The organism is Burkholderia oklahomensis C6786 (genome assembly GCF_000959365.1).
Classification (GTDB): Bacteria; Pseudomonadota; Gammaproteobacteria; order Burkholderiales; family Burkholderiaceae; genus Burkholderia; species Burkholderia oklahomensis.
In genome coordinates this window covers 2,931,031-2,988,316 of record NZ_CP009556.1, presented here as the reverse complement: position 1 = coordinate 2,988,316, position 57,286 = coordinate 2,931,031, and the positions used below count along the sequence as shown (strand labels likewise).

The 57,286-nt window shown below is 61.7% G+C and carries 51 protein-coding genes, 3 tRNA genes, 3 rRNA genes and 1 pseudogene (2 of these 58 running past the window's edge); 37 read left to right on the top strand and 21 right to left on the bottom strand.

Going from position 1 to position 57,286, the window contains the following annotated elements; translation table 11 throughout:
* From phnT to BG90_RS31320, 14 genes are all read left to right on the top strand, one after another.
* On the top strand, positions 1-350 hold the 3' end of the coding sequence (gene phnT, locus BG90_RS30820) for a 2-aminoethylphosphonate ABC transport system ATP-binding subunit PhnT (RefSeq protein ID WP_010122702.1). Its footprint begins 748 nt before the window's first position; 350 of the gene's 1,098 nt are visible here — the last part of the coding sequence; its start codon lies beyond the left edge, outside the window; its stop codon occupies positions 348-350.
* Positions 328-1,275, top strand: a complete 948-nt coding sequence (gene phnU / locus BG90_RS30815) for a 2-aminoethylphosphonate ABC transporter permease subunit (RefSeq protein ID WP_045568602.1) — start codon at positions 328-330, stop codon at positions 1,273-1,275. The genes phnT and phnU overlap by 23 nt, the downstream gene beginning before the upstream one ends.
* Complete coding sequence (phnV, locus tag BG90_RS30810) at positions 1,265-2,119, top strand: 2-aminoethylphosphonate ABC transport system, membrane component PhnV (protein WP_045568522.1); 855 nt, start codon at positions 1,265-1,267, stop codon at positions 2,117-2,119. Before phnU ends, phnV begins: the two co-directional genes overlap by 11 nt.
* Positions 2,120-2,179: 60 nt before the next feature.
* Complete coding sequence (gene phnA / locus BG90_RS30805; RefSeq protein ID WP_010117976.1) at positions 2,180-3,421, top strand: phosphonoacetate hydrolase; 1,242 nt, start codon at positions 2,180-2,182, stop codon at positions 3,419-3,421.
* On the top strand, positions 3,418-4,872 hold the full coding sequence (gene phnY, locus BG90_RS30800; RefSeq protein WP_010117977.1) for a phosphonoacetaldehyde dehydrogenase: 1,455 nt from the start codon (positions 3,418-3,420) through the stop codon (positions 4,870-4,872). Before phnA ends, phnY begins: the two co-directional genes overlap by 4 nt.
* A gap of 4 nt (positions 4,873-4,876) precedes the next feature.
* Complete coding sequence (locus BG90_RS30795) at positions 4,877-5,422, top strand: phosphonate degradation HD-domain oxygenase (RefSeq protein ID WP_010117979.1); 546 nt, start codon at positions 4,877-4,879, stop codon at positions 5,420-5,422.
* A 519-nt stretch (positions 5,423-5,941) separates the two neighbouring features.
* Positions 5,942-7,474, top strand: a 16S ribosomal RNA gene (locus BG90_RS30790).
* 63 nt (positions 7,475-7,537) lie between these two features.
* A tRNA-Ile gene (locus BG90_RS30785) sits at positions 7,538-7,614 on the top strand.
* A gap of 39 nt (positions 7,615-7,653) precedes the next feature.
* Positions 7,654-7,729, top strand: a tRNA-Ala gene (locus BG90_RS30780).
* 355 nt (positions 7,730-8,084) lie between these two features.
* Positions 8,085-10,965 (top strand): 23S ribosomal RNA (locus BG90_RS30775).
* A 185-nt stretch (positions 10,966-11,150) separates the two neighbouring features.
* Positions 11,151-11,264 (top strand): 5S ribosomal RNA (rrf, locus tag BG90_RS30770).
* Together the 16S, 23S and 5S rRNA genes with 2 tRNA genes alongside form the textbook arrangement of a ribosomal RNA operon.
* 476 nt (positions 11,265-11,740) lie before the next feature.
* Entirely contained in the window at positions 11,741-12,145 is a 405-nt protein-coding gene (gene cueR / locus BG90_RS30765) for a Cu(I)-responsive transcriptional regulator (protein ID WP_010111105.1), read from the top strand.
* A 219-nt stretch (positions 12,146-12,364) separates the two neighbouring features.
* Positions 12,365-12,511 (top strand): DUF3563 family protein, encoded by a 147-nt coding sequence (locus BG90_RS34385; RefSeq protein ID WP_009893974.1) that lies wholly within the window; start codon positions 12,365-12,367, stop codon positions 12,509-12,511.
* A gap of 155 nt (positions 12,512-12,666) precedes the next feature.
* On the top strand, positions 12,667-12,975 hold the full coding sequence (locus BG90_RS31320) for a hypothetical protein (RefSeq protein ID WP_010111111.1): 309 nt from the start codon (positions 12,667-12,669) through the stop codon (positions 12,973-12,975).
* A 15-nt stretch (positions 12,976-12,990) separates the two neighbouring features.
* Here BG90_RS31320 and BG90_RS30760 read toward each other — a convergent pair whose 3' ends face one another.
* Both BG90_RS30760 and BG90_RS30755 read right to left on the bottom strand, forming a co-directional pair.
* Positions 12,991-13,836 (bottom strand): 23S rRNA (adenine(2030)-N(6))-methyltransferase RlmJ, encoded by an 846-nt coding sequence (locus BG90_RS30760; protein ID WP_010111114.1) that lies wholly within the window; start codon positions 13,834-13,836, stop codon positions 12,991-12,993.
* A 137-nt stretch (positions 13,837-13,973) separates the two neighbouring features.
* Positions 13,974-14,945, bottom strand: a complete 972-nt coding sequence (locus BG90_RS30755) for a potassium channel beta subunit family protein (RefSeq protein ID WP_010117982.1) — start codon at positions 14,943-14,945, stop codon at positions 13,974-13,976.
* A 187-nt stretch (positions 14,946-15,132) separates the two neighbouring features.
* On the opposite strand from BG90_RS30755, the gene BG90_RS30750 reads away from it, so the two are divergent.
* A complete protein-coding gene (locus BG90_RS30750) occupies positions 15,133-15,921 on the top strand; it encodes a 3-hydroxybutyrate dehydrogenase (protein ID WP_041281912.1) in 789 nt (262 codons plus the stop codon).
* Positions 15,922-16,109: 188 nt separating this feature from the next.
* Here the strand turns inward: BG90_RS30750 and BG90_RS30745 are convergent, their stop codons facing one another.
* Positions 16,110-17,309, bottom strand: a complete 1,200-nt coding sequence (locus tag BG90_RS30745) for an amino acid aminotransferase (RefSeq protein ID WP_010117985.1) — start codon at positions 17,307-17,309, stop codon at positions 16,110-16,112.
* A 290-nt stretch (positions 17,310-17,599) separates the two neighbouring features.
* Between BG90_RS30745 and uvrB the strand changes: the two genes are divergently transcribed.
* The 6 genes from uvrB to BG90_RS30715 all read left to right on the top strand — a co-directional run bounded on the left by uvrB (position 17,600) and on the right by BG90_RS30715 (position 23,618).
* Positions 17,600-19,690, top strand: a complete 2,091-nt coding sequence (gene uvrB, locus BG90_RS30740) for an excinuclease ABC subunit UvrB (RefSeq protein ID WP_010117986.1) — start codon at positions 17,600-17,602, stop codon at positions 19,688-19,690.
* Positions 19,691-19,912: 222 nt separating this feature from the next.
* Positions 19,913-20,464, top strand: coding sequence for an iron transporter (locus BG90_RS30735; protein WP_025990134.1), 552 nt, complete (start codon positions 19,913-19,915; stop codon positions 20,462-20,464).
* 59 nt (positions 20,465-20,523) lie between these two features.
* On the top strand, positions 20,524-20,853 hold the full coding sequence (locus BG90_RS30730; RefSeq protein ID WP_010107905.1) for a cupredoxin domain-containing protein: 330 nt from the start codon (positions 20,524-20,526) through the stop codon (positions 20,851-20,853).
* Between the two features lie 55 nt (positions 20,854-20,908).
* On the top strand, positions 20,909-21,751 hold the full coding sequence (locus tag BG90_RS30725; RefSeq protein ID WP_010117987.1) for an FTR1 family iron permease: 843 nt from the start codon (positions 20,909-20,911) through the stop codon (positions 21,749-21,751).
* Entirely contained in the window at positions 21,748-23,148 is a 1,401-nt protein-coding gene (locus BG90_RS30720; RefSeq protein WP_010107909.1) for a 4Fe-4S binding protein, read from the top strand. The genes BG90_RS30725 and BG90_RS30720 overlap by 4 nt, the downstream gene beginning before the upstream one ends.
* Before the next feature lie 59 nt (positions 23,149-23,207).
* Positions 23,208-23,618 (top strand): GlcG/HbpS family heme-binding protein, encoded by a 411-nt coding sequence (locus tag BG90_RS30715; protein ID WP_025990135.1) that lies wholly within the window; start codon positions 23,208-23,210, stop codon positions 23,616-23,618.
* A 283-nt stretch (positions 23,619-23,901) separates the two neighbouring features.
* On the opposite strand, the gene hemP is transcribed toward BG90_RS30715, so the two are convergent.
* From hemP to BG90_RS30700, 3 genes are all read right to left on the bottom strand, one after another.
* A complete protein-coding gene (gene hemP / locus BG90_RS30710; RefSeq protein WP_309545081.1) occupies positions 23,902-24,084 on the bottom strand; it encodes a hemin uptake protein HemP in 183 nt (60 codons plus the stop codon).
* A gap of 227 nt (positions 24,085-24,311) precedes the next feature.
* Positions 24,312-24,797 carry an SRPBCC family protein gene (locus tag BG90_RS30705; protein WP_010117990.1) on the bottom strand — a complete coding sequence of 162 codons (486 nt, stop codon included), beginning with the start codon at positions 24,795-24,797 and terminating at the stop codon, positions 24,312-24,314.
* Positions 24,798-24,917: 120 nt separating this feature from the next.
* Positions 24,918-25,790, bottom strand: a complete 873-nt coding sequence (locus tag BG90_RS30700) for a pirin family protein (protein ID WP_010117991.1) — start codon at positions 25,788-25,790, stop codon at positions 24,918-24,920.
* Between the two features lie 122 nt (positions 25,791-25,912).
* On the opposite strand from BG90_RS30700, the gene BG90_RS30695 reads away from it, so the two are divergent.
* A complete protein-coding gene (locus BG90_RS30695; protein ID WP_010117992.1) occupies positions 25,913-26,884 on the top strand; it encodes a LysR family transcriptional regulator in 972 nt (323 codons plus the stop codon).
* Positions 26,885-27,249: 365 nt separating this feature from the next.
* On the opposite strand, the gene BG90_RS30690 is transcribed toward BG90_RS30695, so the two are convergent.
* The 9 genes from BG90_RS30690 to BG90_RS30650 all read right to left on the bottom strand — a co-directional run bounded on the left by BG90_RS30690 (position 27,250) and on the right by BG90_RS30650 (position 34,592).
* Complete coding sequence (locus BG90_RS30690; protein ID WP_025990136.1) at positions 27,250-27,684, bottom strand: ExbD/TolR family protein; 435 nt, start codon at positions 27,682-27,684, stop codon at positions 27,250-27,252.
* A gap of 13 nt (positions 27,685-27,697) precedes the next feature.
* Positions 27,698-28,429: a MotA/TolQ/ExbB proton channel family protein gene (locus tag BG90_RS30685; RefSeq protein ID WP_010117993.1), complete on the bottom strand. Its 732-nt coding sequence runs from the start codon at positions 28,427-28,429 to the stop codon at positions 27,698-27,700.
* 37 nt (positions 28,430-28,466) lie between these two features.
* Positions 28,467-29,207 (bottom strand): energy transducer TonB, encoded by a 741-nt coding sequence (locus BG90_RS30680; RefSeq protein WP_025990137.1) that lies wholly within the window; start codon positions 29,205-29,207, stop codon positions 28,467-28,469.
* A gap of 212 nt (positions 29,208-29,419) precedes the next feature.
* Positions 29,420-29,659 (bottom strand): (2Fe-2S)-binding protein, encoded by a 240-nt coding sequence (locus BG90_RS30675; protein ID WP_010117995.1) that lies wholly within the window; start codon positions 29,657-29,659, stop codon positions 29,420-29,422.
* Between the two features lie 133 nt (positions 29,660-29,792).
* Positions 29,793-30,665, bottom strand: coding sequence for a glutamate racemase (gene murI / locus BG90_RS30670; protein ID WP_010117996.1), 873 nt, complete (start codon positions 30,663-30,665; stop codon positions 29,793-29,795).
* A gap of 55 nt (positions 30,666-30,720) precedes the next feature.
* Positions 30,721-31,197 carry a bacterioferritin gene (gene bfr, locus BG90_RS30665; protein WP_010107930.1) on the bottom strand — a complete coding sequence of 159 codons (477 nt, stop codon included), beginning with the start codon at positions 31,195-31,197 and terminating at the stop codon, positions 30,721-30,723.
* A 154-nt stretch (positions 31,198-31,351) separates the two neighbouring features.
* Positions 31,352-32,875 (bottom strand): fumarate hydratase, encoded by a 1,524-nt coding sequence (locus BG90_RS30660; protein ID WP_010117997.1) that lies wholly within the window; start codon positions 32,873-32,875, stop codon positions 31,352-31,354.
* 39 nt (positions 32,876-32,914) lie between these two features.
* The gene (locus BG90_RS30655; protein ID WP_010107934.1) at positions 32,915-33,523 is read right to left on the bottom strand and encodes a TIGR00645 family protein; all 609 of its coding nucleotides are present in this window, start codon (positions 33,521-33,523) and stop codon (positions 32,915-32,917) included.
* Between the two features lie 169 nt (positions 33,524-33,692).
* Positions 33,693-34,592, bottom strand: a complete 900-nt coding sequence (locus BG90_RS30650) for a DMT family transporter (RefSeq protein WP_010117998.1) — start codon at positions 34,590-34,592, stop codon at positions 33,693-33,695.
* 290 nt (positions 34,593-34,882) lie between these two features.
* On the opposite strand from BG90_RS30650, the gene acs reads away from it, so the two are divergent.
* From acs to BG90_RS37695, 7 genes are all read left to right on the top strand, one after another.
* Positions 34,883-36,865: an acetate--CoA ligase gene (gene acs / locus BG90_RS30645; RefSeq protein ID WP_010117999.1), complete on the top strand. Its 1,983-nt coding sequence runs from the start codon at positions 34,883-34,885 to the stop codon at positions 36,863-36,865.
* A 149-nt stretch (positions 36,866-37,014) separates the two neighbouring features.
* The gene (locus tag BG90_RS30640; protein WP_025990138.1) at positions 37,015-37,335 is read left to right on the top strand and encodes a DUF4212 domain-containing protein; all 321 of its coding nucleotides are present in this window, start codon (positions 37,015-37,017) and stop codon (positions 37,333-37,335) included.
* Positions 37,329-39,344 (top strand): sodium:solute symporter family protein, encoded by a 2,016-nt coding sequence (locus tag BG90_RS30635; protein WP_025990139.1) that lies wholly within the window; start codon positions 37,329-37,331, stop codon positions 39,342-39,344. The genes BG90_RS30640 and BG90_RS30635 overlap by 7 nt, the downstream gene beginning before the upstream one ends.
* 63 nt (positions 39,345-39,407) lie before the next feature.
* Positions 39,408-39,498, top strand: a tRNA-Ser gene (locus BG90_RS30630).
* A gap of 100 nt (positions 39,499-39,598) precedes the next feature.
* Complete coding sequence (locus BG90_RS30625; RefSeq protein WP_081469896.1) at positions 39,599-41,326, top strand: site-specific integrase; 1,728 nt, start codon at positions 39,599-39,601, stop codon at positions 41,324-41,326.
* 614 nt (positions 41,327-41,940) lie between these two features.
* A complete protein-coding gene (locus BG90_RS36000) occupies positions 41,941-43,170 on the top strand; it encodes a hypothetical protein (protein ID WP_124072380.1) in 1,230 nt (409 codons plus the stop codon).
* Positions 43,142-43,699, top strand: coding sequence for a hypothetical protein (locus tag BG90_RS37695; RefSeq protein WP_235363858.1), 558 nt, complete (start codon positions 43,142-43,144; stop codon positions 43,697-43,699). Before BG90_RS36000 ends, BG90_RS37695 begins: the two co-directional genes overlap by 29 nt.
* 126 nt (positions 43,700-43,825) lie before the next feature.
* Here BG90_RS37695 and BG90_RS34370 read toward each other — a convergent pair whose 3' ends face one another.
* Positions 43,826-44,053 (bottom strand): helix-turn-helix transcriptional regulator, encoded by a 228-nt coding sequence (locus BG90_RS34370; protein ID WP_232288921.1) that lies wholly within the window; start codon positions 44,051-44,053, stop codon positions 43,826-43,828.
* A gap of 177 nt (positions 44,054-44,230) precedes the next feature.
* Between BG90_RS34370 and BG90_RS30615 the strand changes: the two genes are divergently transcribed.
* The gene (locus BG90_RS30615) at positions 44,231-44,548 is read left to right on the top strand and encodes a hypothetical protein (protein WP_010118004.1); all 318 of its coding nucleotides are present in this window, start codon (positions 44,231-44,233) and stop codon (positions 44,546-44,548) included.
* A gap of 202 nt (positions 44,549-44,750) precedes the next feature.
* On the top strand, positions 44,751-45,350 hold the full coding sequence (locus BG90_RS30610) for a hypothetical protein (RefSeq protein WP_232288918.1): 600 nt from the start codon (positions 44,751-44,753) through the stop codon (positions 45,348-45,350).
* A 706-nt stretch (positions 45,351-46,056) separates the two neighbouring features.
* Here the strand turns inward: BG90_RS30610 and BG90_RS30600 are convergent.
* On the bottom strand, positions 46,057-47,988 hold the full coding sequence (locus tag BG90_RS30600) for a hypothetical protein (protein ID WP_010118007.1): 1,932 nt from the start codon (positions 47,986-47,988) through the stop codon (positions 46,057-46,059).
* A 155-nt stretch (positions 47,989-48,143) separates the two neighbouring features.
* Entirely contained in the window at positions 48,144-49,028 is an 885-nt protein-coding gene (locus BG90_RS30595; RefSeq protein ID WP_010118008.1) for a hypothetical protein, read from the bottom strand.
* A 344-nt stretch (positions 49,029-49,372) separates the two neighbouring features.
* On the opposite strand from BG90_RS30595, the gene BG90_RS30590 reads away from it, so the two are divergent.
* From BG90_RS30590 to BG90_RS35995, 3 genes are all read left to right on the top strand, one after another.
* Entirely contained in the window at positions 49,373-49,966 is a 594-nt protein-coding gene (locus BG90_RS30590) for a recombinase family protein (protein ID WP_025990141.1), read from the top strand.
* Between the two features lie 178 nt (positions 49,967-50,144).
* Positions 50,145-50,420: a hypothetical protein gene (locus BG90_RS30585; protein WP_010118010.1), complete on the top strand. Its 276-nt coding sequence runs from the start codon at positions 50,145-50,147 to the stop codon at positions 50,418-50,420.
* A gap of 310 nt (positions 50,421-50,730) precedes the next feature.
* A complete protein-coding gene (locus BG90_RS35995; protein ID WP_124072381.1) occupies positions 50,731-53,007 on the top strand; it encodes a hypothetical protein in 2,277 nt (758 codons plus the stop codon).
* A gap of 364 nt (positions 53,008-53,371) precedes the next feature.
* On the opposite strand, the gene BG90_RS34365 is transcribed toward BG90_RS35995, so the two are convergent.
* Positions 53,372-53,944, bottom strand: a complete 573-nt coding sequence (locus BG90_RS34365; RefSeq protein WP_010118015.1) for a site-specific integrase — start codon at positions 53,942-53,944, stop codon at positions 53,372-53,374.
* A 135-nt stretch (positions 53,945-54,079) separates the two neighbouring features.
* On the opposite strand from BG90_RS34365, the gene BG90_RS35990 reads away from it, so the two are divergent.
* Positions 54,080-54,520: a hypothetical protein gene (locus BG90_RS35990; protein ID WP_124072382.1), complete on the top strand. Its 441-nt coding sequence runs from the start codon at positions 54,080-54,082 to the stop codon at positions 54,518-54,520.
* 434 nt (positions 54,521-54,954) lie between these two features.
* Positions 54,955-55,437 (top strand): DUF2778 domain-containing protein, encoded by a 483-nt coding sequence (locus tag BG90_RS31315; RefSeq protein ID WP_010112584.1) that lies wholly within the window; start codon positions 54,955-54,957, stop codon positions 55,435-55,437.
* Between the two features lie 273 nt (positions 55,438-55,710).
* Here BG90_RS31315 and BG90_RS34360 read toward each other — a convergent pair whose 3' ends face one another.
* A complete protein-coding gene (locus BG90_RS34360) occupies positions 55,711-56,094 on the bottom strand; it encodes an HNH endonuclease (protein ID WP_010118017.1) in 384 nt (127 codons plus the stop codon).
* 466 nt (positions 56,095-56,560) lie between these two features.
* Between BG90_RS34360 and BG90_RS34350 the strand changes: the two are divergent.
* Positions 56,561-57,249, top strand: a pseudogene (locus BG90_RS34350) (transposase); the annotation flags it as partial.
* Positions 57,250-57,275: 26 nt separating this feature from the next.
* On the opposite strand, the gene BG90_RS30545 reads toward BG90_RS34350, so the two are convergent.
* On the bottom strand, positions 57,276-57,286 hold the end of the coding sequence (locus BG90_RS30545) for an integrase core domain-containing protein (RefSeq protein ID WP_014696846.1). Its footprint extends 166 nt past the window's final position; only the last 11 of its 177 coding nucleotides appear in the window; its start codon lies beyond the right edge, outside the window — the gene reads right to left on this strand; its stop codon occupies positions 57,276-57,278.

Genomic DNA, 57,286 nt, shown 5'->3' with positions numbered 1-57,286 from the left:
ACGACGCGCCGGCCGACGGCTTCGTCGCGCGTTATCTCGGCGCGGCGAACCTGCTGCCGCCGAACGTCGTGTTTCCGTTCGGCGATCCGCGTCACGGCGTGCGCGACAAGGTTGCGTGCGTGCGGCCGGAGCGGCTGACGGTGCGGCCGCTCGGCGTCGGGCGGCTGCACGGCACGATCGCGTCGGTCGAATGGCACGGCGCGGCGTTGTCGCTGACCGTGATGCTCGATGCGGCGTGCGACGAGCCGGTGCTCGTCACGATGCAGCGCGGCCGCGGTCCGGCGCCCGAGCGCGGCGCGCGCGTGTCGCTCGATTGCGAGGCGGATGATGTCGTCCTTATTTCACCTTGAGCCGCGCGCGGCGCTCGCCGCCGATCCGGCGGCCGACGCCCGCATCCGCGCATCGGCCGCCGCGCACGATGCGGCCGCGCGCCGGCGCGAGCGGCGTGCGAACGCGCGCATCGTCGCACTCGCGGCCGTCGTGCTCGGCCCGCTCGTGCTGTATCCGCTCGCGCGGCTCGTGCTGCTGAGCGTGATCGGCGACCACGGCCCGACGCTCGCCGCATACCGGACCTTTTTCGCGAATCACGATGTCCGCGACGTGCTTGGCACGACGCTGTGGGTACTGTTCGCGAGCGCGGGCGCCGCGTCGGCGGTCGGCGTGCTGCTCGCGGCGCTGCTGTTCTTCCGGCCGTTCCCCGGCGCGTCGCTCGTCACGCGCTTCCTGGAGCTGTACGTCGCGTTCCCGTCGTTTCTCGTCGCGTTCACGCTGATCTTCCTGTACGGCTCGCAAGGCTCGGTCAGCATCGGCCTGCAGCGCCTGCTCGGCCTCGATGCGCCGCCGCTCGACTTCCTGTTCGGCACGGGCGGCGTGATTCTCGCGCAGACGGTTTTCTACACGCCGTTCGTCGTGCGGCCGACGCTCGCGTCGTTCGCGACGCTCGATTCGAGGCTCGTCGAAGCGGCGTCGAGCCTCGGCGCGAACGGCTGGATGCTCGCGCGGCGCGTCGTGCTGCCGCTCGCGTGGCCGGGCATCGCCGCGGGCGTGATCCTGTGCTTTCTGCTGACGCTGAACGAATTCGGCATCCTGCTCGTGCTCGGCAGCGCGAAACTCGTCACGTTGCCTGTCGCGATCTACGGCAGCGCGACCGTCGATATCGACCTGCCGGCCGCGGCCGCGGGCGCGGTCGTGATGCTCGCGATGTCGCTGACGCTCTATGCGCTGTACCGGCGGATGAGCCGGCGCGCGAGCGAAGGAGGACGCGATGTCCGCTGACCTGTCGACGCGCGGCGTCGCGGTGCCGCGCCGCGAGCTGCGCTGGACCGATACGGCGGCGCGCTACGCGTCGCGCGCGCTCGTCGTGCTGACGGCCGCCGTCTGCTGCTGGCTGTTCGTGCTGCCCGTCGTCGTCGTCGCGCTGTCGAGCGTCGCCGAGCACTGGTCGGGCACGATCCTGCCCGCCGGCTACGGCCTGCGCTGGTTCGAGCGCCTCGGGCGGCCTGAATTCGACGCGCTCGCCGCGAGCCTCGAGATCGGGCTCGGCGTCGCCGCGCTCGGCACGGCGCTCGGGATCGCGCTGGCGCTCGCACTCGAAGGACGCAGCCGGCGCGGCGTCGGCGCGCTCGTCGATGCGCTCGTGATGCTGCCGAACGGCGTGCCGAGCGTCGTGCTCGGGCTCGCGGTACTGATCGCGTATCACGCGAAGCCCGTCGATCTGTCGAGCTCGCCCGCGATCGTCGTGCTCGTGCAGCTCGCGCTCGTGCTGCCGTTCTGCTACCGGTGCGCGGCCGCCGGGCTGCGCCCGGAGCTGACCGTGCTGCGCGAGGCGGCGGCGAGCCTCGGCGCGCCGCCCGCGATGGTGCTGCGCCGCGTGCTGCTGCCGCAGCTCGTGCCGGCGATCCGCGCGAGCCTCGCGCTCGGCTTCGCGCTATCGCTCGGCGAGCTCGGCGCGACGCTGACCGTCTATCCGCCCGGCTTCGCGACCGTGCCGATCGTCGTGATCGGCGACGTCGAGCGCGGCTACTACCTGCCCGCGTCGGCGCTGTCGCTGCTGCTGCTCGGCGCGTCGCTCGTCGCGCTCGTCGTGATCGCGGCGCGCGCGCCGCGGCCGGAGCGATGAGCGGCGGGCCGGCGCGCGGCGCGCGCGTAACATGAACGAAAGGCCCCGAGGGCGAACATCATGAATCGATCTATCGAAGTCAACGGCCGCGTGTACCGGATGCCGGCCGAGCCGACCGTCGCCGTCTGCGTCGACGGCTGCGAGCATGCATACCTCGAAGAAGCCGCGAACGCGGGCGTCGCGCCGTTCATCGCGCGAATGCTGCGCGAAGGCTCGGCGTTCGACGCCGACTGCGTGATCCCGTCGTTCACGAACCCGAACAACCTGTCGATCGTGTGCGGCGCGCCGCCGTCGGTGCACGGCATCTGCGGCAACTTTTTCTGGGATCCTGACGCGCGGGACGGCGCGGGCGCCGCGGTGATGATGAACGATCCCGCGTACCTGCGCGCGGGCACGCTGCTTGCCGCCGCGGCGGACGCGGGCGCGCGGGTCGCGGTCGTCACGGCGAAGGACAAGCTGCGCCGGCTGCTCGGCTGGCGGATGCGCGGCGTGTGCTTCTCGGCGGAGAAGGCGAACCAGGCGAATCTCGGCGAGAACGGCATCGCCGACGTGCTCGACTTCGTCGGCCTGCCGTCGCCGGACGTATACAGCGCCGCGCTGTCGGAGTTCGTGCTCGCGGCGGGCGTGCGGCTCGCGCGGAACCGGCGCGCGGACCTGATGTACCTGTCGACGACCGACTACGTGCAGCACAAGTGCGCGCCGGGCAGCGACGGCGCGAACGCGTTCTACGCGATGATGGACCGCTACCTCGCGGCGCTCGACGCGCTCGGCTGGGTGATCGGCCTGACCGCGGATCACGGGATGAACGCGAAGCACGATCCGCGCACGGGCGAGCCGAACGTCGTCTATCTGCAGGACGCGCTCGACGCGTGGCTCGGGCCGCGCCGCGCGCGCGTGATCCTGCCGATCACCGATCCGTACGTCGTCCATCACGGCGCGCTCGGCTCGTTCGCGACGATCTATCTCGCGGATGGCGTCGATGCGGCCGCGGTCATCGGCCGCCTGCGCGAGCTCGACGGCATCGAGCTCGTGCTCGACAACGCGACGGCCGCCGAGCGCTTCGAACTGCCGGCCGACCGGATCGGCGACGTCGTCGTCGTGAGCCGGCGCGACGTCGCGCTCGGCACGCGCACGAGCGAGCACGACCTGTCCGGTTTGACGGTGCCGCTGCGCTCGCACGGCGGCTTGTCCGAGCAGCGCGTGCCGCTGCTGTTCAATCGCCGGATCGAGGGCGTCGAGCCGGGCCGCCGGCTGCGCAACTTCGATTTGTTCGATCTCGCGCTGAACCGGGGCGCGCAATGACGACGACGCTGCATCGCGATCACCCCGCGTTTCGCCGCGAGACGCTGCGCTGGTGCGGCGAGCGGGCGGCGCGCGCCCGCTCGCTCGACGTGTTCGATCCGTATTCGGGGGGGCGCGTCGGCACGGTGCCGCTCGCGTCGGTCGACGATGTGCGGCGCGCGTTCGACTACGCGGCCGCCTACCGGCCGACGCTGTCGCGCTACGAGCGCTCGCAGATCCTGGAGCGGGCGGCGGCGCGCTTGCGCGCGTGCGCGGAAGAAGCGTCGACGCTGATCTCGCTCGAATCGGGCCTGTCGAAGCAGGACTCGCGCTACGAGATCGGCCGCGTGGCGGACGTGTTCAAGTTCGCGTCGATCGAGGCGCTGCGCGACGACGCGCAGAGCTTCTCGTGCGATCTGACGCTGCACGGCACGTCGCGCCGCGTGTTCTCGCAGCGGCAGCCGCTCGACGGCGTGATCGTCGCGATCACGCCGTTCAATCATCCGATGAACCAGGTCGCGCACAAGATCGCGCCCGCGATCGCGACGAACAACCGCGTGATCGTGAAGCCGTCGGAAAAAGTGCCGCTGTCGGCGCTGTATCTCGCCGACGTGCTGTACGAAGCGGGCTTGCCCGAACCGATGCTGCAGGTGCTGACGGGCGATCCGCGCGAGATCGCCGACGAGCTGCTGACGCACCCGTGCGCGACGCTGATCACGTTCACGGGCGGTGTCGCGATCGGCAAGTACATCGCGGCGAAGGCGGGCTACCGGCGCATCGTGCTCGAGCTGGGCGGCAACGATCCGCTGATCGTGCTCGACGACGCGGACCCCGAGCGCGCGGCGACGCTCGCGGCGCAAGGCTCGTACGGGAACTCCGGGCAGCGCTGCACGGCGGTGAAGCGAATCCTCGTACAGAAGGGCGTCGCGCCGCGCTTCACGGAGCTGCTGGTCGAGAAGACGCGCGCGTGGTCGCACGGCGATCCGTTCGACCCGGCGAACCGGATGGGCACGGTGATCGACGACGCGGCGGCCGTGCTGTTCGAAGCGCGCGTCGACGAGGCGGTGTCGCAGGGCGCGCGCCTGCTGACGGGCAACGAGCGGCGCGGCGCGCTCTATGCGCCGACGGTGCTTGACCGCGTGGACGCGTCGATGACGCTCGTGCGCGAAGAGACGTTCGGGCCGGTATCGCCGATCATCGCGTTCGACACGATCGACGACGCGATCCGGATCGGCAACGGCACCGCGTTCGGTTTGTCGTCGGGCGTGTGCACGGACCGCGCGGACGCGATCGTGCGCTTCGTGAACGAGCTGAACGTCGGCACGGTGAACGTGTGGGAAGTGCCGGGCTACCGGCTCGAGCTGACGCCGTTCGGCGGGATCAAGGATTCGGGCTTGGGCTATAAGGAAGGGGTTCAGGAGGCGATGAAGAGCTTCACGAACCTGAAGACGTTCTCTTTGCCGTGGGCATGACGACATGGCGCTGACGCTCGACGACATTCGCGCGCTGTTCGATCGCCATGGCGACGTCGCATACAGCGGCGAACCGGTGACGCAGCGCGAGCACGCGCTGCAGAGCGCGCAGCTCGCTGAGGAGGCGGGCGCGGGCGACGCGCTGATTGCGGCGGCGCTGCTGCACGACTTGGGTCACCTGCTGAACCGCCAGGGAGAAACGCCGACTGCGCATGGCATCGACGACCTGCATCAATATTACGTGCTGCCGTTCCTGCGGCCGCTGCTTCCGGACGCGGTGCTGGAGCCGATCCGCCTGCACGTCGACGCGAAGCGCTGCCTCTGCGCGATCGACGCGTCGTATTACGAGCGCCTGTCCGCGGACTCGGTGCGCAGCTTGCGTCTGCAGGGTGGCGTGTTCTCCGGCGCCGAAGCAGAAACGTTCCTGCAGCGCCCGTACGCGGCAGACGCGATCCGCCTGCGCCGCTGGGACGATCACGCAAAGGTGGCCGGCAAGCCGACGCCGGATCTGGATCACTACATGCGCGCGGTCGAACGCATCGTCAAATAACGGTGGCTTTCCGTTCCCATATATAAAAAGGGCGCTCGCGCGGACACGCGCGAGCGCCCCGTTCCGAGCGCGCTTCGCGGGCGGGGAACGGGGGATGAAATTTCTTTCGTAAAGGGGCTTGCGCGAAAGCGGAATGGTGCCTAGAATCACGCCTCTTTCGCGGTAACGGTGACGGGACGCGAGAGGGGAAGCGGGAAGAAGATCCAGGCGGTGCGCGGCGAGGCGGTAAAAAAGTTGTTGACGCGCTGCGAATAAGTGATCATAATCTCATTTCTCTGCTGCAGACAACGCAGCGCTGCTGAGAAGGCGGTCCGAAGTAGGAAGTGCTTCTCGCAGATGTGCTCTTTAACAATGAACAGCCGATAAGTGTGGGCGCTTGATGGGGCGGACGATCTACGGATCGAAAGCGAAAGTATCAAGAGTCTCACACGAAAGTAAGTCAGGTTTGTGAAGCAATTCACGACCTGTCAGCTTTGAGTGAGCGACCGGTTGGAAACAACCGAAAACAGTAACAGGTTTGAACTGAAGAGTTTGATCCTGGCTCAGATTGAACGCTGGCGGCATGCCTTACACATGCAAGTCGAACGGCAGCACGGGTGCTTGCACCTGGTGGCGAGTGGCGAACGGGTGAGTAATACATCGGAACATGTCCTGTAGTGGGGGATAGCCCGGCGAAAGCCGGATTAATACCGCATACGATCTGAGGATGAAAGCGGGGGACCTTCGGGCCTCGCGCTATAGGGTTGGCCGATGGCTGATTAGCTAGTTGGTGGGGTAAAGGCCTACCAAGGCGACGATCAGTAGCTGGTCTGAGAGGACGACCAGCCACACTGGGACTGAGACACGGCCCAGACTCCTACGGGAGGCAGCAGTGGGGAATTTTGGACAATGGGCGCAAGCCTGATCCAGCAATGCCGCGTGTGTGAAGAAGGCCTTCGGGTTGTAAAGCACTTTTGTCCGGAAAGAAATCCTACCGACTAATACTGGGTGGGGATGACGGTACCGGAAGAATAAGCACCGGCTAACTACGTGCCAGCAGCCGCGGTAATACGTAGGGTGCGAGCGTTAATCGGAATTACTGGGCGTAAAGCGTGCGCAGGCGGTTTGTTAAGACCGATGTGAAATCCCCGGGCTCAACCTGGGAACTGCATTGGTGACTGGCAAGCTAGAGTATGGCAGAGGGGGGTAGAATTCCACGTGTAGCAGTGAAATGCGTAGAGATGTGGAGGAATACCGATGGCGAAGGCAGCCCCCTGGGCCAATACTGACGCTCATGCACGAAAGCGTGGGGAGCAAACAGGATTAGATACCCTGGTAGTCCACGCCCTAAACGATGTCAACTAGTTGTTGGGGATTCATTTCCTTAGTAACGTAGCTAACGCGTGAAGTTGACCGCCTGGGGAGTACGGTCGCAAGATTAAAACTCAAAGGAATTGACGGGGACCCGCACAAGCGGTGGATGATGTGGATTAATTCGATGCAACGCGAAAAACCTTACCTACCCTTGACATGGTCGGAATCCTGCTGAGAGGTGGGAGTGCTCGAAAGAGAACCGATACACAGGTGCTGCATGGCTGTCGTCAGCTCGTGTCGTGAGATGTTGGGTTAAGTCCCGCAACGAGCGCAACCCTTGTCCTTAGTTGCTACGCAAGAGCACTCTAAGGAGACTGCCGGTGACAAACCGGAGGAAGGTGGGGATGACGTCAAGTCCTCATGGCCCTTATGGGTAGGGCTTCACACGTCATACAATGGTCGGAACAGAGGGTCGCCAACCCGCGAGGGGGAGCCAATCCCAGAAAACCGATCGTAGTCCGGATTGCACTCTGCAACTCGAGTGCATGAAGCTGGAATCGCTAGTAATCGCGGATCAGCATGCCGCGGTGAATACGTTCCCGGGTCTTGTACACACCGCCCGTCACACCATGGGAGTGGGTTTTACCAGAAGTGGCTAGTCTAACCGCAAGGAGGACGGTCACCACGGTAGGATTCATGACTGGGGTGAAGTCGTAACAAGGTAGCCGTATCGGAAGGTGCGGCTGGATCACCTCCTTTCTCGAGCTTAACCGCTGCGTTGAGCGCTCACGCTTATCGGCTGTAAATTTAGGACAGGCTCAGGGGTCTGTAGCTCAGTCGGTTAGAGCACCGTCTTGATAAGGCGGGGGTCGTTGGTTCGAATCCAACCAGACCCACCAAGTTGTCTGGCGCAGGGAACCTGGGTGAAGTCTCGGTATGGGGGCATAGCTCAGCTGGGAGAGCACCTGCTTTGCAAGCAGGGGGTCGTCGGTTCGATCCCGTCTGCCTCCACCAATCTTCAATGGGAAGCGTTTGGATCACACGAAAGTGACGTGTGAGACGAGCATTTGCCATTGGCGATTGAGCCAGTCAGAGTGATATGAGTAACACCATATCGGCTGTCGTTCTTTAACAATCTGGAAGAAGCAAGTAATTTGGATAGCGGAAGCGTCTTGAGATGGACGTGGAAGTTATCCGGGTTGTGATTGTATCGAAGTATCTCAAGATGATTCGAACTTCATTGTTCGGCTCGATTTTGGAATACGGCACACACGTAGTGTGGGCTCCGCGTAAGTGCTAAAGCACTAACGCTGAGCGACACGCGAGAACTCAACCTGTAGCGACTGTCGAAGAGACAGACTCGTTATAGGGTCAAGCGAACAAGTGCATGTGGTGGATGCCTTGGCGATCACAGGCGATGAAGGACGCGGTAGCCTGCGAAAAGCTACGGGGAGCTGGCAAACGAGCTTTGATCCGTAGATGTCCGAATGGGGAAACCCACTCCGAATGGAGTATCCATAGCTGAATACATAGGCTATGTGAGGCGAACGCGGTGAACTGAAACATCTAAGTAACCGCAGGAAAAGAAATCAACCGAGATTCCCAAAGTAGTGGCGAGCGAAATGGGAAGAGCCTGTACTCTTTATTTGTATTGTTAGCCGAACGCTCTGGAAAGTGCGGCCATAGCAGGTGATAGCCCTGTAGGCGAAAACAGTATGAAAGAACTAGGTGTACGACAAGTAGGGCGGGACACGTGAAATCCTGTCTGAAGATGGGGGGACCATCCTCCAAGGCTAAATACTCGTGATCGACCGATAGTGAACCAGTACCGTGAGGGAAAGGCGAAAAGAACCCCGGGAGGGGAGTGAAATAGATCCTGAAACCGCATGCATACAAACAGTCGGAGCCTCGCAAGGGGTGACGGCGTACCTTTTGTATAATGGGTCAGCGACTTACGTTCAGTAGCAAGCTTAACCGAATAGGGCAGGCGTAGCGAAAGCGAGTCCGAATAGGGCGTTCAGTTGCTGGGCGTAGACCCGAAACCAAGTGATCTATCCATGGCCAGGATGAAGGTGCGGTAACACGTACTGGAGGTCCGAACCCACTAACGTTGAAAAGTTAGGGGATGAGCTGTGGATAGGGGTGAAAGGCTAAACAAACTTGGAAATAGCTGGTTCTCTCCGAAAACTATTTAGGTAGTGCCTCGTGTCTCACCTTCGGGGGTAGAGCACTGTCATGGTTGGGGGGTCTATTGCAGATTACCCCGCCATAGCAAACTCCGAATACCGAAGAGTGCAATCACGGGAGACAGACATCGGGTGCTAACGTCCGGTGTCAAGAGGGAAACAACCCAGACCGCCAGCTAAGGTCCCCAAATATAGCTAAGTGGGAAACGAAGTGGGAAGGCTAAAACAGTCAGGAGGTTGGCTTAGAAGCAGCCACCCTTTAAAGAAAGCGTAATAGCTCACTGATCGAGTCGTCCTGCGCGGAAGATGTAACGGGGCTAAGCTATATACCGAAGCTGCGGATGCGAGCTTTGCTCGCATGGTAGGAGAGCGTTCCGTAAGCCTGCGAAGGTGCGTTGAAAAGCGTGCTGGAGGTATCGGAAGTGCGAATGCTGACATGAGTAGCGATAAAGGGGGTGAAAGGCCCCCTCGCCGTAAGCCCAAGGTTTCCTACGCAACGTTCATCGGCGTAGGGTGAGTCGGCCCCTAAGGCGAGGCAGAAATGCGTAGCTGATGGGAAGCAGGTCAATATTCCTGCACCATTGTTAAATGCGATGGGGGGACGGATCGCGGAAGGTTGTCCGGGTGTTGGAAGTCCCGGTCGCTGCATTGGAGAAGGCACTTAGGCAAATCCGGGTGCGGAATTCAAGGGTGTGGCGCGAGCGACTTAGGTCGCGAAGCAATTGGAAGTGGTTCCAAGAAAAGCCTCTAAGCTTCAGTTTAACAATGACCGTACCGCAAACCGACACAGGTGGGCGAGATGAGTATTCTAAGGCGCTTGAGAGAACTCGGGAGAAGGAACTCGGCAAATTGGTACCGTAACTTCGGGATAAGGTACGCCCTGGTAGCTTGACCCCCCTGCGGGGGAAGGGTGAAGGGGTTGCAATAAACTGGTGGCTGCGACTGTTTAATAAAAACACAGCACTCTGCAAACACGAAAGTGGACGTATAGGGTGTGACGCCTGCCCGGTGCCGGAAGATTAAATGATGGGGTGCAAGCTCTTGATTGAAGTCCCGGTAAACGGCGGCCGTAACTATAACGGTCCTAAGGTAGCGAAATTCCTTGTCGGGTAAGTTCCGACCTGCACGAATGGCGTAACGATGGCCACACTGTCTCCTCCCGAGACTCAGCGAAGTTGAAGTGTTTGTGATGATGCAATCTACCCGCGGCTAGACGGAAAGACCCCATGAACCTTTACTGTAGCTTTGCATTGGACTTTGAACCGATCTGTGTAGGATAGGTGGGAGGCTATGAAACCGGAACGCTAGTTTCGGTGGAGCCGTCCTTGAAATACCACCCTGGTTTGTTTGAGGTTCTAACCTTGGCCCGTGATCCGGGTCGGGGACAGTGCATGGTAGGCAGTTTGACTGGGGCGGTCTCCTCCCAAAGCGTAACGGAGGAGTACGAAGGTACGCTAGGTACGGTCGGAAATCGTGCTGATAGTGCAATGGCATAAGCGTGCTTAACTGCGAGACCGACAAGTCGAGCAGGTGCGAAAGCAGGTCATAGTGATCCGGTGGTTCTGTATGGAAGGGCCATCGCTCAACGGATAAAAGGTACTCTGGGGATAACAGGCTGATACCGCCCAAGAGTTCATATCGACGGCGGTGTTTGGCACCTCGATGTCGGCTCATCTCATCCTGGGGCTGTAGCCGGTCCCAAGGGTATGGCTGTTCGCCATTTAAAGAGGTACGTGAGCTGGGTTTAAAACGTCGTGAGACAGTTTGGTCCCTATCTGCCGTGGGCGTTGGAAGTTTGAAGGGGGCTGCTCCTAGTACGAGAGGACCGGAGTGGACGAACCTCTGGTGTACCGGTTGTGACGCCAGTCGCATCGCCGGGTAGCTATGTTCGGAAGAGATAACCGCTGAAAGCATCTAAGCGGGAAACTCGCCTTAAGATGAGACTTCCCCGGGGACTTGATCCCCTTGAAGGGTCGTTCGAGACCAGGACGTTGATAGGTCGGGTGTGTAAGCGCAGTAATGCGTTCAGCTAACCGATACTAATTGCCCGTAAGGCTTGATCCTATAACAAGTCTGTTTCGACAGTCGTTAGCGCTTCAGCGCTTTACGAATGTCGAACGTCGAGTGCTTCACACTCGACGTACTGCGGTTGAAGTACCGCGTACGTGTGAGATACAACCTCACAACCCCAGGATTACTGCTTCTTCCCAGATTGGTCGCGTTGCGAAGCAGCGCGACAACCCTCTTTGCCTGATGACCATAGCGAGTCGGTCCCACCCCTTCCCATCCCGAACAGGACCGTGAAACGACTCTACGCCGATGATAGTGCGGATTGCCCGTGTGAAAGTAGGTAATCGTCAGGCTCCCCCTCTCAAAACCCCCGCCCTGTCAGGCGGGGGTTTTGTCTTTCTTGCGCTCGCATCACGCGGATGGCCTCGGCCTGCCGCCCACGACTCCCCCCCGCCACGCCGCCGGACAGCGCCCCTCTTCTTACCCAAGCTCCTGCTCCAGTCAGGCACCAACGTACGGCTTGGCCCGACACGGTAGCGCGCACCACTGACGTGACGTGCAATCGCACCGCGCTGACGTGGATCGACAGATTTGAAATCCGCCGTGAGGCGCGCGCCGATCCAGCCCTCTTCAAATTTGCCAGGTCACTTCCGGCCAGATCACATTTATCCCGCCTCGAACCAGTAGCTCGCTCAAGTACAGTTCCTGTGAACGGCATCGCGGGCATCGATTAAGTTTCAACTCAAGCCGTCGCCACCGGTCGCAAGTCAAGAGGATATTCCGAAGAACGCGCTAACATTTCACCCTTCAGTCCTATCTGGAGCAAACGGTGAACATCGGTGAAGCTGCCAAGGCGTCGGGTGTCAGTGCGAAGATGATCCGCTACTACGAAAGCGTGGGCCTTCTCGATCCGGCGGAACGGACCGATTCGGGATATCGCGTCTACCATGACGAAGAGATCCACTTGCTCCGTTTCATTCGGCAAGCGCGACGACTCGGATTTCTCGTCGACGACATTAGAAAGCTGCTCGCGCTCTGGCAAGATCGCTCGAGAGCGAGCGCGGAGGTCAAGGCGATTGCACTCGAGCACGTGACCGAGCTTGACGGCCGGATCGCCGAGCTTACCGAAATGCGGAACACGCTTGCGAACCTCGCCGCCCATTGCAGCGGAGATGATCGTCCGGACTGCCCCATTTTGGAGCGATTGGCTGATCCTTGTTGCGACCCAAAATAGTGCATGCAACTACGAGCTCTTGCGCCGCACGTCGCGCAAGTTGCCCAAAAAATCAGATGTTTAAGTTGGAATTGTTTGATCTATTCCAAATTGGCATGCATCACATTCGAGCATTTCACTGGCAAGTTGGTGCAATCGGGCTATAATCGCGTTAACCCTATAAGGGATATCCCTGACATCGATTCACCAGGGGATCTCAATCTTCCTTGGAGAGCCAACATGTTTGCCTACATCATCGAAAAGCTGAGCAACTGGTTTGAAGCAGCAGAACGGGACCGCCGTGAAGCCTATCTGGCTTCGTCGAGCGATATCGTCCAGCTCGAGCAGCGCATCCGTTCGCTGGAAACCAACGGCTACTCGCTGTAAATCGGAGCGGTAAAAGCCGCACTGCGCGCCCAGTGCGCAAGCAAAGGAAAGCCCCGTATTGACGGGGCTTTGTCTTTTCGTAAGCTGGAAACGTCCACCGCGGGACATCGCGGGCGGTGGGAATATAACCAAGTGTCGTCTGAAATGGGGGCCGGATGAGAGTCGCCAATCGCTTCTTCTGCTTTGCGACGAGTTGCGTCGCACTATGCGGTATCACGGTGCCTGCGGTCGCTGGGACAAACGGCGCGCCGCTGATCCTGGATACGCAAAGCGGGATTCACGACGGCAAGAGCGGCATCGTGCTGCAAAACGCGCCACTCTCACGTGCCCCGATCGCTGCGCCGGCGCAACCTGCTCCGATGACGGGGCTGCCTCCCGACTCGACTACGCCGATGGTCGTCGTCCCGTATATCGAAGTGCCCAATCCGGCGGTGCCGCTGAAGGCGCCCCAGCCGCGTCAATAGGCCACTACGCCGGCGTCAGCTGCCGCGGTGCTCGATCGTGAACTTCGCGCCGCTGTCCTGGCCAAGCGCTTCAACGAGGTACGGGAGCGTATCTTTCATTGCGTCAATCAGCGTGTACGGCGGGTTCAGGATGAACATCCCGCTGCCGAAGAGTCCATAACCATCCGATGGAGGCTGGCTCACGGTCAAGCTCAGATGCAGCCAGTTGTTCGGTTGCAGCCCTTTCAGATGATCGGGGAATTTCTGCGATTCGGGGCGGCTCACCTGCGGATACCAGATTGCATAGCATCCCGTTGCAAATCGCTTCAGGCTTTCTTCGACGCAGATGAGCGTCTTGGCGTAATCGCGCTTGTCCTCGTATGACGGGTCGATCAACACGAGCGCGCGTCGTGGCGGCGGAGGCAGCAACGCCTTGATGCCTTCGAATCCATCGCCCGCATAGATCATCGCGCGCCGTCCCGCATCGCGAAAATTGTGGCGCAGCACGTCGATTTCGGTGCTGTGAAGCTCGAACAGGCGCATCCGATCCTGTTCGCGCATCAGCCGCCATGCGAGATAAGGGGAGCCCGGGTAGTAGCGCAACTCGCCGTCGCTGTTCAGCGCCCTGACTTCGTCGACATAGTCGGAAAGCGCCTCGGGAAGATCCGTCGCGTCCCAGATTTTCTCGATCCCCGTGCCGAATTCGCCGGTTTTTGCCGCATACCCGTCGAACAGCGAGTAGACGCCAGCGCCTGCGTGCGTATCGATGTACCAATACGACTTGTCTTTCTTATTCAAATAACGCAGCAACTGCACGACGACGGCGTGCTTGAGGACGTCCGCATGATTGCCGGCGTGAAAGCCGTGACGATAGCTGAGCATGGTGAGAGAAATACGGAGCGGTACGTGGAAATCGGTCGAGCGACAATGCGCGCGAGCCATGCTGCCAGACTCGTGGGCATGGCTGGCCGATGCGGTCGCGTATTGTACGCGAGTATGCCGTGCGGCCTGCCGCACGGCTACTGATAGGCATCGCCGACGATCTGCTCGATTCGCTGCTTCACGTCCGGCGCGAGCTTCGCCGCAACGTCGAGCGAGCGCATGTTCTCGACGATCTGCTCGACGCGCGACGCGCCCGTGATCACCGTGCTGACGCGTGGGTTCTTCAGCACCCAGGCGAGTGCGAGCTGGCCGACGGTGCAACCGAGCTCGTTCGCGACGTCGCTGAGCTCATCGACGATGTTGTTCTTAGCCGGGTCCGTCAATTGCTCGCGTAGCCAGTCATAGCCGTGGATCTCCGCCCGGCTGCCGGCCGGGATGCCGTGCCGGTATTTCCCGGTCAACAGCCCCGATGCGAGCGGACTCCAGGTCGTGAGTCCCATTCCGAAATCTTCATAGAGGCGCTTGTATTCCTGCTCGACGCGCTTGCGATGAAACAGGTTGTATTGCGGCTGTTCCATCGCCGGCTTGCGCAGATGATGCCGTTCGGCGATTTCGTATGCGGCGCGGATCTCGTCGGCGCTCCACTCCGACGTGCCCCAGTAGAGCGCCTTGCCGCGCGCGATGATGTCGCTCATCGCCCATACGGTTTCCTCGATCGGCGTGTTCGGGTCAGGGCGGTGGCAGAACACGAGATCGACGTAGTCGAGCTGCAGACGCTGCAGCGAGGCGTCGATCGCCTGCAGCAGGTATTTGCGGTTGAGGGTGTGGTACTGATTCGGCGCTTCCGCAAGCCCCCAGAAGAACTTCGTCGAGACCACATAGCTGATGCGCGGCCAGCCAAGCGATTTCAGCGCGTGCCCCATGATTTCCTCGGATTTGCCGCCTGCATATACTTCGGCGTTGTCGAAGAAATTGACGCCGGCATCATGCGCGGCGGCCAGCGATTCTCGAGCGGCACGGCGATCGACCTGGTTGCCGTAGGTGACCCATGACCCGATCGACAGTTCGCTGACCTGCAATCCAGAACGTCCCAGCCTCCGGTAGTTCATATCGCCTCCGATCGAGCGTGACCGACAACAAGCTTAGCCTGTTTGACCGCGATGCGCGGTCTCGTTCATGCACAATAGCGATGTCGGCTGCGGCGCGACAGCCGACCATTCGGCCTATGCCGTCCGGTTGACTGGGCAGATGCCGGACGCGATGCTTTCATTGACTTAACTGATGGAGACTTGGGGAATGACTTCGAATTTGAACGGGAAAGCGGCGATCGTGACGGGCGCAGCAAGCGGCATCGGCAAGGAAATCGCGCTGGAGCTCGCGCGCGCGGGCGCCGCGGTCGCGATCGCCGATCTGAATCAGGACGGCGCGAACGCGGTCGCCGAGCAGATCGAGCAGGCGGGCGGCAAGGCGATCGGCGTGGCGATGGACGTGACGAACGAGGACGCGGTCAACCGCGGCATCGACAAGGTGGCGGAAACGTTCGGCTCGGTCGACATCCTGGTGTCGAACGCGGGCATCCAGATCGTCAATCCGATCGAAAACTACTCGTTCGCCGACTGGAAGAAGATGCAGGCGATTCACGTCGACGGCGCGTTCCTGACGACGAAGGCCGCGCTCAAGCACATGTACCAGGACGATCGCGGCGGCGTCGTGATCTACATGGGCTCGGTGCATTCGCACGAGGCGTCGCCGCTGAAGTCGGCGTACGTGACGGCGAAGCACGGGCTGCTGGGTCTCGCGCGCGTGCTGGCGAAGGAAGGCGCGAAGCACAACGTGCGCTCGCACGTCGTGTGTCCGGGCTTCGTGCGCACGCCGCTCGTCGACAAGCAGATTCCGGAGCAGGCGAAGGAGCTCGGGATCAGCGAAGAGGAAGTCGTGAAGAAGGTGATGCTCGGCAATACGGTCGACGGCGTGTTCACGACCGTCGAGGACGTCGCGAAGACGGTGCTGTTTCTATCGGCGTTTCCGAGCGCGGCGCTGACCGGCCAGTCGTTCATCGTCAGCCACGGCTGGTTCATGCAGTAAGAGAGCCAGGCGAGCGCCGGCCCCGCAGCATCGTCTCGCCTCGTCTTGACCCTTGACCGTTCGGCCGCCCGAAGTCGGCGAGGCCCGTGCAGTTCACGAACATAAAAAACGCGCCCCATCCGGAGCGCGTCCTTGTTCCAGCAGCGTAGCGCTGCGGCAGCTCAAAGGCCGCAGCGCCGGCGTCCGGCTTACTTCAGCACGACGGCGATTGCGTTTGCCACGACGTCGATATTGCGCGTGTTGAGCGCCGCGACGCAGATCCGGCCGGTGCTCACCGCATAGATGCCGAACTCTTCACGCAGGCGGTCGACTTGCGCCGACGTCAGGCCCGAGTACGAGAACATGCCGCGTTGCGCGTTGATGAAGCCGAAGTCGCGCTCGATGCCGGCCGCCTTCAGGCGCTCGACGAGGCCATTGCGCATCGCGCGGATGCGATCGCGCATTTCGCCGAGCTCCTGCACCCACGAGGCGCGCAGTTCGGGCGAGGCGAGCACCGCCGCGACGATCGCGCCGCCGTGCGTCGGCGGGTTCGAGTAGTTCGTGCGGATCACGCGCTTCAATTGCGACAGCACGCGTGCGGCTTCGTCCTTGCTGTCGGTAATGATCGACAGCGCGCCGACACGCTCGCCGTACAGCGAGAACGACTTCGAGAACGACGACGACACGAACACGTTCAGATCCGCCGCCGCGAAGAGGCGCACCGCGGCCGCGTCGGCCTCGATGCTCTCGCCGAAGCCCTGATAAGCGATGTCGAGGAACGGCACGAGCTTGCGCGCCTTCACGACTTCGACGACCTGCGCCCATTGCGCTTCGTTCAGGTCGACGCCCGTCGGGTTGTGGCAGCACGCGTGCAGCACGACGATCGTGCCCGGCTCGTAGCTGTCGAGCGCGGCCAGCATGCCGTCGAAGTTGACGCCGTTCGTCTTCGCGTCGTAGTACGGGTACGCGACGACCTCGAAGCCGGCCGTTTCGAACAGCGCGCGGTGGTTTTCCCAGCTCGGATCGCTGATGGCGACCTTTGCCTTCGGGTTCAGCGTGCGAAGGAAGTCCGCGCCGATCTTCAGCGCGCCCGTGCCGCCGAGCGCCTGCGCCGTCACGACGCGGCCGGCCGCGATCAGCGGCGAATCGTCGCCGAGCAGCAGCTTCTGCACGGCGGTGTCATAGGCGGCGATCCCGTCGATCGGCAGGTAGCCGCGCGGCAGGCCGGCTTCGACCCGCGCCTTTTCCGCGTCGCGCACCGCGCGCAGCAGCGGAATCTTGCCGTCTTCGTTGGTGTAGACGCCGACGCCGAGATTCACCTTGGTCGGGCGCGCATCGGCGTTGAAGGCTTCGTTCAGGCCCAGGATCGGGTCGCGGGGGGCAAGTTCGACAGCGGAGAAGAGCGACATGATTGATTCGCAGCAGTTGTGAAAAGAGGGTCAGCTTCGGGGTGCCGATGCGGGCCGGCGGGCCGTGCGGCGAAGCGCGGCAAAGGGCGGCGGCTCGGCGCGAAAAGCGAAGCGCAGCAACTCGTCATTGTAGCGAATTCGACGTCTCCGTTCGGCCAATGTCTCGGGCGCGGCCGCGGTTTTTTGCGCATCCGGCCGCCGGATCGCGAGCGGAGCGGGGCGGAGCCGGCCGAACGTCGAAGCGCTAGAATGCTCCTTTGCTCCGTTTCGGCTCGCCGCCTCGCATCCACATGTCCGAACATCATCCCGACACCCGCGACGATCTCGACGAATCGAAATTCGTGACGTTCGACGGATCGCCGTTCCAGCTGTACCAGCCGTATCCGCCCGCGGGCGACCAGCCGACCGCGATCACGACGCTGGTCGAAGGCGTCGAGGACGGCCTTTCGTTCCAGACGCTGCTTGGCGTGACGGGCTCGGGCAAGACCTACACGATGGCGAACGCGATTGCGCGGCTCGGCCGCCCGGCGATCGTGTTTGCGCCGAACAAGACGCTCGCCGCGCAGCTCTACTCGGAATTCCGCGAATTTTTCCCGCGCAACGCGGTCGAGTACTTCGTGTCGTACTACGACTACTACCAGCCGGAAGCGTACGTGCCGCAGCGCGATCTCTTCATCGAAAAGGATTCGTCGATCAACGAGCACATCGAGCAGATGCGGCTGTCGGCGACGAAGAGCCTGATGGAGCGTCGCGACGTCGTGATCGTCGCGACGGTGTCGGCGATCTACGGTATCGGCAATCCGTCCGAGTATCACCAGATGATCCTGACGCTGCGCCTGGGCGACAAGATCGGCCAGCGCGAAGTGATCGCGCGGCTGATCGCGATGCAGTACACGCGCAACGAGCAGGACTTCCAGCGCGGCACGTTCCGCGTGCGAGGCGACACGATCGATATCTTCCCGGCCGAACACGCGGAGATGGCGGTGCGCGTCGAGCTGTTCGACGACGAAGTCGATTCTCTGCATCTGTTCGATCCGTTGACGGGCCGCGTGCGGCAGAAGATCCCGCGCTTCACCGTCTATCCGTCGTCGCACTACGTGACGCCGCGCGAAACCGTGATGCGCGCCGTCGAGACGATCAAGGAGGAGCTGCGCGAGCGTCTCGAGTTCTTCCATCGCGAGGGCAAGCTCGTCGAGGCGCAGCGGCTCGAGCAGCGCACCCGCTTCGACCTCGAAATGCTGCAGGAGCTCGGCTTCTGCAAGGGCATCGAGAACTATTCGCGGCACTTCTCCGGGGCGGCGCCGGGCGAACCGCCGCCGACGCTCGTCGACTACCTGCCATCCGACGCGCTGATGCTGCTCGACGAATCGCACGTGCTGATCGGCCAGCTGAACGGAATGTACAACGGCGACCGCGCGCGCAAGGAGAATCTCGTCGATTACGGTTTCCGGCTGCCGTCGGCGCTCGACAACCGGCCGCTCAAGTTCCCCGAGTTCGAGCGCAAGATGCGCCAGGTGGTGTTCGTGTCGGCGACGCCCGCCGATTACGAGCAGCGCGTGTCCGGCCAGACCGCCGAGCAGGTCGTGCGGCCGACGGGGCTCGTCGATCCGGCGATCGAGGTGCGGCCGGCGAGCACGCAGGTCGACGACGTGCTGTCCGAGATCACCGAGCGCGTGAAGGCGGACGAGCGCGTGCTGATCACCGTGCTGACGAAGCGGATGGCCGAGCAGCTGACCGAATTCCTCGCCGACCACGGGGTCAAGGTTCGCTATCTGCACAGCGACATCGACACGGTCGAGCGGGTCGAGATCATCCGCGACCTGCGGCTCGGCACGTTCGACGTGCTGGTCGGGATCAACCTGCTGCGCGAGGGCCTCGACATTCCGGAAGTGTCGCTCGTCGCGATCCTCGATGCGGACAAGGAAGGCTTTCTGCGCGCCGAGCGCTCGCTGATCCAGACGATCGGCCGCGCGGCGCGCAACGTGAACGGCAAGGCGATCCTGTACGCGGACCGGATCACCGATTCGATGCGCCGCGCGATCGACGAGACCGAGCGCCGCCGCGCGAAGCAGATCGCGTTCAACGAGCAGATGGGCATTACGCCGCGCGGCGTCGTGAAGCGGATCAAGGACATCATCGACGGCGTCTACAACGCCGACGAAGCGCGCGCCGAGCTGAAGGAGGCGCAGCAGCGCGCGAAGTTCGAGGACATGTCCGAGAAGCAGATCGCGAAGGAAATCAAGCGGCTCGAGAAGCAGATGGCCGATTACGCGAAGAATCTCGAGTTCGAAAAAGCCGCGCAGACGCGCGACCAGCTCGCGCTGCTGCGCGAGCGTGTGTTCGGGGCGAATGTCGGCGATCACGTGAGCGGGGTCGAGTGACGTTCCGCGGCGCCCCGCCGCATCCGTTAATCTCGCTGTAAGCCTTGTCGGATCAGGGGTTTAGCGGCACATCCATTTGTTTCGGAAGCGGTTCGGTGCTAAACTTGCGCCTGTATTGAGAATAGTTCGCATTAGCGTTCTTCATCGCTTTTTTGTCTCTCCCTCCGGGTTTCCGGTCCGCGCGGGCGGGACATGTGTCACGAAATAAAAACAGGAGTGTCAATGTCGCGTTCTTCCTTTGTTCGCAGCGGTGTCGCATTGGCGGCCGCGTGCGCTGCGCTGTCGGCGACGGCGGCCGAATACCCGATCGGCAAGCACCAGATTCAAGGCGGGATGGAAATCGGCGCGGTGTACCTGCAGCCGATCACGATGGATCCGGAAGGCATGATGCGCAAGGCGTCGGATTCGGACGTCCACCTCGAGGCCGACATCCACGCGGTCAAGAACAATCCGACCGGCTTCGCCGAGGGCGACTGGATGCCGTATCTGCAAGTCGCGTACAAGCTGACGAAGCAGGGCGACGCGAAGTGGAAGGCCGAAGGCGATCTGATGGGCATGGTCGCGAGCGACGGTCCGCACTACGGCGACAACGTGAAGCTGAACGGCCCGGGCAAGTATCACCTGACGCTCGTCGTGAAGCCGCCGATGCAGACGGGCCACATGGCGTTCGGCCGTCACGTCGACAAGGAAACCGGTGTCGGCCAATGGTTCAAGCCGATCACGCTCGAATACGATTTCCCGTTCGCCGGCATCGGCAAGAAGGGCGGGTACTGATCGTCAAAGTGGCAAACGGACGGCGCGCGACGAGCGCGCCGTCTCTTTAGAGAAATACGATGAAATTCCCCAGAGTATTCGCATTCGCCGCCGCGATCGTCGTCGCAGGCGCCGCGCACGCGGCCGATCTGCCGACCTTCAAGCTCGAGATGGCGGACGGCAAGCTCAATCCGGCGCGCATCGAAGTGCCGGCCGGCCAGCGTATCAAGATCCAGATTCGCAATACGGGCAAGGGCGCCGTCGAGTTCGAGAGCGTGCAGCTTCGCAAGGAGAAGGTGCTCGCGCCGGGCGGCGAATCGTTCGTCGTGATCGCGCCGCTGTCGCCGGGCGAATACAAGTTTTTCGACGATTTCCACCAGCAGGCGCAGGGCGTCATCGTCGCGAAGTAACGGTTTTCGCGTTTGACGCGCGGACGAGCCGCGCGGCGGACGCAGGGAGGTAACAATGGGTCAGATCTTGTTCATCGTCTGGCGGGAGAGCGTCGAGGCGTTGCTCGTCGTCGGTATCCTCTATGCATGGCTGAAGAATGGCGACGACGATGCGCGCCGAGGCTTGCCGTACCTGTGGGCGGGCGTGGGCGCCGGCCTGCTGATGGCGGTCGGGCTCGGCGCCGCGCTCGTCGGCTTCACCGAGGTGTTGTCGGGAGACGCGCAGGACTACTTTCAGACCGCGATGGTGCTGATCGCATGCGTGCTGATCGTGCAGATGGTGCTGTGGATGAAGCAGCACGGGCGCACGCTGAAGCGCGACATGGAGCGCTCGCTGCAAAAGAGCACGCAGGACGCGAACTGGTGGGGCGTCGCGGTGCTCGTCGCGCTTGCGATCGCGCGCGAAGGCAGCGAGACGGTGATCTTCCTTTACGGGCTCGGCTTCGGCCAGTCGGGGCACGTCGACGGCGGCCAGATGCTCGCCGTGCTGATCGGCCTCGGTCTCGCGTTCCTGACGTTCTACGTGCTGCAGCTGGGCGGCAAGTACTTCTCGTGGCGGCACTTCTTCCGCGTCACCGAGATCATGCTGCTGTTCCTCGGCGCGGGCCTGTTCCAGGCGGGCATCGACAAGCTGATCGACAAGGAAATCCTGCCGCTCGGCATCGCGCAACTGTGGGATACGTCGGCGATCCTCGACGATTCGGGCACGCTCGGCTCGCTCGTCGCGACGCTGACCGGCTACCGCGCGCATCCGTCGCTCACGAACCTCGTCGCGTACGCGGTCTACTGGGCGGTCGTCTATCTGCTGCTCAAGCGTGCCGCGAGACACCCGACGGCGACTGCGGGGCGGCCGGCATGAGTGCCGTCGTCGGCCGCCGCCGCACCAGCCTGGTCGCGGAAGCGGGGCAATGGATGCAGCGCCACGGCGCGCTGATCCGCGGCGTCCAGTGGGTCGTGGTCCTCGTCTACGCGTTCTTGATCCTCGTGCCGGCGTTCACGCCGCTGCCCGACGATTCCGCGCATCTGTGGAGCAACCTGACGCTCGCCGCGCAGTTCGTGTTCTGGGGCATCTGGTGGCCGTTCGTGCTGCTGTCGATGGTGATGCTCGGCCGCGTCTGGTGCGGCGTGCTGTGTCCCGAGGGCGCGTTGAGCGAGTTCGCGAGCAAGTTCGGCCGTGGCCGCGCGATTCCACGCTGGATGCGCTGGGGCGGCTGGCCGTTCGTCGCGTTCGGCCTCACGACGATCTACGGCCAGATGGTCAGTGTCTATCAGTATCCGCGCGCGGTGCTGCTCGTGCTCGGCGGGTCGACGCTCGCCGCGATCGTGATCGGTTTCCTGTACGGGCGCGAGAAGCGCGTATGGTGCCGCTATCTGTGCCCCGTGAACGGCGTTTTCTCGCTGCTCGCGCGTCTCGCGCCGCTGCGCTACAAGGTCGACGAGGACGCGTGGCGCCGTTCGTACAAGAAAGGCGAAGACGGCCATCGCGTGATTCCGATCAACTGCGCGCCGCTCGTGCCGCTTCGCAACATGAAGGGTGCCGCGGCGTGTCACATGTGCGGCCGCTGCAGCGGCCACCGCGGCGCGATCGAGCTGACGACGCGTTCGCCGTCCGAAGAAGTGGTCGCGCTCGGCGACAAGCAGGCGAGCGGCTGGGACACGGCGCTCATCCTCTACGGCCTGCTCGGCATTGCGATCGGCGCGTTCCACTGGACGGTGAGTCCGTGGTTCGTGCAGATCAAGCAATCGCTTGCGGGCTGGCTGATCGATCACGACATCATGTGGCCGCTCGACACGAACGCGCCGTGGTTCATCTTCACGCACTATCCCGAGCACAACGACGTGTTTTCGTGGCTCGACGGCTCGCTCGTCATCGCGTACATCATGGGCACGGGGCTCGCGTACGGCACGGCGCTTGCCGTGCTGCTCGCCGGCGCGGTCGCGATGCTCGGCCGCTTCGAGCGCGCGCGGCTGCATCATCTCGCGCAGGCGCTGATCCCGCTCGCGGGCGCGGGCGTGTTCCTCGGCTTGTCGGCGACGACGCTGTCGCTGCTGCGCGCCGAGCACGTGCCGCTCGACTGGGCGTCGGACGTGCGGATCGCGATTCTCGTCGGCTCGAATCTGTGGAGCGCATGGCTCGCGTGGCAAGTCACCGGCCGCTATGCGGGCTGGGCGCGCCGGTTGTTCGCGATGCTCTGGTTCGGCGCCGCGCTCGCGGTGATCGACAGTGCGTGGTGGCTGATGTTCTGGGGATTCTGACGTGATTCGAGCGGTATGATGCAGCCGTCGAGGGGCTCTCATCACGAAGGAGTGTCGAGATGAAAACCAAACCCGTTTTGACGAGCGAAGACGTGAAGAAGATGGCAGCCGCCGCCGAGTCGTTTGCGGCCGCCAGTCACTGGCCCGTGACGGTCGCGATCTTCGACGACGGCGCACACCTGCTGTATCTGCACCGGATGGACGGCGCCGCGCCGAGCACCGTCGAGATGGCGATCGGCAAGGGCCGCACGGCGGCGCTCGGTCGCCGCGAGAGCAAGGTCTACGAGGAAATGGTGCTGCAGGGGCGCGTGTCGTTCCTGAGCGCGCCGCTCGTCGGCCTCGTCGAGGGCGGTGTGCCGATCGTCGTCGAAGGCGAGACGGTCGGCGCGATCGGCGTGTCGGGCGTGAAGTCCGAGCAGGATGCGGCCGTCGCCCGCGCGGGCATCGCCGCATTGACCGAAGCCGGCTGATTCGAAAGCGGCATTTCGCCGATATCCGTTCGGTCGTTGGCTCGAGCGAGTCGAGATCGCTCTTGCGCTTCACGCTTCATGCGCCGCGCAAGCAAAAAAGCGACGCGTCATCGGACGCGTCGCTTTCTCTTTCACGCAGTGAGAACCCAAAAAAGCGGCTTGGCTTGCTACAACGGCTGCTTGAATATGTTTGCACGAAGGGGTCTAGACTCGCGTGCAAGCCGTTATGGCTGGCTAATGCCCAACACCTCTCGTAGAGGTGGTCCCCACAATACTCGGTTCGTTATTTCGTCAGGATCAGCTTGCCCAGACGAGTGGCCCGCAACTGATAGGTTTCGCCGTTGTGCGCGATGCTCACATGGCTTTGGCCCTGCAACAGCGTATCGCTGCTCACCACGCGCTGCCCGGCGTTTGCGGCGGCTGCGGGCTTTGCCGTGGACTTCACCGATTCCGCCGGCGTCGTCACCGCTGCCGTCTTGGGGCGGCTGCTGGATGCAGCGCCGCCCGTGCGGCGCAACGTGAGCGTAGTAGAGCGCATAGATTCGGTCATTCAGGCGATCGGTGAGTTGCGATTCGATGGAATGAATTCTAAATGATAACTATTCCCATTTACAACGTATCTTTATCGATCGAAACCTGAATGTCGATAGGCAAGGGCAAAGAGGGCGACGGATGCCCCGCCGCCAGGTGCGGTCAGTGCAGCGGATCCGGGTCCTTGCGGCCCTGCGCGTATTCGCGGATCAGACGAACGGTATCGATGTCGGATGCGCGGTAGGCTTCCTTCACGATCTCGTGCGTCTGGCGCGCGTCTTCACTGTCGTTGCTGACGGGCAGCGTCGTTTGATACTCGAAGCGCAGGAACAGTTGCCGATCGTCGCGCTCTTCGATCGTCATCGTCAGCGAACCACCGATCTCGCCGTCGGCCGCATGGATGTCGTAGCGGACCTGCTCGTTCGGCGTGAATGTCACGCGATCCCGGACGGTCGCGTTGCCGTAATGCAGCTCGCGTTCGAGCGTCGTCTCCGTGCGGTCGTGCACGATGCAGCGGTCGAGGCCGATCACGAATAGCTGCGGCTGCTCGGCGCGCAGCACGAGGCCTTCCCACAGTTGCGCACGCGTCAGCGCCGGCAGGGCCGGATTGTCGGCGGCGTTAATCTGGATCAGATGTTCGAAGTTCAAAGCGGCGGATTCCTTCTGTAGTGCGGCCCTCGCCGGGCGCGAGAAGATATTGTGACGCAAATCCGCCTCGGTGGACGAGCTTGCGTCCGCCGCCGTTCCGCCGATGCGCGCCGCTCACGCTTACGCGGGAATGCGGCCCATGCGGCCCGTCTGATAATCGGCGACTGCTTCGCGGATCTCGTCCTCGGTGTTCATCACGAACGGACCGTAGCGCACGATCGGCTCGTTGAGCGGCGCGCCGCCGATCAGCAGCAGGTTGAGCGGCGCATCGCCCGCGGCGAATGCGACGGAGTCGCCGTCTTCCGCGTACACGACCATATGGCGCGTGTCGACCGCCGTCTTGTCCGCGCCGTAGAATCCGCTGCCTTCGATCGAATAAGCGAACACGCGAAATCCGGCCGGCACCGGCTGTTCGACGCTCGCGCCCGGCGCGAGCGTGAAGTGCTGATAGAGCATCGGGGTGCGCGTCTCGATCGTTGAGCACGCGCCGAACGCCTCGCCGGCGATCACGCGGACCTTCGCGCGGCCGTCGGGCGACGTCGCGGTCGGAATGCGCGCGGCCGGGATATCCTGGTAGCGCGGCGTGATCATCTTGTCGCGGCGCGGCAGGTTCACCCAAAGCTGGAACGCATGCGTGCGTCCGCCCCGGCGCGCGAATTCGGGGTCGGGCATCTCGCTGTGCACGACGCCCGCGCCTGCCGTCATCCACTGGACATCGCCCGGACCGAGCGCGCCCGCGTGGCCCGCCGAATCACGATGGCGGAACCAGCCGTCGAGCACGTAGGTGACCGTTTCGAAGCCTCGATGCGGATGATCGGGCGCACCTTTCGCGTCGCCCGGCGCGTAATCGACGGGACCCATCTCGTCGAGCAGCAGAAACGGATCGAAGTCCGTCAGCAGGCGGGTCGGAAACGGACGGTGGACCACGAAACCGCCGCCTTCCGTGGTGCGAAGCGATGGATAGGTACGCTGGATCGAGCGGGCGATAGGCATGGGAGGGCTCTAGGAATGGCTGGTGTGACGTTATTTTTGCAACGTAAAGCTATTATATTGAGCGAATTGCCGATTAAACCCGCTCGATTCGCAATGGATCGTTGTGGAATTGGAACGATGAAATGACTATCGATGCACATAACCTGAACGACTTGATGTACTTCTCTCAGGTGGTCGAGCACGGCGGCTTCTCGGCCGCGGAACGTGTGCTCGGGATCTCGAAGTCGCGCCTGTCGCGGCGGCTGACCGAGCTCGAGGCGGCGCTCGGCGTGCGCCTGTTGCAGCGCTCGACCCGCAAGCTCGCGCTGACCGAGGCCGGACAGCTTTTCTATCAGCATTGCCAAGCAATGTTGTCCGAAGCGCAGGCCGCGATGAATGCGGTACAGCAACTGCGTTCGGCGCCGCGCGGCACGGTGCGTGTGAGCGTGCCCGTCACGCTGTCGCAGACGATGCTGTCGCGCCTGTTGCCGGAATTCCTGCATCGCTATCCGGAAGTGCGCGTACAGATTCGCGTGACGAATCGTGTGATCGATCTCTTCGAAGACTCGATCGACGTCGCGTTGCGCGTGCGGTCCGAGCCGCCGCAGAACGCGAACATCGTCGTGCGGCCGCTGTGGCGCACCGAGCAGATGCTCGTCGGCGCGCCGGGCCTGCTGCAGCAGAACGCGCCTCCCATCGTGCCCGCCGATCTATCGAGATTCGACACGCTCGATACGCCGTCGGGCGACGGCCGCCACGTATTCAACCTGATTGCGCCGGACGGCACGCGCCACGCGCACGAGCACGAGCCGCGTCTCGTGACGGCCGACCTGATGACGATCCGCGAAGCGGTGCTCGACGGGGTCGGAATCGCCGCACTGCCCGAATCGATGTACGGCAACGCGTTGCGCGCAGGGCAACTGTCGCCCGTGATGCCGGGTTGGACGCTGCCCGCGCCGCAGCTCTACGCAGTGTTCGTGTCGCGGCAGGGCATGCCGCCCGCCGTGCGCGCGTTCGTCGATTACCTCGTCGAGAAGCTCGACAACGAAAACTACAAGGAGCAGATCTGTCCGGAGCGCGGCGCGAAGGGCGCGGAGACGAAGATATCGATCTGACGAAATCGAGACGATTGCACGTGCATCGGTTTTGTCATTTGACGCGCGTCACGCAATCGGTAGTTTCAATCGCCTGTCGCTTGAATGCATGCGCGGCTCGGCCTATATTGGAATCCCAATTTCGCGAGGGAAGGTGCCAAGCGGAACAAGGTGGCCGCATATGTTGCGAGCCAAATAGGGCAGACCGCGCAAGTCCGTGCAGACCACGGCATGACGCATCGCGTTGCTCGACGTGCAGCAGTTCGGCCGTCGTGCCCGCCGCCCGAAGGCGCCCGTGTGCGCATGAAAAAAGGCCTTCATCTGGCGATGAAGGCCTTTTACTTTGTAGCGCCGCGTGCGCCTGCCGCACGCGGCGCGCGGCGCATTTACTTCGCTTTCGCGTTCGACTTCGGCTCGGTGACGAAGCCGAGCTTCGTGAGGCCGCCCGCTTGCGCGGCCGACATCACTTCCGCAACGCGCTCGTATGCGACCTTGCGATCCGCACGCAGATGCAGTTCCGGTTGTGGCGTCGTCTGCGCGGCCTGCGCGATGCGCGCCTGCAGATCGGCCGCACTGACCGGATGATCGTCCCACAGGACTGCGCCATCGCTTTCGATCGCGACATCGATCGTCTGCGGCTTCACTTCGACCGGCTGGCTGCTCGCGCGCGGCAGATCGATCTTCACCGCATGGTGCATCGCAGGAATCGTGACGAGAAAAATGATCAGGAGTACGAGCATGACGTCGACGAGCGGCGTCATGTTGATCTCGTTCATCAGGCCGTCATCGTCGTCGTCGCCGAAGCTGGTGTTCATGGACATCGCGAATCTCCGCTCAGTTCGTGCGCGCGGCGAGGCGCAGCCCGTCGCGCTGAGACGACGACGCGAGGCGCGCGCCCGTCACGAAGTAGGCATGCAGGCCGTGCGCGAAGCGGCGCAGGCGGCTCACGATGCTCTTGTTCGCGCGCGTGAGCGCGTTGTAGCCGAGCACTGCGGGAATCGCGACGAACAGGCCGAACGCGGTCATGATCAGCGATTCGCCGACGGGGCCCGCGACCTGGTCGATCGACGTCTGGCCCGTCGCGCCGATCACGAGCAGCGCGTGATAGATGCCCCACACGGTGCCGAACAGGCCGACGAACGGCGCGGTGCTGCCGATCGACGCGAGGATCGCGAGACCGCCCTGCATCCGCGCGATGCCTTCGTCCATCGTGTCCTTCAGGCAGCGCGTGACCCAGTCGGACACGTCCATCCGGTCGTGCAGGTGCGGCTGCGTCTGATGATGATGGTCGGCGGCTTCCTGGCCGGACAGCGCGAGCGCGAGGAACGGGTTGTCCTGCGTCGACGACGATGCGCTGCCGAGCTTCTTCACGCCTTCTTCGAAATCGTCCGAATGCCAGAACGATTGTTCGGCGTCTTTCGACAGACGTTTCAGGCGAATCACGTTCCAGCCTTTGATGACGATCACCATCCACGACAGGATCGACATCACGAGGAGCGCGATCGCGATGGCGCGCGTAACGAAGTCACCTTGCGCCCACACGTGCGCGATTCCGTAGCTTTGCATTTCCTTTCCTTGTTGTTTCTTTCGGGTGTTGCTGAAATTAGTCGGTCAGAGTGAAGTCGTAGGGCTGCGTATAGGCGGCGCGCATCGGCTGTCCGTTCTGCAGATACGGCTGGCACGGCGACGAGCGGATCGCGTCGAGCGCCGCGTCGTCGAGGCGCGGGAAGCCGCTGCTCTGGACGACTTGCGCGCTCTCGATCCTGCCCGTCAGGCCGACGACGAAGCGGACCTTCACGACGCCCGTTTCGCCGCGGCGCTTCGACAGCGCCGGGTAGGCGGCCTTCGCGATCTGGCAGGTGAGGTGCGCGCCTTCCTTCGGGGCGACGATTTCCAGCGTCGGGCGGCTCGTCAGCGCGCCCGCGGGCGGCGCGGCCTTCGCGCTCGTCTCGGCGGGGGCCGCGGGGGCGGGCGGTGTGGGTTCCGGCGCGGTGATCGCGTTCGGCGAAGGCTCGTGCGATACCGGCGGCGGCGTCGGGGTTGGCTTCGCGACCGGCCGGGGCGCGGGCGCCGGCTTCGGCCTGACTTTCGGGACGGGCTTCGGCGGCTCGGGCGCCGGCGCCGATTGGACGCCGACCGGCTGGGCGACGGGCGCGCTCAAAAGCTGGGCGGTGATCGTCTTTGATTCGAGCGGGCGAGACGGCACGTCGTTGCGCATCAGCAGCGCGCCGGTCAGCAGGATCGCGTGTCCGGCGAGAACCGTCACGGCGGCGGTGGCGACGCGGGGATTCATACGGGAGAAGGCCGGCGCAGAGACGGCCGGCAAGGAATTCGAAACCTGCATGTTAGCTTCGTAGCGCGGCGGCGCGCGTGTCGTTCGCCGCGAAGTGCTGCATCACTTGCGGAAAATCAGCAAGGAGATGCACACGGTAGTCACGAATCCGATCAGCAATTCCATTACGGGCTCCTTTACAGGTAGGCCGTTGGCTCGCGCGGGCAGGCTTGCTGACGGGCTGGTAAAACGAGAGCGCGGCGCGTGCGATCCTGGCACGCCGGTCAGGCCGCCTTGCGTTCGTAGAACGTGACGGGGACCGGCACGGCCGCGGGGTGCTCGACACCGCAGCGGCTCGCACAAACGCCCTGTTCCGCCATGAGGTCGCGCACGGTTTCCTCGCACTTGCCGCAGCAGGTGGCGACCCCCAGTTCGAACTGGAGTTCGTCGAAAGTGTCCACGCCTTCCGCGAGGGATGCGCGAATCTTCCGATCGGAAACGGACTTGCACACGCAGACGATCATGATGGAGCGCGATAGCTAACGTTAATGCGAATTATTATCATTATATTTGTACGGGTTGGCAAGCGCGGTCCCGGCTTTTTTGTAACAAAACCAGGTGCTTGGCAGGGTTTCCGGGCGGCGGCCGAGTGTGCGGCTACGCCGGATGGGCGGGGGAGGCGGCCGTGCGGGGCGAAGAAATGGTGACGGATTCGACCGGGACGTCGAGTCCGAGCAGCGTCGACGCGAGCGTTTGCAGATGCCGGCCGTCGCTCGTCGAGCACAGGCGCGGCAGCGGCGCCGGCTGCGCGGCGGCGGGCGCGCGCAGCCCGCGTTCGTCCAGGATCCGCGAAAGCTGGCGGGCGATCGCGTCGCTCGTGTCGATCAGGTGCAGGCGGTCGGACGCCACGTCGCGGATCGCGGCGTCGAGGAACGGGTAGTGCGTGCAGCCGAGCACGAGCGTGTCGGCGCCGGCCGCGAGCATCGGCTCCAGGTAGCCCGTGAGCAGCGCGCGCAGCTCGGGCGAGCCGGTGTCGCCGCGCTCGACCGCCTCGACGAGGCCGTGCCCCGCCTGGCAGATGAAGCGGCAGTCGTCCGCATGGCGTGCGATCAGCGCTTCGAAGCGCGCGCTGCGCAGCGTCGCCTGCGTCGCGAGCACGCCCGCGACGCGCGTCTTCGAATGCAGCGCCGCCGGCTTGATGCCGGGCTCGACGCCGACGAGCGGAATCGGCAGACGCTCGCGCACGATCGCGATCGATTGCGCGGTTGCGGTGTTGCACGCGACGACGAGCGCCTTCGCGCCCTGTGCGGCGAGCCATTCGCCGATCGCGAGCGTGCGCTCGACGATGAACGCATCGTCGCGCGGGCCATACGGCGCATGGCGGGAGTCGGCGACGTAGACGAGCGCCTCGTCGGGCAGCCGTGCGCGCACCGCGCGCAGCACCGACAGGCCGCCGAGCCCCGAATCGAAGATGCCGATCGGCGCACGGGCGGGCGATACGCGGGAATCGGAAGCGCGCGGCGTCGTCATGCGGGCGATCGAGCGTGAATCGAATGAAGATCGAGCGAGAGCGGAATGACTGGAATTACTCCGACGAGCCCATCATCGACTGCTGGTAATTCTGCAGGCCGACCTTGCCGATCAGGTCGATTTGCGTTTCGAGCCAGTCGATATGCTCTTCCGTATCGTCGAGGATCTTCTCGAAGATTTCGCGCGACACGTAATCACGCACCGATTCGCAATACGCGATCGCTTCCTTGCACGTCGCCTGCGACACCTGTTCGAGCTTCAGGTCGCACTTCAGGATTTCTTCGGTTTCCTCGCCGATGAGCAGCTTGTGCAGATCCTGCAGGTTCGGCAGGCCGTCGAGCATGAAGACGCGTTCGATCAGCCAGTCCGCGTGCTTCATTTCGCCGATCGATTCGTCGTATTCGTGCTTGCCGAGTTTTTCGAGGCCCCAGTGCTTGTACATCCGCGCATGCAGGAAATACTGATTGATCGCAGTCAGTTCGTTCTTCAACTGGGCGTTCAGATATTCGATGACTTTCTTATCGCCTTGCATGTTCGTTCCTTATGACGTGTGGGGCTTGAATTTCTGAACGATAAACGCTCGTTCCTGAAAAGCCAAGGGCGAATCCGTTCGATTTCCGAAAGGTGGAACGGATCCGCCGCATCAAAAAGGCCGGATTGAAATCCGGCCCGAAAATCATTCGTATTTACGCGCTCGCGACGGGAATCTTGCCGATTTTCGCCTGCCACTCCTTCGGCCCCGTTTGATGGACCGACGTGCCTTGCGAATCGACCGCGACGGTCACCGGCATGTCCTCCACGTCGAACTCGTAGATCGCTTCCATGCCGAGATCTTCGAACGCGAGCACCTTCGCGTGGCGGATCGCCTTCGACACGAGGTACGCGGCGCCGCCGACGGCCATCAGGTACGCGGCGTTGTGCTTCTTGATCGCGTCGATCGCGACCGGGCCGCGCTCCGCCTTGCCGACCATCGAGATGAGACCCGTCTGCGCGAGCATCATTTCGGTGAACTTGTCCATCCGCGTCGCCGTCGTCGGGCCTGCCGGGCCGACCACTTCGTCGCGCACCGGATCGACCGGGCCGACGTAGTAGATCACGCGGTTCGTGAAGTCGACGGGCAGCTTCTCGCCCTTCGCGAGCATGTCGGCGATGCGCTTGTGCGCGGCGTCGCGGCCCGTCAGCATCTTGCCCGACAGCAGCAGCGTCTGGCCCGGCTTCCACGATGCGACTTCTTCCGGCGTCAGCGTGTTCAGGTCGACGCGCTTGCTCGCTTCGGTGTCCGGTTCCCATTGGACCTTCGGCCATGCGTCGAGCGACGGCGCCTCGAGCTTCGCAGGGCCGGAGCCGTCGAGCACGAAGTGCGCGTGGCGCGTCGCCGCGCAGTTCGGGATCATCGCGACGGGCTTGCTCGCCGCGTGCGTCGGCGCGGCCATGATCTTCACGTCGAGCACGGTGGCGAGGCCGCCCAGGCCCTGCGCGCCGATGCCGAGCGCGTTGACCTTCTCGTGCAGCTCGACGCGCAGCGCCTCGACCCAGTCCTTCGGGCCGCGCGCGATGATCTCCTGGATGTCGATCGACTCCATCAGCGATTCCTTCGCCATCAGCATCGCCTTCTCGGCGGTGCCGCCGATGCCGATGCCGAGCATACCCGGCGGGCACCAGCCCGCGCCCATCGTCGGGACGGTCTTCAGCACCCAGTCGACGATCGAATCCGACGGGTTCAGCATCACGAACTTCGACTTGTTCTCCGAGCCGCCGCCCTTCGCCGCGACCTGCACGTCGACCTTGTCGCCCGGCACGATCTCGTAGTGGATCACGGCCGGCGTGTTGTCCTTCGTGTTCTTGCGCGCGCCTTCGGGCGGATTCACGATCGATGCGCGCAGCACGTTGTCCGGATGCGTGTAGCCGCGGCGCACGCCCTCGTTGATCATGTCGGTGACGCTCATCGTCGCGCCGTCCCAGCGCACGTCCATGCCGACCTTCACGAAGATCGTGACGATGCCCGTGTCCTGGCAGATCGGGCGGCGGCCTTCCGCGCACATGCGGCTGTTCGTCAGGATCTGCGCGATCGCGTCCTTCGCGGCCGGGCTCTCTTCGAGCTCGTAGGCACGGCCGAGCGCCTGGATGTAGTCGAGCGGGTGGTAGTAGCTGATGTACTGCAGCGAATCCGCGATGCTCTGGATCAGGTCTTCCTGTTTGATGACGGTCATGGCTGAGACTCTGTGGGGACGGTGGGTATGGGAATCGACTCAGGCCGACTGTTGCGCCGGCTCGCGCGGCGCCGACTGCGGCGTCGGCGCTTCGTGATAATGCTCGGGGTGCGTGTGCGTCGTCAGGCGGTCGACCCACGCCATCACGAGCGCAGACACGAGGAACGCGACGTGGATCAGCACTTGCCACATGATCGCGTGCACCGTGTGCTGGTCCGGATTGATGAAGGTCTTCAGCAGATGGATCGACGAGATGCTGATGAGCGCCATCGACAGCTTCACCTTCAGCACGCCCGCGTTCACATGGTCGAGCCATTCCGGTTCGTCGGGGTGGCCTTCGACGCCCAGGCGCGACACGAAGGTTTCATATCCGCCGACGATCACCATGATGAGCAGGTTCGAGATCATCACCACGTCGATCAGGCCGAGCACGGCGAGCATGATGTTCGTCTCGTCGAGGCCGGTCGCGTGCGACAGCAGGTGCCAGACTTCCTTCAGGAACAGGAACACGTAGATCGCCTGAGCGACGATCAGACCCAGATAAAGGGGGACTTGCAGCCAGCGGCTCATGAAGATGACGGCGGGCAGCGGGCGCATCTTGCGGCGGGCCGGGCGGGCGGCGCGCGGATCGGTCGGGGCAGCGGACATGGTCGGGCGAAGCGGGGACGCGGGGATATGGAGCGTTTTTGAAAAAAAGCGCGTCATTGTAACGCGTCGGCGGGGCCGCTTGCAGCGGCGCAGCATCGCGGCGCGGCGGCGCGCGTGTTGCGAAGGGACGGGGGAGGATGCGCCGGCTCGTCGCCGGCGCGGCGATTTCTCAGGGCGAGACGGGCGGCGAGCGCCGCACGCGCAGGCTCGCGAGCACGATCCCCGTCACGACGCACGCGAGCGCGAAGCCGTGCGCGAGCGTCGGCCGCTCGCCGAGAAACAGGATCCCATACAGCGCGGCCGAGATCGGCAGCACCGCGCTGAACACGCCCGCGAGGCTGCCCGGCACGTGGCGGATGCCCTTCATCCACAGCCAGAACGAGAAGATGCTCGCGGACAGGCCGTACCAGACGACGAGCGCCCAGATGCTCGCCGGCACGCTCGCGTAATCGAAATGCCAGAGCGCGCCCGCGCCGAGCGGCAGCATCAGCAGCAGGCCGAACAGATGGGTGTATGCGCAGATGTCGATCGGCGCGAGCGTTTGCGTGAGGCGCCGCGACAGGATCACGTAGATCGACTCGCAGCAGACCGCGCCGAGCATCAGCAGATTGCCGGCGAGCGAGCTCGCGTGCCCGCCGCCTTCGCTCGCCGTGCCGTTCGCGAGATTGATCGTCACGACGCCGACGATCGCGAGCGCAATCGACACGAGCGCACGCCCGTTCGGTTTCTCGCGCAGGAAGAGCCACGCGAACAACGCGACGACGGCCGGGATCGTGCTCGTGATGACGCCCGCCGCGACGGCGCTCGTGCGCTGCACGCCGTTCAGCATCAGCAGCGTGAACATGAACGTGCCGAAGAACGCCTGCAGGAACAGGTTCAGCCATTCGCCGCGCCTGACGGTGCGCATCTTGACCGGGCTGAAGAGCGGCCAGAGCACCGCGTTCGCGATGACGAAGCGCAGCGTGGCGAGAATGGCGACGGGAACGAAGACGACGATCGATTTGCCGATGCCGACGTTGCTGCCGACGAGCAACATCGACACGACGAGAAAGAGAGCGTAGCGATTCAAGCTGGAATCCGGGCGACGAGTTAGTTAGCATTGTAGGGTCGCGTGAAAGCTAGCGTAAAGCAGCGCCGAGACGCTCTTCACGTAAGTGACGGGTAAGTTCCGGCGCTTATCGTGAAAAGACCTGCATCGCTTTGCCGCGGCCGTTCCGCGTGGTGCGATGCAGCATCGCGCGTCGCATGAGCCGCATGCGGCGCGCAGGGCGGGAGACAGGCGCGTCGCGCGCCAATTAGACACGGCGCGCCCGATCGCGCCGGCATGTAGTGGGTTCCAAGTTCACCAAGGGGTAGTCGATGTCTGCGATTGAATCGGTTCTGCACGAACGCCGCCAGTTTGCGCCGCCCGCCGCCGTGGAAAGGGCGGCGGCGATTTCCGGCATGGCGGCTTATCGGACGCTCGTCGAAGAGGCCGAGCGCGATTACGAAGGATTCTGGGCGCGGCTCGCGCGCGAGACGCTCGAATGGCGCAAGCCGTTCGGCAAGGTGCTCGACGAGTCGAATGCGCCGTTCTACAAGTGGTTCGAGGACGGCGAGCTGAACGCGTCGTACAACTGCCTCGACCGTCACGTCGCCGCCGGCCTCGGCGAGCGCGTCGCGGTGATCTTCGAGGCCGACGACGGCACCGTCACGCGCGTCACCTACGCCGATCTGCTCGCGCGCGTCGCCCGCTTCGCGAATGCGCTGAAGAGGCGCGGCGTCGGCCGCGGCGACCGCGTCGTCATCTACATCCCGATGTCGGTCGAAGGGATCGTCGCGATGCAGGCGTGCGCGCGGATCGGTGCGACGCACTCGGTCGTGTTCGGCGGCTTTTCGTCGAAGTCGCTGCACGAGCGCATCGTCGACGTCGGCGCGACCGCGCTCGTCACCGCCGACGAGCAGATGCGCGGCGGCAAGACGCTGCCGCTCAAGAACATCGCCGACGAAGCGCTCGCGATGGGCGGCTGCGACGCGGTGAAGAGCGTGTTCGTCTATCGCCGCACGGGCGGCAAGATCGACTGGCACGAGGGCCGCGACGTCTGGATGCACGAGGCTGTCGCGAACGAATCCGACACGTGCGAGCCCGAATGGGTGAGCGCCGAGCATCCGCTCTTCATCCTCTACACGTCCGGCTCGACGGGCAAGCCGAAGGGCGTCCAGCACAGCACGGGCGGCTATCTGCTGTGGGCCGCGCAGACGATGAAGTGGACGTTCGACTGGAAGCCGGCCGACGTGTTCTGGTGCACGGCCGACATCGGCTGGGTCACGGGCCACTCGTACATCACGTACGGGCCGCTCGCCGTCGGCGCGACGCAGGTCGTGTTCGAAGGCGTGCCGACCTATCCGAACGCGGGCCGCTTCTGGAAGATGATCGGCGACCATCGGGTCTCCGTGTTCTACACCGCGCCGACCGCGATCCGCTCGCTGATCAAGGCGGCCGAAGCCGACGAGCACGTGCATCCGAAGAGCTACGACCTGTCGAGCCTGCGCATTATCGGCACGGTCGGCGAGCCGATCAATCCGGAAGCGTGGATCTGGTATCACAAGAATGTCGGCGGCGAGCGCTGCCCGGTCGTCGATACCTGGTGGCAGACCGAGACGGGCGGCCACATGATCACGCCGCTGCCGGGCGCGACGCCGACCGTGCCGGGCTCGTGCACGCTGCCGCTGCCGGGCATCATGGCGGCGGTCGTCGACGAGACCGGACAGGACGTGCCGAACGGGCAGGGCGGCATTCTCGTCGTCAAGCGTCCGTGGCCGGCGATGGCGCGCACGATCTGGGGCGACCCGGAACGCTTCAAGAAGAGCTACTACCCCGAAGAGCTCGGCGGCAGCCTCTATCTCGCGGGCGACGGCACCGTGCGCGACAAGGAAACCGGCTACTTCACGATCATGGGCCGCATCGACGACGTGCTGAACGTGTCCGGGCACCGGCTCGGCACGATGGAGATCGAGTCGGCGCTCGTGTCGCACGCGCTCGTCGCGGAAGCGGCGGTCGTCGGCCGGCCGGACGACACGACGGGCGAGGCGGTCGTCGCGTTCGTCGTGCTGAAGCGCTCGCGTCCGGAAGGTGAAGAGGCGGCGGCGCTCGCGAAGGTGCTGCGCGACTGGGTCGGCAAGGAAATCGGGCCGATCGCGAAGCCGAAGGACATCCGCTTCGGCGACAACCTGCCGAAGACGCGCTCGGGCAAGATCATGCGGCGCCTGCTGCGCTCGCTCGCGAAGGGCGAGGCGATCACGCAGGATACGTCGACGCTCGAGAACCCTGCGATCCTCGAACAGCTCGCCGAAGTGCGCTGAGCGCGTCCGACGCGCGGCGCGTGATCGAATACGCGTCGTTCGAGCCCCTGCGCGGCAATCCCGATTGCCCGCGCAGGGGCTTTTTGCTACACAAGCGCATGGCCGCCACTTCTTCCTCGACGTCGTCGCATGCCGCCGAACCGCCGCCCGTGCCGGCGCCGCTTGCGCGCGCGCATGCGCGCTACTGGCGCTTCAATGTCGCGCTGATCGCGGTGCTGATGACGATCGGCTTCGCCGTATCGTTCGTCGTGCCGCTTTTCGCGCCGGCGCTCGCGCATCTGCGCTTCGCCGGCTTCAGCCTGCCGTTCTACGTCGGCGCGCAAGGCGCGATCCTCGTCTACCTCGCGCTGATCGCCGTCTACATCGTGCTGATGCAGCGCGCGGACCGGATCCTGCGGCGCGACTACGAAGCTTACGCGGACGAAGCGCAACGCAACGACGCCGTTTCGACGGACGCCGACGCATGCTGACGAATCGACTGGTTCGGGTGTACGCGTTTTATACGATCGGCTTCGCCGCATTCGTGCTGCTGCTCTGGTGGATCGAGCGCGCGACCGGGCCGGGCGTGTGGATCGGCTACGTGTTCCTGTTCGTGCCGATCGCGGTCTATGCGGTGATCGGATTGCTGTCGCGTACGTCGGATCTCGTCGAATACTACGTTGCCGGGCGGCGCGTGCCGTCCGCGTTCAACGGGATGGCGACCGCCGCGGACTGGCTTTCGGCCGCATCGTTCATCGGCCTCGCAGGGTCGCTGTACGCGACCGGCTACGACGCGCTCGCGTACCTGATGGGCTGGACAGGCGGCTTCTGCCTCGTCGCGTTCCTGCTCGCGCCGTACGTGCGCAAGCTCGCGCGCTATACGATTCCCGACTTTCTCGGCACGCGCTTCTCGAGCACGCTCGTCAGGGCGCTCGCGGCGCTCGCCGCGATCCTGTGCTCGTTCGTCTATCTCGTCGCGCAGATACAGGGCATCGGCCTCATCGCGACGCGCTTCATCGGCGTCGACTTCTCGATCGGCATCTTCTGCGGGCTCGCGGGGATCCTCGTCTGCTCGTTTCTCGGCGGGATGCGCGCGGTCACGTGGACCCAGGTCGCGCAGTACATCATCCTGATCATCGCGTTCCTGCTGCCGGTTTCGCTGATCGCGATGAAGAACGGCCTCGGGCCCGTGCCGCAGTTCAACTACGGCCACCTGATGTCGCGCGTCGAAACGCTCGAGACGCAGATGCGCGACGCGCCGCAGGAACTGCAGGTGCGCGACGCGTATCGCCGACAGGCGGCCGAGATCCAGGCGCAGCTCGATCGGCTGCCGGCCTCGTACGAAGACGCGCATGCGCGGCTCGCGAACGAAGTCGCCGCGCTGCGCCGGCACAACGGGCCGCTGCGGGAGATCAACCGCCGCGAACGGGAGCTCGCCGAGTTTCCGCGCGATCCCGCGGCGGCGCGGGCCGTGTGGGAGCAGATGCGCGACGATCTGATCGCGCGCGCGGCCGATCCGGTGCCGATGCACGAGCCGTTTCCGGCTGCGAGCGACGACGACCGCCGACCGCGCGAACGGAACTTTCTCGCGCTGCTGCTGTGCTTGTCGCTCGGCACGGCGAGCCTGCCGCATATCCTGACGCGCTACAACACGACGACGTCGGTCGCATCCGCGCGCCGTTCGGTCGGCTGGACGCTGTTTTTCATCGCGCTGTTCTACTTGACGGTGCCGGTGCTCGCGGTGCTCATCAAGTACGAGATCCTGACGAATCTGGTGGGGCGGCCGTTCGCCGATCTGCCCGCGTGGATCACGCAATGGCACCGCTTCGAGCCGGGGCTCATCAACGTCGTCGATCAGCTTCGCGACGGCATCGTCCACTGGTCCGAGATCCAGATGCAGCCCGACATCGTCGTGCTCGCGGCGCCGGAGATCGCGGGGCTGCCGTACGTCGTGTCGGGGCTGATCGCGGCGGGCGCGCTCGCCGCGGCGCTGTCGACGGCGGACGGCTTGCTGCTGACGATCGCGAACGCGCTGTCGCACGACGTCTACTACCACATGGTCGCGCCCGACGCGTCGAGCCAGCGGCGCGTGACGATCTCGAAGGTGCTGCTGCTCGGCGTTGCGCTGTTCGCGTCGTACGTTGCGTCGCTGAATACCGGGAAGATCCTGTTTCTCGTCGGGGCGGCGTTCTCGCTCGCGGCTTCGAGCTTCTTCCCGGTGCTCGTGCTCGGCGTGTTCTGGAAGCGCACGACGACGCGCGGCGCGGTTGCGGGGATGGTGACGGGGCTCGGCGTGTGCATCTACTACATCGTGTCGACGTACCCGTTCTTCACGCAGATCACGGGCTTCGCGGGGCCGAGCTGGTTCGGCATCGAGCCGATCAGCTCCGGTGTGTTCGGCGTGCCGGCGGGGTTCGCGATGGCGATCGTCGTGAGCCTGCTGGATCGGCGGCCGGATGCGTATACGAACGCGCTTGTCGACTATATCCGGCATCCTTGATGGTCGGGTTTCTCCCGGGGGTGGCGGCCCGGCCCCGGAGTTTGCTATACTTGCCGTCTTCCCGGAGAGATGGATGAGTGGTTTAAGTCGCACGCCTGGAAAGCGTGTATAGGTTAATAGCCTATCGGGGGTTCGAATCCCCCTCTCTCCGCCAGAACAATGCCAAGTTACTGATCAGCTTGGAAAATCCCGACAAATCAAGCACCTTGAGCCTGTTGGCCCACGATAAGTGGTACACAGAGGACTCGGAAGACTTGAAAAACAAACCGGGGCTGGTGTCCCGAAACGGCACCTACTATGCGCGGATGCGCGTACCGACATTGCTCGTCGGACTTCTCCAAAAGCACGAAGTCAAAATCAGCCTTCGCACGAAGAACCTGAATGAAGCCCGTGCGAAGCTACCCGCCGCACTCGTCGAAATCCACAAACAGTTTGCTGCCGCTACCAAGGTCGCGGACGCCGTTGCCGCGCCAGCCGAAGATGTCCGACGCGGTACGCTTGAGCAGATTGCCCGCACGTGGTTCGAGCCACGTTGGCGCGCCACGGGCGAAGCCCTCTGGAAGCCGGCCCCGGCCGGAATGACCGCCGTGGACGCGTTGTGCAACATCGATCCCGAACTCGCCCGTTTGACGCCGCCTGACGAAGTGACGTTTGGCGAGTACCTGCATCAGGCGCGCGGCCTGCTCGCGGCAGCCGGATATGCGGAGCCGTCGGGTAGCAGCGTCGAAATGCTGGCGCAGTTCATGGTGCGGGGCGAAATCGAATGCCTCAATAGGGGCCGTCGGCTCTTGGTTGATGGCCGGCTCTACGACGCGATCGAAGACCCGCTGTATCGGCCCATAGGCGGCTCTACAGAGGGCGTCGCGCGGGCGGATGCCGCTACCATCCCCAACGGGATCACGATCGATGAGGCTATCAAGCGATTCGAGAATGACCCGCAGCGCGCAAAGCTCAGCAGGAAGAATCTCGATGGCTACCAGCATAGCTTCAGGCTGCTACGCGAGATCGTCGGCGGCAATATGCCGTTGGGCGCGGTAAATCGCGATCACGCGCGTGAAGTGCAGGAGGTGTTTGCGCACCTACCAGCGAATGCGACGAAGCGATTCCCCGGGATGACGTTGGTGGCGGCCGCCGAGCATGCCAAAAAGAGCGGCATCCCACCCATTTCCGCAAAAACCGCCGAAGTCCAACTTGGCAACTTTTCGAGCTTCTTCAGTTGGGCTGTGAGGGAACACCTCATCGACAAGACCCCCGCCGCCGGATTGCAGCCGCTTCAGGAAAAGCGCAGCAAGGACGAGGGCCGCCAGCCATTCAGTGATGCCGACCTCGTAAAGCTGTTCTCCGACGATCTGTTTCGTGCGCCGTATCGACGTGTTGCGCCCCGCTGGCTGGGGCGGTACTGGGTGCCGTTGCTCGCGCTCTACCACGGCGCGCGGCTGAACGAACTGTGCCAACTGGAAGTGGCCGATGCCGGCGTGGCAAATGGCATCCCCTTCCTCCACTTTCGGGAAGAAAGCGCCGCTGACGAAGAAAAGCACCTAAAGACTCGGAACTCGGAGCGCGTCATTCCCATTCACCCGGTTCTTCAGCAGCTTGGGTTCGTCGAGTACGTTGAAGCGACGCGCAAGGCGGGGCATGCGCGCTTGTTCCCGAGCTTGACGAAAAGCGCCACGGGGTACTATTCCGACAACTTCTCGAAATGGTTCGGCCGGTTCTGCGATAAGTGTGGCGTGACCGACAGCCGGCTTGCCTTCCACTCGTTCCGACATGGCTTCAGAGACGCTGCTCGCGCAGCTGACATTCCACGCGAAATAGCTCAAGCATTGGGTGGGTGGTCCGATGGCGATGACTCCACGAGCGAGGACTATGGGAAAGGCTACACCCTGAGCCGCAAGGCCGACGAGCTTGCCAAAATTCGGTTCCCGGCTGTCGAACGACTGCTTGCCCCAGTAACGCAAGTGTCCCAAGGTGATGGCACCTGATTCCTTTCGGTGACCGGGCCGCTTCCTCTGCCCGCTGTGGGTCCGCGAAGTGTTCGTCACTCGCAGTTCTGATATCCGCCTACACGCATGCCACGCGTTGTGTTCGCCGGCCAACGAGCAAGAAGTTGCGTCAGATGTGACCGGCTGCAAGTGGCGCAAGTTGCGTCACGCGCGACCGGCCTAAATCGGCAACTTACGTCAGAAGCGACCGTGTTCCAGCGAAAGTTGCGTCACCGGCGACCCCAAGAAAACCACATTCCTTGAAGAACTACACATGCCTCATAGAAAGGCACATGTATGTGCGTCGCAGCTTTCGCCGCTCGCACGGCTCCTTCCTCTAAAAGCAAATCTCGGATGCTTCGCATTCCAAAAAATGGCTCCGCTTTGCTCCGCCATTCAAAGAAGTTTGAATGCAGATGAGATTTTGAAACTGGTTTCAACTGATTTTTCTTGTGCTCATTATCGGCAGGACGATAGGATGAGTGCGCCCTGCTTGAACCTTATCGCAGGCAAAAAAAAGCCCGAATCGGACTCACGATCCTATCGGGCAAATATCTGTTGAAGCCCGGTCAGTATGACGAAGACGGGCGAAAATGACAACGACTATACGCACCATGAGTAGCTCATTTCAATTTGAAACGATCGCCGATTACGTCGAAAACGAGACGTTCATTCGAGCCAACCCGGATCACCTCGGCGTTGTTGCCATTCGCAACATCTACGACTACGTGGCTCGCGATATTGCTCCTCGCTGGAAGCCCATTGTTGTGCGTCAGTTGCTCTATCTGTTGCGCTTTACCGTTGGGTTCGGCAAGGAGTACTTCGCGCAGGGTGCGCACCGGTGCGCGAAGGGAAGACCAAGCACAGGCGGCAAACTGATTGCGCCCCCCAACGGGGCATCCCCGCGCACGACTCAGCGAGCTAACGCGATCATCGTCGAAGAGGGGTGGTTCCATTGTGAAGGTGGCGGCCGCTCTGGCGGACGTGCAAACATCTACCGGCCTTCCGAAGCATTTCTCGCGGCGGCGACAGCGAAGCGAGACGATGTGGTCTACGGTGACCTGAACGCTTTGACGGTAGCGAGAGAATATGAACGCTTAATCGACAGGGGCAGTCAACTAACTGCCACGGAATTCGCGTGCGCGTTATGGTCAGTGTACGCGATGCGATCCACAGCATTGATGTCGAGCAAAGGTTGGAAGCGGTACGGTTCGTGGGCCGATTTGGCAACTGGCAAGCGCAGCGATGACGGACGTTTAATCTTTCCCGCGATCAACCTGGGCAGGACTGCGATGAAGAAGGCTTTTCACGAACTTGATCAGGCGGGGTTTCTGAACATTAACTACTGCGCGGGCCTACCGTCGATCTTTGAACTCCCTGCATGCGAAACGGCACTAGCAAACATTCGCCGAGCAAATCGGTCGTCACCTGATGCAGTTCAAGGAGACGGAGCGAGCACGCGACCGTCGGCCGTGGTTCATTCACGCAAAGTGGACCAAGTTGACCACCTTGTTGAAAACCGCGCGCTCCGTGAAATGCGCCGCACATCCGAATTAACCTGGCTTTGCCATGTGTGGCGGGCGGCGGTGCGTAAACGGAGCCCAGAATACGAGGAGTATATAAATCTACCCACCGAAGATGACCGCAATTGCGCGCGTGCCATCCTGCATTACGTGCGGGAGCACAAGATTCGCTCCGAGCTTGATCAGCGTCGATTTCTGCTCTTCGCAGCGGCACGCTCTCCTGATCCCCAGTGGAACCGTATCGGGCACCTTAATCGGCGTGTCTTAATCGATAGATTGATTGCGCAGTTCCGTGCTGAACACACTCAACAAACAGCGTAAGCAGGGGGTAACGATGTCCAACTGCGTCCGGGTTCGATTTACTGACCCTGCTGATACCGGCAATGTCCAGGAATGGGAAAGCCTCGCAACTGCCGCACGAGCTTTGGGGGTAGGTGTGCAAAGCTTCAGGGCGGCGTTGCCAAGCCGGGCCGGTGAGTCGCGTTTGTATCGCGGATGGTTGATCGAGCGCCTAGATGATCCGCCGCGCCGACGTACCGAGATGGCCGAAATCGAGAACTGGGCGCATGTCATGGCACTCAGGGACGCCGAGCAGGCCATCCTCGCGCGGGTCAAGCAACAGGACACTTCGGTAAATGGCGACTGTCTCGACGACGCAATCGCTCACGAGTACAAGGAGACTTACGCTTGGTATCTCGCCACATCAGTCATTGAAGAGATTCGTTGGCGCACCGGCCGTCAGATGACCCGCAGCCGGCCGGGTACCGCTGCTGAACTAAGCGCGCCAACCAATGAACAACTTGCGGGAATACCGGCTATCCGTCAAAGGAAGCGACCGCACCGTTCATAACCCGTCGCACGAGATCCACTCGCCCAGTGGCGGAGGCCGAGCGGAACTGACGTCGATTCGGGCAGGGTGACAATGCCGCCTCTGGCCTTCCACGACGCGGCGAGGCGAATCGCAGCCAACGGCCCTCTATTCACTGGCGCGAGTTCGTTCCGAATGCTCTGCGAGGCGGGCTTCCGCAGCGGCCAGGAAGGCGGAGGGAGTCAAGCCAAGTACCCCGCATAGCTTCCACACGATGCGGATGCTTGGGCTATGTCGGCCCAATTCAATCAGCGAAACGTAGTTCCGTTCCATCTCAGCGGCATGGGCGAGCGCTTCCTGCGACAAGCCCTTCCGCCGTCGCAACGCCCGTAACACTTCGCCAACCGCCTGTTCCGGCTCCAACGCCGCCGCCCTCAAGATGCAAGACGCTCGACGTTAAGCAGGCGTCACCGGAGTGTCTTCACAAAATATTGGGCAAAACGGATCAAGGGAGGTATTGTTGCTTCATTCGACGGTGTAAGCGCGCGTCATCAACAAGAGGACGAAAAAACGATGAAGAAGATTGTGCTGGCCGTGTGTATTGCCTCGCTGGCCGGTTGCATGGCCTCCGAATCGGTACAACAGCGCCCGCCAGTATTCACGGCAGAAACGACAAAGACGGCCGAGGTTTATTCGAACTGCGTGCACGAGCGGTGGGCCGAACTCACCGTCGGCGCGGAGCGGTTCACCCGGCCGAACGGGTATCGGGTAAGGAACCACGCTGGCGGCCTGCTGGACGTTACAAGTACCGCGACAGGTGCGCACGTAGAAATGAGGGAGCCCCCACTGAGTGCGTGGAGCCCGGAAGAGGCGGCGAAAGCCTGCCTGTGAATCTCGATGTGCTCGGCGGGGAGTACTCCGTCGCTATGGACGCGCGCATAGCCTGTAGTGACGAGATGAGCCCTGTGAGCCGGCCGTCGCGTCCCAGACTGCGGCGCGTCGCCGATGCGGACGACACCAATGACAGCCGACGGCGCGATTCCCCAAATTTCGGCCTTGATTTTGAAACCGGTTGCACGAAGCAGACGCGTGGATGAAAACCTGGAATTCGTTGACCGATGTACCTGAACAGCGCGCAGCCGATGATGTATCTCGTGAGACAGTGATTGGCAGTACCTGTCACCGGGGATGCCGCGTTGACATTGAGCCTGTCGTGCATCGCTTCCAGTTCGTCACGCTTGCCTTTGACAAGCCGCAGACGGTGTTCCGTCTGCCTCAGTGGCGCTGGCCGGTCATAGGCCCGTATAACGGGTTCAGCGGGGCTGCGCGCATCCGTGGCTGGCAACTACTGCGCTTCTACCAACGGAACGGCTGGCTTCGCTACGACGACGTGTGTTCGGTCACGGGCACGGCTGGCGGCGTGGGACTGCACAACGAGGACTATTCGCGACCGTGGGCCGCATACCCCGTCTCGAAGCGCGCACACACCCTGATTCATACCCGCGCGCGCTTTACCAAAGCGTGGGACGCGTTTCTCGCTGGTGAGGCATTGCCCCACACGTGGGCCAAGACGCTCTCGCCTGATGGCGGCGTTTCGATCGCCGCGCGCAAATGTAGCGTCGCTCACCTGCTCGAACACGCGCCGCATCCAACATGGGTCGTCGTGCCCGAGACAGAATTCGACCACCGCTGAACTTATAAACGACAATACAGAGGACCAAATGTCTTTGATCAACTGCCCGGAATGCACCAAGGAATTCAGTAGTTTGGCTGCGAGTTGCCCGAATTGTGGGGCACCGAATGAGCCTGTACCGTCGAGCGCTTCACGTGGGATGGGACGCGGCACGAAGATTCTGTTAGCGATCGTCGGAATTCCCGTCGTGATTATCGCGATACTGTTAGTCATCGGGGCCAACATAAGTCCCGAGGAACAAGAGCGGCAGTCCGCTGCCACAGCTATCGATCTCTGCGACAAGCAGGCCAATGACGAGTTGTCGCCGGTGAATGTTCGACGGTTTGCCAGAGCGACATGCGAGAGGATGCGTTCGGACTACAGGTCGAAATACGGTCGCGACTACTAATCAGGCACGGCGCGCCGCTCCCTACGTCAAGATAGCTTGCCTTCGTTGCCACGCGCGCGCCAAAACCGTCCGTTTTTGGACATCTGCCGATGACGTGTCCAAAAGCCTGCCCAGCGCTCGCGTACACTCTTCCAATGTTTTGCACGTCGTTTTCGGACATGGGGCGGACCAGCTGAGTTTCGCTCGGCGCGCGAGGAAATTTCGCTTCGGTCCGGTTGGTTTCGCCCGCAGCGCGCCGCGTGTCGGTCCCATGTCGGGCCAAGTGCGGACATTGACGACCCCTGGATGGGCGATGCGACCTCAACGCATTGCCCGCTCCTACACTTTTTCGAACAAAGAGGACTGGTAGGAAATATTCCAGCGAGGCTGGCCGCCTACGGCAAGAGTGAGCTGGAAGCGCTCGGGCGCTTCCGAACGACGCTCCGCCAACGGGATTTCCGTGATGGTAATCGGCGCGGCCATCTTTTGCTGTATGCAATGTGCAGTTACGTCCTCGACAAAACAACACACGCGGTCAAGCATCGCTTGCACAAATTCCGTGACCGGCTGGCCGGCGACGACGGGTTCGACTGCGACGATGTTCGCGCCCGAGGTGTCATACGTGACGCGTGGCAAGGACCAGTTGTTGTGCTCCAGATCGTTGCGACTCTTGATAAGCCGCTCTGACCACGTCTGCCGACACTTCTCTAGATAATCTGCTAGCAGCGGATCGGTTGCCTTCAGTGCAGCAATACCACGCTCAAAGGCAGGTTGCTGCTTGAACATGAAGCCGATGTCTATGCCGAGGTGCATCGTGAGTCCCTGCATGCCTTGCTTGATGACGCGCGCGGCGCTGTTGAGGAAGTGCTCCACCTGCTTCCTAAGTTCCTTGTCGATGTTTTCGTCAATGTGGATTGCCACACCTTGCCGCCGCACGACTTCCCCGGCGGCGACTTTGCGCGCATGTCCTGCCCAGAGCTCGGATATTTCTTTAGCCGCCGTTCGCGCCGTGAATAGCGAGTTTGGGACGAAGTCAAAAGCCTTGTCGAAGCTTTCGCGCGCCACAGGATCGGGATAAACGGCGTCGCGCAGCCGCATGAGGCCCATGAACAGACGCGCCATGAAGGGTGACGCCGAGCCCTCGTCGGCGAGCTTCTGAACGATCCACTGACTCTGCGGTTGATTTACCAGCATGTTTGACCGTTGCTGAAACCGAGTCAGCATGTCGCCGAAATCTGCCGGTGTAATTGGTAGGACATACGAAATTTGTAAATCATCCGGCCGGGTGATAACTCCGGCCTTCAGTATGTCGTCCCTCCCGAAGAACGGCAGCAGGCCGAGCAGCGGCAATTTACCCTTAAGAAGGATCGTGCCTCCGTCCTGCCACGGGATAAGTTGAATCCTGGCCATGTGTTGCCCGCGCCGGTCCGTGATCTGAAACGGCGGCGCTGGCACAAAGCGGTCTTGGTACTGATTGCGTGGAACGGGACTTAGGTTGCCCTTGAGGTCGTACTGATAGCCGCAAACCACCACAGCCGTGTTCGGTACGCCGTCCAGCAATTCGGTGAAGTTGGAAAGCTTCGCGCCCGGCGAGAAGATGCCCAGGTGAGCGACAACAAAAGACATCATCTTGTTGAAGGTGAACGCGCCCGTCGGCCTCAGGACGATCAGGACGTACACCGCCGGTATGTAGTTGTTGAGCGCACCTTCTGCTGGCGGCAGATAGTCGCCGCTCAGTGACTCTCCCGGAAACTGCGCCGCATACTGGATCGCGCCCATCGAAGCAACTACGATCATGTCAGGCCATTCCCTGCTCGGAGTCGCGGCGTTGAGTCGCTCAAGCTCTTCGGCAAAAGCCTCCAGCGGCAAATCCGACCTCTGAGCGTAGATCACGCCGAGTGTTACGGTCGTCGTCGGCGTATCCAGCTTCGGTGCTGGCGATTTCTTCAGCCGCTTCGCGCGTGCAACGCGCGCGTAAGCTGCCCGGAAGTTGTCGATCGTCAGACTGTCGGTCGCGTCAGCAACGACTGCAGTAGAATCCGCCGGCACTTGCGCAGGAGTTGCAGCCGGCGACGTTTCCTTCGCCGCGTAAACGACAGCTGCGAAGGTATCTGACACCGCGCCGTCAGCATCGATAACGCTGGCAGACGCTACCTTGTACGGCCATCCGACGTACCGTTCGATTCCCGCTCGCAAGGCGGCTGAAAGAGTCCCTGCGCAGACGGCGGCGACTTGGCGTCCAGTCTCAAGGACCTCTTGGGCGATTGCCATCTCACGTGCTCCTTAGTCGGTTGGTGTATGCCGAGAGATTTGAATTCCACGGATTCTAGGTCAAAGCGGCCAACTCCTTAGTGAGGTCCGCTTTGCGTTGCGGCCGATCGGCGTCAGGCCGAAACCGATCGTGAAATATATTTTTCTCGATCTGCCTATATCTCGGCCAGTCGCGAAAGCACCCTGCATCGGGAGCCAATTCTCGCAGCTACGGCGACAAGCATTTCCCGGAGGGCTCCGTCCGAGGTGACGATCACGTCGCAGTAGGCGACCGCCAGCACGCCGAACTGGACGTCAATGCCGTCCGATCGTCTGAGCCTGCGCTGACCTGCGACTCGATGCCGATAGGTCTGTTCCTCAGCGTGGAACGCTGGGCAGTGCAGGTAGGCGTCGTCGATGTGCTCAAGGAGGAAGTTGACCAACACTTCGCGTCGCCGCTGATCAATCCATGCGTTGTCCGCCTGATTCCGCTCGGGCAGTAGTTCCATCAACCACTGCTGGTCGATCAGCTGCTCGTCGCGTTCTACGACGCCATCGATAAACGCTTGACGGCCAGCCGCAGCCGCCGCTGGTCCATCATCAAGCGCGGCGTCAAGATGTCGGCGCAGGTTGGAATTAGTCAGCATCTCCACGCCGTCGCGGAAGCTCTCGCCTACGAAAGGAATCGCGGGGTTGCGCGGGCTGGCGAAGGTTGCCCACATTTGCGCGGGCGTGTCGAAGAATGGGCTGACCTCCTCGATGCGGTATGGGTGGTCGTCGTACCGGAGAGCCGCATATCGTACGACCTCCTGTACCTGAACGAGACGCGGGTTTGCGCAGTAGAGCGGCCGGATACCCGTAATGAACTCAATGCAGCCGTCCTTCGTCTCCTGGCGGCCAGCCCGCGCCGTCTCGTACATGTTCCAGACCGATACTGCAAAGCGGTGCTCGCCCGCCCTGAGGGTCTCCGCGACGCGACCGCGTTCAGCGTCCGCGTCGGCGACGCGAGTATGCCCCGCAATGTCGGAGACGAAGTTGTGATCGAGATAGATAACGCCCATCTTTGCACGCGCGATTGAATGCAGATGCAACCAGTGTATCGCGGCCCGAACGCGGCGCGTCCAACCCTGAAATCGGGCGATGGCTGGGCTGCCGTGAGGCGGGAGATATGCGCCTCTCACGTCCCATGATCCGGCCCGCTGTAGGGCCGATAACGCGTTACCCCGCGCCGCCGATCAAATGGCCGTTGCTCTTTGAGAGAGGCCGCTCGTTGCCGGCGCGGCAACTCGGATTCACGCAGCGTGTCGTTAGTTGACCATCGGGGTATGGCATCTCGACGACAAGCTTGACGCACGGCACCAAGGGGTTAATGTTCGGCCATCTTTGTTCGATGGGGGGCGCAAAGTTGAGCCGAGTCTTTGCCTACTGCCGGGTCTCGACAGCCGAGCAGACAACAGACAATCAAGTCGTCGAAATCCGTGCAGCCGGCTTCAACATTGACCCACGCCGCGTCGTTGCCGAGTGCGTGTCCGGCTCGATTGCAGCGAAACAACGGGCCGGATTCACGAAGCTGCTCGATCGGCTGGAAGATGGCGACGTGCTGATCGTCACCAAACTCGACAGGCTTGGCCGTAATGCGATGGATGTCCGGGCGACGGTCGAGGAGCTAGCGGCGGTGGGCGTCCGCGTCCATTGCCTCGCGCTGGGCGGGGCGGACCTCACAAGCGCGGCCGGCAAGATGACGATGATGGTGCTGATTGCGGTCGCCGAGTTCGAACGTGATTTGCTGCTGGAGCGCACCGCCGCCGGGCTCGCTCGTGCGCGTGAGACCGGCAAAGTGCTGGGCCGGCCGAAGGCGTTGAGCGACAAGCAGGAAGCGTTGGCACTGGCGCGCCTTGCCGAGGGGCAGCCAGTGGCCGCCGTCGCCCGCGAGTTGAATACGAGCCGCCAGACCATCATGCGGTTGCGTGCGCGCGGCGATATGGTCAGCGTGCGGTGAGGGTGGTCTGTGGGACCGCGCAGTTTGGTCGCTGCGGCCGAGCAGTTCGGTCCCACAGACCACCCTTCCCCCCTCATGACACTGCTCCACCAATGCAAGGGTCGTCATCCTCGCCGGCCAAAATGCCGACTGCTTTCCTCTCTTGTGCAACCGGTTTCAAAATAAGGAAAACGTATAAATGAGCATCACCACCATCGGGCGGTCCTCGCGACGCCTGTTCAAACAGTTCAGCAACGTCCCGAACGGCATCCCGGTCACTGAATCCGGCCGAGTGGTCTACAGCGTCGATCCGTTACACGCCGAAATCCTGCTGGCCCACCGTCTCGCTTATCGGAGCCAAGACCCGCGCAGCGGCGGGCTGCGCCTCTACAACGACACCTTTTTGTCCGAGGTCCACGCCGTGCTGTCGCGCCGCCCGGAGGACATCGATCTGCCGGCTTCGTTCGGGCGCTGAGCCCGATCTAGGCTTAGCGGACTGCATCGCAGCACCGGCGCGCTAGCAGGCTGGCGGCCCGTGACAACACGTAACATGCGGCATGTACGCAGTACGCGCTGCGACCTGCCTTTTTGAAACCGGTTGCACGACTTCTGGTACAAAGCGGCTACTGCCAGCACGACCAACAAGACATCTGCAAAGTAAGGCGGCCGGCACTTAGCGCCAAAGGATGCCCGCTGTCTGTTCCTGGTCGCGGGCCAGCAGTAGGTGAGTATGTCAGCGGCGAAGCAACCGTGTCATAAGAAGCATATATACCGGAGCCCGTATCGTGATAAGTAATCGAGTTGAGAAATTAAAATTCCTAGTTGATGAGATGCAAATTGCATTTCATCTCGCGACACATGTCGACGACCCTTTCGTTGCACGTACCCTTGCCCGTCACATTCTGGTGCGAGCGGAAAATTTTATCGAGCACGCGCGAGGCCTGCGGAAACCGCTCAACAATGGGGGGCATGACACAAGGCGATTTCATGAGATAAAGGAAGCTTATGCCAGCAACTTCGCTGAATATTTCAAAGTATCTAGAGATCGGCTTGGCGCGCACGTACAAGACTTTGACTTTGGCAAACGGATTGAGCTTTGGAACGACATTGAGATAGTGAAAATCGGGTTTTTCGTAGAGGGCGCTCAGGAGGTTTACGAAAGCTTGGCGCCCCTTAACTTAGCTGGATTCGTTTCGTACACGGCCCCGCCCGAGCTTGCCGATCCACGCGTTGTTGAAGCGTTACACCAGTACCAACGAACAATTGATCAAAGCAAGCGGGTCGAGATGGGTGTGGACTCACTGGCGATGGCCCGCAGCAATACGACTGCAGCACTGAATACGACACCAGTGCATGCGCGGGCAGCTCAGCTCGCACTGATACGTCGCTGGGTCAGCATGCAGAGAGAACTCCTCGCAAAGTTCGCTGCTCATCAGTCTATCGCTCGAATCCTCAAGGCCCGGATCGTCACAGACATTGTCAGCTTCTGCGATTGCCTTGTGACCCGTCCAGTTGCGGCCGGAGCCCCCCAACAAATGGACGGATTGGACAAACTGGTTCGGGAGAGCGGCCAGTCGTCGGCTTCGATTGATCAATTTGTCGCCGCCTCGAATTTCCAGTCCGAACTCGAAACGGCGCGCAACGTTCGTAACGTCATCGGCGCCCATCTCGAAATCGGCGATGCGCATATGCTCCCATCACTCATTGGGAACCTAGACGCCTACGATCTGAATCAGGGACTTAGCTTTTATGAACGCGTCAGTGCCTCGTTCATAAAAGCATGTCATAGCGTCCTATTTCTGCGAATGTATGCGGCCGATGGTCAGCGCATATATGGTGTTACCGCTGGTGGCGGGCAGGTGGTACCGTTCTCTGGCGAAAATATCGCCGCCCAACCGTCGCAAGAAGCGCCTCCAATCAACGACGAAGAAGCTTATCGCAAGTGTCTCATTCAGTGGCTCGACGGCGATGAGGTGCAAAGAGGCGATGCACGGCAGTTCTTTTGGAATGCTTTCCAAGCCTCACAGTCGGTGGAGACGATCGACGAAATCGAGAATTTCGGCTCGGGCCATCGACTATCCAAGCACGAGTTCCGAAAGGTACATCAGTTTCTCGCGGCGACTTTGGCAGAACAACTTTCGGATTCGGACTTCAGGGGAATTCTTGAACTCATTCTTTCTTGCCGAAGCGGTTGGCCGTACCCGCTAGCAGAGATTCTCGTCCGCTATGGTCAAGGCGCTCCGGCGTCAAGGCGATTGTTGGTCTGTCACGTACTCGGCGAGCTTGGCAGTGCTCCGCATGAGTCGGTGAATAAGTTTCTCCAAGAATGCGCCAGTTCCAAAAGCTGGCCTATTCGTCTCGATGCGACGCTCGCTCGCTACAAGACGTTCGTGAAAACCGAAGGCGTTCATAGGGTGAATCACGGTGGGCACGTGAACGTGGAATACGATGCCTATGTAGATTCGCTGATTCAGCCGATGTCGCCTTCTGAGCGATTTATATGTTTGCTCGCTTTTGCCAGTGTCCTCAGCGGACCGGGAATTGGTTCGTTGTCTTCTCCATTTAAAGACAACTATATTGAACTTCAAAATCAGATCCAATCCCAATGTCTGCTTCATTTGAAGGACGATGACAATCATTCAAAAGCGACCACGCTTAAGCAACTTGTCGACACCAACGACTATGTTGGCGTCTGCATCCTAGTGGCGCTCGATCTAGATGGTGGCGACAAGAATCCGCTTTATAACGCACTGGTCGATAGTTGTTGTTACGGCTCAATCGTTACCGCTGGTCACGCGCAGGCGACGCGCCACCTTGCGATGTGCTTTCTTCTAAAGAAGGAGCATCGTATTGCGTTTGAGATTGCCGATGGACTCGCCTCCAGCCATCCAGAATGGGTCGATATACAGATTCTCGTAGCGGAGATCCTCGGCGAAACTCGTGGAGCGGAAGACGACGCCCTACAAAGGGTCTCTACGATTCGCAATGCGTACAGGTTGACTGCCGAGTTGGAAGCACGCCTAAGCGCGGTGGAAGCAGAGATCGCTCAGCGGAAACCATAGCGATACCGAGGGCCGAGTTCAGGCAGTCCATCGTTCCCTATCTCCTAAGGTCGGCGTCGGGCTCGATGATGCCGGCGCGTCCGCTTGCGGGGCCTCAAAGCGGGCTGCTTCCGCAAGCAGTGGAGCGACGCCTCTCGGCCCGAACTGAGCCCGACGATCAGGACATCGTCCATCCGACGAAGTCCAACGTTCTACATTTGAAGCCGGTTGCAAGCTTGACTGGTACACAGCCGTTGGTACACTGATATTTCGTCAATGGGGCCAAGCCATTGATTTGTCGAGGATTGCCATACGCGGGGAGCCTATCCCCCTCTCTCCGCCAGAATTTCCTTATAATTCAAATGCTTGGCGAAGTGGGCGGCGATTAATCGCCTTGATTTCCTGCTGTTTTCTGTACGGAATCGCAACTTAATCGCAACGTCGATTCCGCAAACTTCTCCACTGCCTTTCCGCCTGCATCGGGGTCCGCCGTAGGCATCCACCTAGCGTAGATTCGAACGGTTGTGTCCTGGTTCGAATGGCCCATTTGGCGAGCTACCCACATTGGATGTTCCCCAGCGGAGAGCATCATAGATGCGTACGTGTGGCGTGTCTGGTAAGGCTTCCTGTATCTGACCTGCGCTTGCTTTAGTCCCCTAGTCCACACTATCCGGATGGGGGAGTCTCCGGCCCACCGAGCAGCGTTTCGCGGGTCCTGGAATACCTCTCGGCCTTGTAGATATGTGTGAGCCTTTTGGGCGACTAGTGCAGACATGGCGGGCGGCAAGAGCTTTACCTCCCGGCGACTTGAACGTGTCTTCGTGTCCTCTGCCTCCTTTGCGGTCTGGGTCAATGCCCGTTTGACAACTATCACGCAGCGCTTCCAATCGATGTCTGTCCAATTGAGTGCGACGAGTTCCGAAGTGCGCAACCCTGTCCAAAACGCGAACCGAAACATATTCGCTGCTTGTGGGGGCATGGCCGCGACAATTTGGCTGCGGCCTACGTCTGTATTAGTAAAAGCCTTATTGCATGTGCTGCGCCGCGTCGTATCATTTCTATCGCGGGGCGACAAAATAAACGGGGAAAGATAATGAAAATCCAAGAGAAGGACTTCTATCACGGTGCAGCGCTAACGCAAATTACGGAACATCCGTCGTTCAAGGCACTTAACACCGCAGGCTCGGGGCATTACGGCCATTACTTAATTAACGCGGACCGGCACGTGTTCGTAAAATATCGGACCGGAAACGGCCGTTCATGGAATCACGTATTCTCGATTGGCGAACTGAACACGCTAAGAGCTATCTTTGCCAAGCAAAAATTCGTATGGCATGCACTGGTATGCGGTGATCTTACCGTTTGCTTGCTGTCGAAAGACGATGTGGAGCGACTAATCGATGTTCAAGATCAGGAACAGCAACGCATCAAAGTCGATGTGCCTCAAAACGGTAGCTGCCATGTATCCGGTACGTTGGGCGAACTGCCTCATGTCGTGAGGCACAACGATTTTCCCGCGCGGCTATTCCAGTAGTACGGGACCGCCAAGGGGTCTATGGGCTCAACGTGTCTGATCATTTTCACCGGAACGCGTGCCACTATTATTGGGCTACGCGTGTGTGCGCGCGCGCACAACAAGCCTTTCCCGTGACCTCTACGCATATCTACCGGAAGGGCGCAGCCAACAGAGCCGATAACGTATTGCCAGAGGTTAAGGGAAAGGCTTATGGAAGGTTCTGGGACGTTATCGGCGGAAATTTTTGCAGTTAGCGATATTTCGACACTGACCCGCCGGTGTCGGTCAAAATCGATCCTGCAAATCAACATACCCCCGCCATAGGCGCTATTCACCGTTGTATTTGTGCAACATTCTGCGGGATCGGCTTGACCTTCGACCCTAGGGTGAGTCCTTGCCGTGCCTTGCTCGGTGGGGTATCGTTCTCGCTTCTTTCGTCCGAGGATTGCACGATGCCGATTGAGTGTAGCTTCACCCTTAACCATCAGCGGATGTCGTCCTTGAGCTGCCAGGGATTCGGTAGCGTGCTCGCCTTCTCAGGTAACGGGAAGTACACGAACGATCCTGCCTCGACCACTATCCCGAAAGATGGGGCCTTGCCTACGGGCATCTACTACATCGTGGACCGGGAAAGCGGAGGGCGTCTCGGATGGCTCAATGACCTAGGAGCGGACGCTCTTGCCGGAACGCATCGAGCAGATTGGTTCGCTCTGTATCGTGCCGACGGGACGATAGATGATTGGACATTCGTCAACGGAGTCCGCAGAGGTAACTTCCGGTTGCATCCGGTCGGTTACTGGGGAATCAGCGAGGGATGTATAACGATGCCGAACAAGGATCAATTCAAGCGGCTACGTTCATTCCTCAAGTCTCAACCTGCATCTAAGATTCCCGGTACGAATACCAACTACTACGGAAGAGTAACCGTACGATGAAACGGTCTGCCCTCTATTTCTTTGCGGCTCTAGTGCTAACTCTCCCAATCTACACAGGGATAGCGAATATCCCTGCTGTCGATCATTGGTTCACCAGTGGGGCAGGATGGGGAGCATTCGAACCGATATTCAAATTCGCAGGGGGCTTAGGCTTTCAGGGAGAAGGGAGGATTATTATTGCCTCCATGCTGCTTATCAGCTTCGTTATCTCCCTCTTGGTAGTCCTAGCCCTAAGAAAGCTCGTTTCCCTCTCCAGGATGCATAGAGCATAAACTAGCTATTCCAATGATGGGAGCTATCCGTAGGCAGCCCATCTACTGAGCTACCGGATTTAAGGGTATATCCTCTATCAGTAGCTGTCTTCTTCTTATGACAGTCTATGCAGAGCAAATGCAGATTCTCATCTTCATTAGTTCCACCTTGCTCTAATGGAATAATGTGGTCTACTTCGCCAGTGCGCACAGCTATTCCGCATCTCTGGCAAATGTGCTTATCTCTAATTCTAATTCTCTGGCGTTGCTTAACGCCTTCTTCGCCTCTTAGGCGAGAGTATTTTGTATTCTTCTGGATAGCTAAATCTCCTCGCTCGCTCGGATAGAACTGCCGTGCGTATTTAATGAGATGAAACAGGGTTCGCCTTGCACGTACCTGGGGCATCGTCGGGCATGCCTACCCATCGGGTGAGGTTCCTCCTCTCCTTAGCTCAGGGGTATTTTATATCGTGAAATGAAGAGGCTGGAGCCTTGTCTCTGCGGTGTTTCCGAGAGTCTATGCGAGAGCCTTTCCGGACGCATCCGACTTGACCGAGCATAGACTAGCGAGGGTCCACAGCCAGTTAATCACTCCGATGATGAGGAAGAACTTGGAGTAGAAGCCAGTGGCTGCGTCCAAGAAAAGCGCAATCAAAAATAGGATTAGCTTTACTGCACCTTGTCCATTATAGTCAGCATAAAAATCGTGAAATCCAATTGAGCCGAAAAGTAAGCCAAGGATAATATAAGTTCCCCTAGATTTTGCCATTGAGATTACTTGCGGTGCGTTGGATGTATTCTCGCTTTTTGTAGTGGTCTAATGAATCCGGACACTGATTTAGGCGAAAATGTTCGCCATGAAGAGGTGTCTGATGAGCAAGCAACGACGTACGTTTTCCCCGGAGTTCAAACGGCAAGCCGCCTGCCTAGTGCTCGACCAGGGCTATAGCCATATGGAGGCGAGTCGCTCAGTCGGCGTCGGCGAGACGGTACTGCGTTGCTGGGTGCACCAGCTTCAAATGGAACGCCAGGGCGTCACGCCGCAGGGCAAGGCAATCACGGCGGATCAACAGCGTATTCAGGAACTCGAGGCGCGTATCGAACGCCTCGAGCGTGAGAAAGCCATTTTAAAAAAGGCTACCGCGCTCTTGATGTCGGAAGGCATCGAACGTATGAAGTAATTGATCAGATTGGCGCAAGCGAATCGGTCGAACTGATCTGCGCGGTATTCGACGTATCACGTTCCTGCCTGTATGCGTACCGTGAGCGCACCCAGCGCATTGACGCTGAGCGCATGGCACTGCGTAGCCGGATACACGAACTGTTCGTCGAGAGCCGAAGCTCTGCCGGCAGCCGCAGCATCATGGGCATGATGCGCGAGGAAGGTACGGTGATTGGCCGCTTCAAGGTCAGCCGCTTGATGGAAGAACTTGGACTGATCTGCAAGCAGCCGGGTCGCCATGCCTACAAGCAGGCCACGGTCGAGCGGATCGATATCCCGAACCATCTCAATCGTGAATTCGAGGTTGGCGCGCCGAATCAGGTTTGGTGTGGTGACATGTAATGACCCAGCGGAACCTGCTCAGGTTAAGCGGCTA

Excerpts from the sequence above, each read along its gene's own strand:
- BG90_RS30680 (WP_025990137.1), bottom strand. The coding sequence starts at position 29,207 with ATGCAGGTTTCGAATTCCTTGCCGGCCGTCTCTGCGCCGGCCTTCTCC.
- BG90_RS30735 (WP_025990134.1), top strand. The coding sequence starts at position 19,913 with ATGTCGCGTTCTTCCTTTGTTCGCAGCGGTGTCGCATTGGCGGCCGCG.
- BG90_RS31315 (WP_010112584.1), top strand. The coding sequence starts at position 54,955 with ATGCCGATTGAGTGTAGCTTCACCCTTAACCATCAGCGGATGTCGTCC.
- BG90_RS34360 (WP_010118017.1), bottom strand. The coding sequence starts at position 56,094 with ATGCCCCAGGTACGTGCAAGGCGAACCCTGTTTCATCTCATTAAATAC.
- phnU (WP_045568602.1), top strand. The coding sequence starts at position 328 with ATGTCGTCCTTATTTCACCTTGAGCCGCGCGCGGCGCTCGCCGCCGAT.
- BG90_RS30715 (WP_025990135.1), top strand. The coding sequence starts at position 23,208 with ATGAAAACCAAACCCGTTTTGACGAGCGAAGACGTGAAGAAGATGGCA.
- phnV (WP_045568522.1), top strand. The coding sequence starts at position 1,265 with ATGTCCGCTGACCTGTCGACGCGCGGCGTCGCGGTGCCGCGCCGCGAG.
- BG90_RS30690 (WP_025990136.1), bottom strand. The coding sequence starts at position 27,684 with ATGTCCATGAACACCAGCTTCGGCGACGACGACGATGACGGCCTGATG.
- BG90_RS30725 (WP_010117987.1), top strand. The coding sequence starts at position 20,909 with ATGGGTCAGATCTTGTTCATCGTCTGGCGGGAGAGCGTCGAGGCGTTG.
- BG90_RS30595 (WP_010118008.1), bottom strand. The coding sequence starts at position 49,028 with ATGGGCGTTATCTATCTCGATCACAACTTCGTCTCCGACATTGCGGGG.
- BG90_RS30700 (WP_010117991.1), bottom strand. The coding sequence starts at position 25,790 with ATGCCTATCGCCCGCTCGATCCAGCGTACCTATCCATCGCTTCGCACC.
- BG90_RS34385 (WP_009893974.1), top strand. The coding sequence starts at position 12,365 with ATGTTTGCCTACATCATCGAAAAGCTGAGCAACTGGTTTGAAGCAGCA.
- BG90_RS30750 (WP_041281912.1), top strand. The coding sequence starts at position 15,133 with ATGACTTCGAATTTGAACGGGAAAGCGGCGATCGTGACGGGCGCAGCA.
- uvrB (WP_010117986.1), top strand. The coding sequence starts at position 17,600 with ATGTCCGAACATCATCCCGACACCCGCGACGATCTCGACGAATCGAAA.
- BG90_RS30795 (WP_010117979.1), top strand. The coding sequence starts at position 4,877 with ATGGCGCTGACGCTCGACGACATTCGCGCGCTGTTCGATCGCCATGGC.
- BG90_RS31320 (WP_010111111.1), top strand. The coding sequence starts at position 12,667 with ATGAGAGTCGCCAATCGCTTCTTCTGCTTTGCGACGAGTTGCGTCGCA.
- BG90_RS30760 (WP_010111114.1), bottom strand. The coding sequence starts at position 13,836 with ATGCTCAGCTATCGTCACGGCTTTCACGCCGGCAATCATGCGGACGTC.
- BG90_RS36000 (WP_124072380.1), top strand. The coding sequence starts at position 41,941 with ATGAGTAGCTCATTTCAATTTGAAACGATCGCCGATTACGTCGAAAAC.
- acs (WP_010117999.1), top strand. The coding sequence starts at position 34,883 with ATGTCTGCGATTGAATCGGTTCTGCACGAACGCCGCCAGTTTGCGCCG.
- BG90_RS30635 (WP_025990139.1), top strand. The coding sequence starts at position 37,329 with ATGCTGACGAATCGACTGGTTCGGGTGTACGCGTTTTATACGATCGGC.
- BG90_RS30600 (WP_010118007.1), bottom strand. The coding sequence starts at position 47,988 with ATGGCAATCGCCCAAGAGGTCCTTGAGACTGGACGCCAAGTCGCCGCC.
- phnA (WP_010117976.1), top strand. The coding sequence starts at position 2,180 with ATGAATCGATCTATCGAAGTCAACGGCCGCGTGTACCGGATGCCGGCC.
- BG90_RS35990 (WP_124072382.1), top strand. The coding sequence starts at position 54,080 with ATGAAAATCCAAGAGAAGGACTTCTATCACGGTGCAGCGCTAACGCAA.
- BG90_RS30685 (WP_010117993.1), bottom strand. The coding sequence starts at position 28,429 with ATGCAAAGCTACGGAATCGCGCACGTGTGGGCGCAAGGTGACTTCGTT.
- BG90_RS34365 (WP_010118015.1), bottom strand. The coding sequence starts at position 53,944 with ATGTTTCGGTTCGCGTTTTGGACAGGGTTGCGCACTTCGGAACTCGTC.
- BG90_RS30745 (WP_010117985.1), bottom strand. The coding sequence starts at position 17,309 with ATGTCGCTCTTCTCCGCTGTCGAACTTGCCCCCCGCGACCCGATCCTG.
- BG90_RS30675 (WP_010117995.1), bottom strand. The coding sequence starts at position 29,659 with ATGATCGTCTGCGTGTGCAAGTCCGTTTCCGATCGGAAGATTCGCGCA.
- murI (WP_010117996.1), bottom strand. The coding sequence starts at position 30,665 with ATGACGACGCCGCGCGCTTCCGATTCCCGCGTATCGCCCGCCCGTGCG.
- BG90_RS30730 (WP_010107905.1), top strand. The coding sequence starts at position 20,524 with ATGAAATTCCCCAGAGTATTCGCATTCGCCGCCGCGATCGTCGTCGCA.
- phnY (WP_010117977.1), top strand. The coding sequence starts at position 3,418 with ATGACGACGACGCTGCATCGCGATCACCCCGCGTTTCGCCGCGAGACG.
- BG90_RS30585 (WP_010118010.1), top strand. The coding sequence starts at position 50,145 with ATGAGCATCACCACCATCGGGCGGTCCTCGCGACGCCTGTTCAAACAG.
- BG90_RS30615 (WP_010118004.1), top strand. The coding sequence starts at position 44,231 with ATGAAGAAGATTGTGCTGGCCGTGTGTATTGCCTCGCTGGCCGGTTGC.
- BG90_RS30610 (WP_232288918.1), top strand. The coding sequence starts at position 44,751 with ATGAAAACCTGGAATTCGTTGACCGATGTACCTGAACAGCGCGCAGCC.
- bfr (WP_010107930.1), bottom strand. The coding sequence starts at position 31,197 with ATGCAAGGCGATAAGAAAGTCATCGAATATCTGAACGCCCAGTTGAAG.
- BG90_RS30655 (WP_010107934.1), bottom strand. The coding sequence starts at position 33,523 with ATGTCCGCTGCCCCGACCGATCCGCGCGCCGCCCGCCCGGCCCGCCGC.
- BG90_RS30660 (WP_010117997.1), bottom strand. The coding sequence starts at position 32,875 with ATGACCGTCATCAAACAGGAAGACCTGATCCAGAGCATCGCGGATTCG.
- BG90_RS30720 (WP_010107909.1), top strand. The coding sequence starts at position 21,748 with ATGAGTGCCGTCGTCGGCCGCCGCCGCACCAGCCTGGTCGCGGAAGCG.
- BG90_RS30695 (WP_010117992.1), top strand. The coding sequence starts at position 25,913 with ATGACTATCGATGCACATAACCTGAACGACTTGATGTACTTCTCTCAG.
- BG90_RS30755 (WP_010117982.1), bottom strand. The coding sequence starts at position 14,945 with ATGAACTACCGGAGGCTGGGACGTTCTGGATTGCAGGTCAGCGAACTG.